This is a genomic window from Parazoarcus sp. PS-13 R2A (assembly GCF_057621855.1).
The window spans coordinates 1-54652 of sequence record NZ_JBYEXN010000026.1 but is presented as its reverse complement, the minus strand read 5'-3'; the positions used below and the strand labels follow the sequence as shown (position 1 = coordinate 54652).

Genomic DNA, 54652 nt, shown 5'->3' with positions numbered 1-54652 from the left:
CGCTGCAGCGCTGCGCTTCTGGCTATCGCGGGCGGAGGATTTCCACCTGCCGCGCGAGGGCGAAATGGTGCTGGTAAAGAATCCGGACGAATACCGCGACATTCTGCGGCAACGCATCGCCTGGTCACCCGCCTTGCCCGCGGTTTGAACTCACCCACCCAATCGGCTAGCATCGACCACACGTCGCTGCACCGCAGCGACTTCCGGACCCACTGAATGCCTGCAACGCCGCCTTCGCGCCACTACCATCCCTTGCCGCAGCCCGGCACGGTTACGCCAGCCCACGCCCTGCAGTGGGTGGCGACCGGCTGGCGCCTGTTCCTGCGCAAGCCCGGCGTATGGATGGTGCAGACACTGATCTTCATTCTCGTCATTGCTGCACTGGGCTTCGTGCCACTCATCGGCTGGGCTGCGGCACCCGTCGCACTTCCGGTGCTGGTGGCCGGACTCGTCGCCGGAGCGGATGCGCTCGCCAGGGGGGAAGCGCTGCGGGTCGACCATCTGTTCGACGGCCTGCGCCTTCACGCAGGCAATCTGCTGCTGGTGGGCGGCTTTCATCTGCTCGGCGCACTCATCGCAGCCCTGATTGCTGCCGCGATCGGCGGGAGCGCAATGTTCACCGGCTCGATGATGGGCGCGTTTGGCGGCATGGGCATGGCCGCGGGCGGCATGATGCTGGGCGTGCTGGTGTTTTCCGTGCTGTGGGGGCTGTTGATGATGGCCTTGTGGTTTGCCCCCGCACTGGTCATGCTGCACGACGTTGCACCACTCGACGCCATGAAGCTCTCCGCCCAGGCCTGCTTCCAGAATCTGCTCACCTTCGTCGTCCTCGCCGTCATGCTGTATATCCTGGGCTGGATCGCCATGTTGCCTGCAGGACTTGGCGTCTTCGTCCTCATCCCGGTGCTGGCCGGAGCACTCCAGGCTGCCTGGCGTGATACCTTCTCGCCCCCGAAGGCGCTGCCACCCGCAGTGCATCTCACAGAATAGAAATCATGCAAGCGAATCAACTTCCCATGCAGCGCGGCTGGGGCTGGCTGCGCGACGGCCTGACGCTCTGGCTTCGCAGTCCTGCCCTGCTGAGCTTTCTCGCATTCGGCTATCTGCTGGTGCTGCTGGTGATCAGCATTTTTCCGCTCATCGGCCAGCCCGCCGCGTCGCTGCTGATGCCGATCCTGTCACTCGGCGTGCTCAACGGTTACCGCGCCGTCGCGGCCGGACACAAGGTCGGCCCGGACGTCCTGTTCTCAGGCTTCAAGAGCAACGTGCAGAGCCTGGTCACCATCGGCGGCATCTATCTCATCGCCAGCGTACTGGTACTCGCGCTGACTGCACTGGCCGATGGCGGCGGCCTGTTCGCCGTGATGACAGGGGGAAACGTGGATGACGCAGCCATCACCGACTCATCCCTGCCTCTCGCCATGCTGCTTGCCGTCGCCCTGTCCACACCGGTGGTCATGGCCTACTGGTTCGCGCCGGTGCTGGCAGGCTGGTGGAACATCACCGCGCCCAAGGCGATGTTCTTCAGCTTCCATGCCTGCCTTCGCAACTGGCGCCCGTTTCTCGCCTATGCCATCGGCCTGATGATCTTCGGCGCCTTCATACCCGGCATCGTGATCGGGGTGATCGGGCTGCTGTCTCCGACGCTCGCGACCATCCTCACCGTGCCCTTGCCGCTGATTCTGATTCCGGTCGTCTTTGCCAGCTTCTTCACCTCGGCGCGCGATGTGTTTGGCCTGCCTGACGAGGTCATCATTGACAAGTAGCAGCGCCCGACCTGGCCCGCTCGGCCTGCTGGGAGGGACTTTCGACCCCATCCATCTGGCCCACCTTCGGCTCGCCGAAGAGGCGTGCGAAGCGCTCGCACTGGACAAGGTCAGACTGATCCCCGCAGGTCAGCCACCGCACCGCGGCGAACCGGGCTCGACACCCGACGACCGCCTGCACATGGCACGCCTTGCGGTGAGCGGAAACCCGCGCCTGGAGGTAGATGATGGCGAGGTCCGTTCGCCTCGAAAGAGCTACACGGTGCTCACCCTGGAACGCTTGCGTGCAGAAGTGGGCCCCGAGCGGCCGCTGGTGCTGATACTTGGCGCCGATGCCTTCCAGGGCCTTCCGACATGGCACCGCTGGACGGAGCTGTTCGAGCTCACCCACATCGCCGTTGCCAACCGTCCGGGCTACGCGCCCCACGGCCGACGCTGGCCGGGCGCCCTGTCACCCGAACTCGACGAGGCCTGCCGGCAGCGCCAGATCACCGACCCCGCGCGCCTGCGCGAGCGCAGTTGCGGTTACGTGATCCCGTTCGACATGACGCCCCTGGCCATTTCTGCTTCACTCATCCGCGACCTGGTCCGTACCGGTACCAGTCCGCGCTATTTGCTGCCCGATTCCGTTCTCGACTATATTGGGCTGCATCACCTTTACGATAATCACGAATGAACACATCCCAGCTGGAAAAGCTCGTCGTTGCCGCGCTCGAAGACATTAAGGCGCAGAACATCGAAGTCATCAATACTGCCAAGCTCACTGCACAGTTCGAACGCATCGTCGTCGCCAGCGGCGAATCCAATCGCCAGACGCGCGCGCTCGCACGCAACGTGCAGAACAAGGTCAAGGAAGCGGGCGGCGAAGTCATCGGCGTCGAGGGCGAGGAAACCGGCGAATGGGTGCTGGTCGATCTGGGCGACGTTGTCGTCCACATCATGCAGCCCGCCATTCGCAGCCACTACAACATCGAAGAACTGTGGGCCACCACGCCCGCTGCAAGACGCAAGGCCGCCGAGGCCGCACGCAGCGGGGAATAAATGAAGTTGCTCGTCGTTGCCGTCGGCCACCGCATGCCCTCTTGGGTGGAGGCCGGTTTCGACGAGTTCGCGCGCCGCATGCCACGCGAACTGCCGCTGCAACTGGTCGAAATCAAGGCAGAACCGCGTACCTCGGGCAAGACGGTCGAGGCCATGATGGCCGCAGAAGCGACACGGCTCGAGGCCGCACTTCCCGCGCGCTGCCGCAGGGTCATCCTCGACGAACGCGGTGCAGACGTCAGCAGCATGGCGCTGGCCCGTCGGCTGGAAGACTGGCAGCGCGAAGGCCAGGACGTGGCGCTGATTGTGGGTGGGCCGGACGGCCTGTCTCCGGCCTTCAAGGCGACCGCAGCCGAATCCGTGCGCCTGTCTAGTCTCACCCTGCCCCACGCGCTGGTGCGCCCCCTTCTGGCTGAAGCCCTTTACCGGGCCTGGAGCATCACCCGGAATCATCCTTACCATCGCGAATGAGCGAACCACCAGGAACCGTCCCATGTCCGCCATCCCGCCCCGCATCTACCTCGCGTCGAAAAGTCCGCGCCGTCGCGAACTGTTGCGACAGATCGGCGTGCACTTCGACGTCATGACCTTTCGCGGTGGCGAGCGCGGCGAGGATGCCGACGTCGACGAGACACCGCTCCCTGACGAAGATGTCGAACGCTACGTCGAACGCCTGGCGCTGACCAAGGCAGAGGCCGGCATGCGTCGGGTGATGTGGCGCAAGATGACGCGACATCCGGTGCTCGCCGCCGACACCACGCTTGAGCTCGACGGCGAGATCATCGGCAAGCCGGAGAGCGCGGAAGACGCCCGCGCCATCCTCCAGCGCCTGTCCGGGCGCACCCACCGCGTGCTCACCGCGATTGCCGTCACCGACGGCGTGCGCACACGCAGCCGCATCTCCAGCAGCGAGGTGAGCTTCCGGGAACTCTCCGAAGCCGACATCCGTCATTACGTGGCGAGCGGAGAGCCCATGGACAAGGCCGGCGCATACGGCATCCAGGGCCGGGCAGCGATGTTCATCCGCGAGATCCACGGCAGCTACTCCGGCATCATGGGGCTGCCGCTGTTCGAAACTGCCGAGTTGCTGGAAGTCTTCGGTTACCCTCTGTAAGCTTTCCCGCTTGCTGTAGCGCCCCCTGTCAGCCGGCCTCTCCCGGCCACAGGCGGGAGCCGGCGTGATCCGATGAGCCATGCGCAATGGCAGACAGCCCGACTGCCATTGCGTATTTCCCATTGGGTTCAATCCATCATGAGCATCGAATTCCTGATCAACTTCACCCCACAGGAGACGCGAGTCGCCATCGTCGAGCAGGGCGTGGTCCAGGAGTTGCACGTCGAGCGTACGGCCAGCCGCGGCATCGTCGGTAACGTCTACCTGGGCAAGGTGGTACGCGTGCTGCCGGGCATGCAGTCCGCCTTCATCGAGATCGGCCTCGAGCGTACCGCCTTCCTCCACGTTGCCGACATCTGGAGCGAGCGCCAGCATGGCGAAGCGGCCAAGCCGATCGAGAAGATCCTGAACGAGGGTCAGAGCCTGCTGGTCCAGGTCCTGAAAGATCCGATCGGCACCAAGGGCGCACGCCTTTCGACTCAGGTGAGCCTGGCCGGGCGCCTGCTCGTGTATCTGCCGCAGGAAAAGCACATCGGCATCTCGCAGCGGATCGAGGACGAATCCGAGCGCGAACAGTTGCGCGAACGCCTGACCCGCCTCGTCCCCGACGACGAGCCCGGCGGTTTCATCGTGCGCACCATGGCGGAATCCGCCAGCGACGAAGAGCTTGCCGCCGACATCGCCTACCTGCGCAAGCTTTGGAGCGAGATCCGCAACACCACCGTCGGCGCCTTCCCGCCGCGGCTGCTGCATGAAGACCTCGGCCTCGGACAGCGGGTGCTGCGCGACCTCGTCAACGAAGAGACCACCCGTATCCGTGTCGACTCGCGGGAGAACTTCCAGAAGCTCACCGCATTTGCTGCAGAGTATTCGCCCAAGGTGCTGCCGCTGCTCGAGCACTACACCGGCGAGCGCCCGCTGTTCGACATCTTCAACGTCGAGGAGGAAATCCAGAAGGCGCTTGCGCGCCGGGTCGACCTCAAGTCGGGCGGCTACCTCATCATCGACCAGACCGAGGCGATGACCACGGTCGACGTGAACACCGGCGGCTTCGTCGGTGCGCGCAACTTCGACGACACCATCTTCAAGACCAACCTTGAAGCCACGCAGACCATTGCGCGCCAGCTCAGGCTGCGCAACCTCGGCGGCATCATCATCATCGACTTCATCGACATGGAGAACGTCGAACACCGCGAGATGGTGCTCGACGAGTTCCGCAAGGCGCTCGCCCGCGACCACACCAAGATGAGCATCAACGGCTTTACCGCGCTCGGTCTGGTCGAGATGACGCGCAAGCGCACCCGCGAGTCACTCGCACACCTGCTGTGCGAGTCCTGCCCGACCTGTGGCGGCCGCGGTGAAGTGAAGACCGCGCGCACGGCCTGCTACGAGATCCTGCGCGAACTGCTGCGCGAGGCACGCCAGTTCAACGCGAAGGAATTCCGCGTCCTTGCCGCACCCAATGTGATCGACCTGTTCCTCGACGAAGAGAGCCAGTCGCTGGCGATGCTGTCCGACTTCATCGGCAAGAAGGTCTCGCTCCACCCCGAGGCGAGCTACACCCAGGAACAATTCGACATCGTGCTGCTGTGAGCCACCCCGCCGAACCCGCACCGGGCGCGTTTCCGAACCGCGCGGTGCTGCTATTTCTTGCCACCCGCCCGGCGTTTCTGTCGGTCACCCTGGTCGCATGCCTGATCGGGCTGGCCTGCGCGCACCGGAGCGGCGCTTCCATCGACTGGACGACCGCAGTCTTCACCCTGCTCTTCGCCCTCGTCGCGCATGCCGGGGTCAATGTCATCAACGATTATCACGATGCAGAGAGCGGAGCAGACGCGGCGAACACCAAGCGGCTGTTTCCCTTCACCGGCGGCAGCCGCTTCATCCAGAACGGCGTGCTGAGCGCGGCCGAGACCGGCCGCTTCGGCTATGCCCTTCTGGCTGCAGTCGTGCCAGCCGGCCTGTGGCTGACCTGGCAAGCCGGCGCGGGGCTGATCGTCATCGGCATCTCGGGGCTCTTCGTCGGCTGGGCCTACTCCGCGCCGCCACTGAAACTGATGAGCAGAGGTCTGGGCGAACTGGCGATCGCGCTGGGCTGGCTCGCGGTGGTGGTGGGCACCGATTACGTGCAGCGCGGCAGCTTCAGCCTGCTGCCGTTTGCAGCGGGCGTGTCCTATGCCCTGCTGGTGGCAAACCTCCTGTTCATCAACCAGTTCCCCGATCACGACGGCGATGCCGCCGCGGGCAAACGTACCCTCGTCGTCCGCCTCGGCCCGCAGGTCGCCAAGTGGGGCTACCTGCTGATCGCAATCTTTTCCTACACCTGGCTGGTGGCAATGGTGACGATTCATGCGCTGCCGCAATACGCGGCTGCCGCCGCGATGACGCTGATCCTCTCATTCACCGCAGCACGCGAGCTCATCGCCGATGCGAGCACGCCCGACGAGCTTGCCGCCCCGATCAAGCGCACCATCCTTGCGACCAACGTGCATGGCCTGCTGCTTGCCGCCACGCTCGCCTTCGCTCAATCCGGAATTTCCGCATGACCGCCTTCGACCCCCGCCCCGTCCGCGCCATCATCTTCGACATGGACGGACTCCTGCTCGACTCCGAGCGCATCGCCTACGCAATCGGCCGTGAAGCAAGCGAGCACCTCGGACTGCCCTGGGATCATGAGGTTGCGATGCGCATGATCGGCATGAATTCGCGCGACGGCTACCGCCTGCTGCAGGACGCCTTTGGCCCGAGCTTCCCGATCGACGCGCACCAGGCCGAGTTTGGCCGCCGTTACGAGCAAGCCATCGTCGACGGCCGCTTCCCGCTCAAGCCGGGCGTTCACGAACTCCTCGACCAGCTCGCGCTGCGCGGACTGCCGGGCGCGGTCGCCACCTCCACCCGGCGCAGCCGCGCACTGCCCAAGCTCGAAGGCGTCGGCATCCTCCACCGGCTGAAGGGCGTGATCGGTGGCGATGAAGTGCGTAACGGCAAACCGGCACCCGACATCTATCTGGCCGCGGCGGCCCTGCTTGAGACGCCGATAGCGCATTGCCTGGTCCTCGAGGACTCGAACACCGGCGTCCGCGGCGGACTGGCTTCAGGCGCCCAGGTGGTGATGGTGCCCGACCTTCTGTCCCCCGCAGAGGATGTACTGGCGCGTGGCATCACGGTGATGAACGACCTCCACGAAGTCGCCCGCAGCCTGGCCGACTGACCCACCCGAAACCCGCCGCAGCCGTTCAACAGACAGGCAGCGGCACCCGGAGCCCTACTGATGATCGGACGCATCACCGGCATGCTGCTGGAAAAGAACCCACCCCAGATTCTGGTTGATGCCAACGGTGTCGGCTATGAAGTCGACGTACCCATGAGCACCTTCTACAACCTGCCGGCGACAGGCGAGCGGGTCAGCCTGCACACCCACCTTGCGGTGCGCGAGGACGGTCACTTCCTGTACGGCTTTGCCACCGACGAAGAGCGCACCGCCTTCCGCCAGCTGCTGAAGATTTCCGGCATTGGCGCACGCATGGCGCTGGCGGTGCTGTCCGGTCTGTCGGTCAGCGATCTCGCCCAGGCGATCGCGCTGCAGGAGGCAGGCCGCCTGGTGAAGATTCCCGGCATCGGCAAGAAGACCGCCGAACGCCTGCTGCTCGAGTTGCGCGACAAGCTCGGCAAGGCCCTGCCCAACGCGGGCGGCATTCGCCTTGCCGCGGGCGTCGACGCCGCACCGGACGCAAAGAGCGATATTCTCAACGCGCTGCTGGCACTGGGCTACAACGAACGCGAGGCCCTTGGCGCCATGAAGGGGCTTGGGGAGGACATCGGCGTGTCGGACGGCATCCGTGCCGCACTCAAGCTGCTGTCGAAGGCATGAGCATTGCCCCGCACAGCCTGTCGCCAAGTCGCTAAACTCTCGCCATGATCGAAACTGACAAGCTGCGCTCGGCCGCACCCGAAAGGCTGATCTCCGCGGAGCCCACCGACCGCAAGGAAGACGCCATCGAGCGTGCCCTGCGCCCCAAGCGACTGGCCGAGTACGTCGGACAGGCGAAGATCCGCGAGCAGCTGGAGATCTTCATCGAAGCTGCGCGCAACCGCAAGGAGGCGCTCGACCACGTCCTGCTGTTCGGCCCGCCGGGTCTGGGCAAGACCACGCTGGCCCATATCGTCGCCGCCGAGATGGGCGTCAATATGCGTCAGACTTCCGGGCCCGTGCTGGAGCGCGCGGGAGACCTCGCCGCCCTGCTCACCAACCTCGAGCCGCACGACGTCCTCTTCATCGATGAGATTCACCGCCTGTCGCCAGTGGTCGAGGAGATCCTCTATCCCGCGCTGGAAGACTTCCAGATCGACATCATGATCGGCGAAGGCCCGGCCGCACGCTCGGTCAAGCTCGACCTGCCGCCGTTCACGCTTGTGGGCGCAACCACCCGCGCGGGCATGCTCACCAACCCCTTGCGCGACCGCTTCGGCATCGTCTCCAGGCTCGAATTCTATACGCCGGACGAACTTGCCTACATCGTCAGTCGCTCCGCACGGCTGCTCAATGTCAGCATCGACGACGCGGGCGCGCTCGAGATCGCCCGGCGCGCGCGCGGCACCCCCCGCATCGCCAACCGCCTCCTGCGCCGGGTGCGCGACTATGCCGAGGTGAAGTCCGGCGGCGACATCACCAGTGCGGTCGCAGACGCGGCACTGGTGATGCTCGACGTCGACGTGCTCGGACTCGATCTGATGGACCGCAAGCTGCTGCTGGCAATGCTGGAAAAGTTCGGCGGCGGCCCGGTCGGCCTCGACAACATCGCCGCGGCGATCGGCGAATCCTCCGACACCATCGAAGACGTCATCGAGCCCTACCTGATCCAGCAGGGCTACCTGCAGCGTACCCCGCGCGGTCGCATGGCAACGCATTCGATCTGGCAGCATTTCGGCCTCAACGCCCCGCGCCTGCCGGGCAGCGACCTGTTCGGACAATAAGCGCCGAAATGGCAGCGGGCCTGCTTGTCATCGTATCCGCGATCGGGATCCTGCTCCTTCTGGCTCGCCCATCACGCAAACCGAAGGACCGCAGGAAACATGCTCGCGGGAACCGTCTGACTGGAAAGGCGGCGAACAGCGCTTCTGCGCATGCGGCGCGGGACACGGACACTACCTGCGGCAGTGATGGCTGCGACGGTGGCGACTGATGCGGACCTTCCAGGTACTGATGCTCACGCTCTGTCTGGTTGGCGGCCTGCACCTGGTGCTGCAGGCACCGGTGTTCTTTCTGCCCGACAGATGGGACCCGGCCTTCGGTCGCCAGTTCGACGCCACCGCCTCGAGAGTGCTCGGCGGCGGTCTGCTGGCGATGGCGGCGATGGCGCTGATCTTCCTGCGCCACCATTTCTACGCCGAGGTGCGACGCCTGCCCGGCGCCACCATGCAAAAGATCTACTTCGGCCTCGTGCTCATGGCACTCGGCCTGATCACGCTGGCTTTCAACCTCGCCGACCTGGCGCCGAACCCCGATCGCGCCCCGTCTGCCAGCATCCAGCGCTGAGCGGAAGTACGCCTTCGCATCCCCGCCCGTGTGGGCAATCAGCCGATCTGAATCGCAAGTCCCTTGAGGTACTCGCCTTCGGGCACCGCCAGGCCAACCGGATGGTCGGGTGCAGCGGCCAGTCGATGCAGGATGCGTGCGTCGACGCCGGCATCACTTGCCGCACTGGCGACGATCTTCTGGAACATCTCCAGCCCGATGCCACCGGAGCAGGAATAGGTCATCAGGATGCCGCCCGGCGCCAGCAGGCGGAAGCCGAACAGGTTGATGTCCTTGTATGCGCGCGAGGCACGTTCGGCGTGAGCCGCGGACGGCGCAAACTTGGGGGGATCGAGGATGATCAGGTCAAAACTGCGCTCTTCGGCACGCAAACCGCGCAGTGCCTCGAACACATCATCCTCGCTCCATTCGGCACGCGCGGCATCGAGCTGCGGGTTGAGCGCCAGATTGCGTGCGGCGGTGGCAAGTGCGGGGCCGGACGAATCGATCGACAGCACGCTGCTCGCCCCACCCGCCAGGGCCTGCAGGGAGAAGCCGCCGGTGTAGCAAAAGCAGTTCAGCACCCGCCGCCCATGGGCAAGATCGCCGGTGAGCTTGCGGTTGTCGCGCTGATCCAGATAAAAGCCGGTCTTGTGGCCACCGACCACATCGACCTCCATCCGCACGCCATTTTCGACGATCTGCAGCCCCTCGGCAGGCAGTTCGCCGAAGGCAATTCCGGCGCGCGGCTCCAGGCCTTCCAGCCTGCGCACGTCGGAATCCGAGCGTTCATAGACGGCGGCGCAGCCCGTCGCCTGCACCAGACCGGCCACGATGGCATCGCGCCATTTGTCGGAGCCGGCACTGGTCAACTGCAGCACAACCACGGAACCGTAGCGATCCGCGATCACGCCCGGCAATCCATCGGATTCGCCGTGGATCAGCCGCTGACCGTCCTGCCCGCGCAACATGGGATGCGTCTCGCGCCGGGCGACGGATTCAGCGACCCTGCGCTTGAAAAAGGCGTGATCGATTGCCGCTTCGGCATCCAGTGACCACACCCGGGCACGGATCTGTGACTCGGGCGACCACGCTGCACGCGCCACCACCTTGCCGTCGGCAGCGACTACATCGACCGTGTCGCCCGGACGGGCGCGGCCTTCGAGATGATCGACAGAGCCGGCGAAAATCCAGGGATGACGGCGAAGGACGGTGCGTTCCCTGCCGGGACGTAGATGAAGGCGAGCCATGGATGATGATCCAGCAAAAGGGCGCCAAGTTTAGCCCTTACCGGCCCCCTTGTGCCACCGCCCGGCCAGCCCCCACCGTCAGTCGCCGAGCAGGCGCCGGGCGCGATCCGCAGTATCGATCAGATCCGGAAGCTCGCGTGAGCTCATCAGATGACCAAAGTGGTGCAAAGCGCCCGAGGACACATAGAGGTGGCCGTTCTTGCGCCGGGATACCCAGCCGAGCTCGACAAGCCGTGCCACCTTGCGGCGAACGGTCTCGCGCGGGAGGCCGGTGGCCGCCGCAATCGAATAGGCATTACAGGGTTTGAGCGTGCACTCCGGCAAGCTGTCACCGTCGACGGCACCCGCACTTGGCGTGCCAATATTGTGCAATGCAATTTCGCCGAGCAGGATGGGCAGCATGATGTCGCGATCGAACTCTTCGAACCAGCGCTTCATGTTCCGGACTTCATGCTTTGCAAGCAGCAGGGCAACATCCCTGAGCATGCGCTGCTTTTTTATTTTCTCTGCGGGCGGAGCTTCGATTCCAGCATCCATGGAAGCCTCATCGGGGGCGAAAGGTTCAGATGTCATAAGCATCCTTGCTTGCGGCTCAGCGCCATGGGCGCACATCGCCGCTTATTATTTATTGTTGATTGATGCACGACAGCATAGCCGATCGCGAATGAGTATCAGCATTTATCGATACCCAAAATGGGGAGCACTACAACCTACTCCTTCGTCCTCCGTGCCCGCGGATGAGCGGCATCATAGATCCTGGCGAGGTGCTGAAAATCAAGGTGTGTATAGACCTGGGTGGTCCGGATGCTGGCGTGGCCGAGCAGTTCCTGAACCGCACGCAGGTCCCCGCTCGACTGCAGTACGTGGCTGGCAAAACTGTGGCGCAGCATGTGCGGATGGACATGCACGCCCAGGCCCACCGTACCGGCTCTCAGGGTGAGCCTGCTGCGAATCGCCCCCGGGCTCATTCGTCCGCCCGTACGGGTCACGAACAGGGTCGGACTGCCTACCGGCACCTGCCCACGCACCTCAAGCCACTGCCTGACCGCCTCGACCGCCTGGCTGCCGACCGGCACGCTGCGCGTCTTGCCGCGCTTGCCGCGCACCGTGACCATGCCGCCCTCAAGATCGCTGGCATCATCGAGCCCAAGCCCGGCGAGTTCGGACAGGCGCAGCCCTGACGAGTAGAACAGCTCGAACATTGCCAGATCGCGAATCTCGAGCAGGCTGTCGGCCGGGGCGTCGAGCAAGGCCTTTGCCTGATCGGGAGACAGCACGCGCGGCAAGGTCGCCGGGGACTTTGGTGCCCGAATACCGTCCACCGGATTGTGTTTCAGCCCATGGTGGCGGATCAGCCACCGATACAGGCCGCGCCAGGCCGACAGGCAGCGCGCAATCGAGCGCCCGCCCAGGCCTTCTGCATGCATGCGCCCCACGAAGCGGCGGATCTCGGCCGCGCTCAGGCCACCGGGGTCGCGCCCCTGTGCAAGGCTGTGCAAACGCAGCAGATCCCGACGGTAGTTCTCCAGCGTCAGCGCGGCGGCACGGCGCTGGGTCGCAAGCCACCCCAGATAGCCTTCGACCCAGACCGGTGCCAGCGCTGCGGCAAGTGGCTCAGGCATGCGTTCAGCCGATCTCCCCGAGCAGCGCGGCGGCGGCAAGCTCACCAATCCGGCCGAGATACAGGGTGCCCATCTCGGGGTAGAAACGCTCGGGCTCTTCACTGCCCAGGGCCAGAAGACCGACCACCTGAGTCTGCCGACGCAGCGGCATGAGAGCGACAGAACGCACATGCGGTGCCGACTCGCCAAACCAGCTCAGCACTTCGATGTTGCTCGGCGCACCGCAATACGGGTGACGGAGGTCGCCCGCAAACAGGCGCACGCCTTCGCCAACGGGCGCAAAGTCCTCGTCGCTGCGAGCCAGCACGCTGTTCCAGATTCGCAGCGCGACATGAGGAATGGCGAAGTCCTGCTGCATGCTGGAAAAAAGTTCGTGGCGGACGCCTTCGTAACCGTGCGCCTCAAGCAGCAACAGGGTCAGCCGATGCACTTTTTCGCTGATCTCGTCGTTCTCCTCGCCAAAGCGAATCAGCTCGGCAAGCTTGACCTCCAGCAGGCGGATCTTGTCGCGCAGGGCGTGAAGCTGCCGTTCCGCAAGCGAGATCGCCTGGCCTTCGTGCTGCGGGTGCGGCACGGTCAGTTCGGTGAACAGTTCGCCATGGTCGGACAGAAAATCAGGGTTGTCGCGCAGATAGCGTGCGACTTCATCGGCATTCATCGGCAATAGCTCCTGTCGGGCATCACGCCCTGTTGCATGTCTCCAGACATCAGACGAGATTCATCTCGCCCTCGAAAACCGTTACTGCCGGGCCAGTCATCAGCACCGGCGTGCCCGGACCTGCCCAGGCAATCTCAAGCTCACCGCCACGGGTTTCCACCCGCACCGGCGAAACAGCCAGTTCGCGCAGTATCGACGCCACCACCGCGGCACATGCCCCGGTGCCGCAGGCCAGGGTTTCCCCGGATCCGCGCTCGAACACGCGCAAGCGGATACGGTGTGCGTCGACCACCTGCACGAAGCCTGCATTCACCCGCGCGGGAAAGCGCGGGTGGTGCTCGATCAGCGGCCCCTGAGTTTCGACCGGGGCCGCATCGACGTTGGCCACGACCTGAACGGCGTGCGGGTTTCCCATCGATACGGCCGTGATCGCAAGCATGTCGCCGCCCACCTCGAGTGGCTGCACGATCGCGTCGGAGTCGGAGACGAAGGGGACCTCGGCAGCAGAGAGGACGGGCACACCCATATCGACCGTGACCAGCCCATCCTCGCGTAAACGCGGCGAAATGATGCCGGAGCGGGTCTCGACGCTGATGTCGGCCTTGTCGGTCAGTTTTTTGTCGTATACGAAGCGCACGAAGCAGCGTGCGCCGTTGCCGCATTGTTCGACTTCGCCGCCGTCGGCATTGAAAATGCGGTAGCGGAAATCGACAGCCGGCCGGCTCGGCGGCTCGACCACCAGGAGCTGGTCGCAACCGACGCCGAAATGGCGATCGGCGATCGCCCGGACGCGCTCGGGAGTGAGTTCAACCGGTTCATGGGTTGCGTCGATCACGACAAAGTCGTTGCCGAGGCCATGCATCTTGGTAAAGCGCAGTTTCATGGGAGTTCTGATCAATGCGGAAAGCGTGCCCGGATTCTCCTCCTGCACCCGGGTATCGTCCAGCACACGTCATCGTGAGAGAATTCGGGACATGACCAATACGCCAGCGCCGCGCCGCTCAGCCCTCCCGATTTCCGCATGGTTGCTCGGCCTGCCCGGCCTTGCCTGTCTGCTTGGCGGCCTGGTGCTGCTGGCGGGAGACTTCAGCGATGTGCATCCGGTGCTTGCCGAAAGCGGCACCGCAATTGCACTCATCGTCTCTGCGATTGCCCTGCTCGGCAGCGCCGCTTTTCCCGTGGTCCTGCGCCATCTCGCGGACGCCGACGCGCCTGCCGCAGATCAGTAGAGCTTGGCCTCGCCCACGGGGCGCGTCTTGAACCGCCTGTGCACCCAGTAGTACTGCTCCGGCATCGTGCGCACGACGGACTCGATCCACTCGTTCATGCGCAGCGTGTCGGCCTCGACATCCGCGCTCGGAAAGTCGGACCATGGCTCACCGATCTCGACGACGTAGCCGGCGCCGCCGGGCAACATCTTCGTGACACAGGGCAGCACCGCTGCACCGGCCACGCGGGCAAGCCGCGGCAGTCCGGTGATGGTAGCCGCCGGCACGCCAAAAAAGGGGACGAAGATCGCATCGCGCCGACCGTAATCCATGTCCGGCAGGTAGTAGAACGGGCGCCCGGCCTTCATCGCCTTCACCGAACTGCGCACGCCGTCCTGCCGCGCGAGCAGCAGCTGATCGCCAAACCGGCTGCGGCCATGATAAAGCCAGCGATCGAGCACCGGATTCTTCTTCTGGCGCGCATAGACACTGACGATATCGAAGTCCATCGTCACCCGCGTCCCGCCCATGTCGAGTCCGACAAAATGGGGGGCAAGCAGGATGACCGGCGTCCCTGCCGCCTGCAGTGCCCGCACACGGTCGCCGCCCTCGATTCTGACGAGGCGCTCGAGCCGCTCGCGGCTGCCCCACCACAACAGGCCGCGCTCGAGCAGGCTGCGCCCCACGGTACGAAAATGACGACGCGCGAGCTGACGCCGCTGCCGCGCATCAAGTTCGGGAAAGCACAGCTTCAGATTGGTATCCACCACATGCCGGCGCGGCAAGGCAAACACATGAAGCAGCAACCCCAGCGCCTCGCCCAGTCGCGCCAGCACCGCAAGCGGCAGCCAGTGCAGCAGCCAGAATACCGCCACGCCGAGACGGCTCATCACGCCTCGGATCCTGCTGCCGCTTCACGCGCTGCACGCGGCTTCTTGTAGCGGTTGTAGCCCCACATGTACTGGCCGGGGCACTTCAGGATGACGCGTTCGATCTCCCGGTTCATGGTTGCCACACGTGCGGGCAGATCCCCTTCGAGTGGCTCGACAGGCGCCGACAGCCTGAACACATAGCCCTCGCCGTGCGGCAAACGCTCGGCCCAGCAATAGATCACATGCACGCCCTTGACCTCTGCCAGGCGCGCCGCCAGCGTCATCGTCCACGCGGGTCGGCCAAAGAAATCCGCCCACGCACCTTCGCCGGCACCCGGCACCTGGTCGGGCAGCATGCCGATCGCTTCGTGACTGCGCAGGGTTTTCACCAGCCGGCGCACCCCCGACAGATCTGCCGGGGCTGTCTTCATCTGACCGCGAACGCGTCCGGCCTGCATCAGGGGCTCAAGCGCCGCATTGCGCGGCGGGCGGTAAAGCACGGTAATTGGCGTCAGTGAGGCGATGTACTGCGCGGTGACTTCGAAACAGCCCAGATGCGGCGTCATGAACACGATGCCCGCACCCTCGCGGTGGGCCGCATCAACGAGCTCCCAGCCTTCCACCCGCTTCACCTTGGCCACCACCTCCTCGGCCGGACGCAGCCACAGCCACGGCAGCTCGAAGGCCTGCCGACCCGCCTCGGCGATGGCGGAATGCAGCACCGCGGGATCGACATCACCGACGGCCTGAGCCAGATGGCGTCGCAGGCGGCGGCGATAGGACGGCGACGCGGCGTAGGCAATCCAGCCCGCCCAACCTCCGATGAGGTGCAGCAGGGACAGCGGGAAGCGCGCAAGCACGCGAAAAAGGAGATTGACAATCACGATAGTTTTCGCGGTTCCGATCCGGTGACAGATTGACCTGAGACAAACACAGTCTATAATTGTGCCTCAGCCGCCGAGTTAACTCGACAACTTGCAGGGCGGCCGTCACCGCAACAATCGCGTGACCCAAAAATTCTGCTAAAGCGTCGGCTGCTCGATGAAATCCCCGGAGCTGGCCGTAACGCCAGGAAACGGGGATTTTTGTTTTTCAGGAGCAGTCATGGCAGCAGAATTCCTCTTCACCTCGGAATCGGTTTCCGAAGGTCATCCCGACAAGGTTGCGGATCAGATCTCGGACGGCGTGCTCGACGCCATCCTCACCGAAGATCCACACGCCCGCGTCGCCTGCGAGACGCTGGTCTCCACCGGCCTGGTCGTCATTTCGGGCGAAATCACCACCAGCGCCCACCCCAATTATCGCGAAATCGCGCAGGATGTGGTGCGTCGCATCGGCTACGACAGCTCCGACATCGGCTTCGACTACAAGTCGTGCGCCATCCTCACCGCCATCAACCGCCAGTCCTCCGACATCGCGCAGGGCGTGAATGAAGGCGAAGGAATCGACCTCGACCAGGGCGCGGGCGACCAGGGCCTGATGTTTGGCTATGCGTGCAACGAAACCGCCAGCCTGATGCCGCTGCCGATCTACTACGCGCACCGCATCATGCAGCGTCAGGCCGAAGTGCGTAAGGATGGCCGCCTGCCGTGGCTGCGCCCCGACGCCAAGAGCCAGCTCACCGTCAAGTATGTCGACGGCAAGCCGGTCGGCATCGACACCGTCGTGGTATCGACCCAGCACAGCCCCGAGGTGTCGCACGCTCAGATTTCCGAGGCCATCATCGAGGAAGTCATCAAGCCGGTGCTGCCCAAGGAGCTGCTGCAGGGCGAAGTGCGCTATCTCATCAACCCGACCGGCCGTTTCGTCATCGGCGGCCCGCACGGCGACTGCGGCCTGACCGGTCGCAAGATCATCGTCGACACCTACGGCGGCGCAGCTCACCACGGCGGCGGTGCGTTTTCGGGCAAGGACCCGTCCAAGGTCGACCGCTCGGCCGCCTATGCAGGTCGTTACGTGGCCAAGAACGTCGTCGCTGCCGGCCTCGCCGACAAGTGCGAAGTTCAGGTCGCCTACGCCATCGGCGTCGCCAAGCCGGTTTCGCTCATGGTCAACACCTTCGGCACCGGCAAGATCAGCGACGCGAAGATCGTTGAACTGATCCGTGCTCACTTCGACCTGCGTCCGAAGGCCATCATCCAGACCCTCGACCTGCTGCGTCCGATCTACGCCAAGACAGCGGCTTATGGTCACTTTGGCCGCGACGAACCCGAGTTCACCTGGGAGCAGACCGACAAGGCTGCCGCGCTGCGCGCCGACGCCGGCCTCTGATGTACCACGGCGCCGGCCGCAGGCTGGTGCCGGCACAGCGGTCGGCACGGGTTCCGCATGATGCGGGAACCGTGCCGACCGGATGTACTCTGAAACAGTTCAACATTCATCAAGCCCTCAATGCTCGAGCAAGCCCTGCTGTTCCTCCTTGGTCTGGTCACCCTCGTCATCGGTGCCGAACTCCTCGTGCGCGGTGCGTCGCGACTGGCGGTCTCCTTTGGCATCTCGCCGCTCGTCGTCGGTCTGACGGTTGTCGCCTTCGGCACCAGTGCGCCGGAGATGGCGGTTTCGGTCGGCTCGGCACTCAACGGCAACCCTGACATCGCCATCGGCAACGTGGTGGGCAGCAACATTGCGAACGTCCTGCTGATCCTCGGCATCGCAGCGGTCATCGCGCCACTGCTGGTGGCTGAGCAGATCATCCGGCAGGAGATTCCGATCATGATCGGCGCCTCGGTGCTGCTGCTGGTCATGGCGCTCGACGGCTCCATCAACCGCATCGAAGCGGCGACGCTGTTCGGTCTGGTAATCGCCTACACGGTGTTTCTGGTGCGGCAGTCGCGCAAGGGGTCGGCAGCGATGAGCGAGGATTTCGCCGACGACATTCCGACCTCACAATTGGACAGCCACTGGACAGTGCAGACTGCGCTGGTGGTCGCCGGCCTTGTCATGCTGGTACTCGGCGCCGGCTGGCTGGTCGACTCTGCGGTCGTCTTTGCACGCGCCTTCGGTGTCAGCGACCTGGTGATCGGCCTCACCGTGGTTGCCGTCGGCACCTCGATGCCCGAGATCGCCACGTCCATCGTCGCTGCACTGCGCGGTCAGCGTGACATCGCGGTCGGCAACGTGGTGGGCAGCAACGTCTTCAACATCTGTGCCGTGCTGGGCGTCACCGGGCTGGTGGCACCCGCAGGGCTTCCGGTTTCCGAGGCTGCCCGTCACTTCGATCTGTGGGTCATGCTCGCCGTAGCCTTTGCCTGCCTGCCGATCCTGATCACCGGGCGGGAAATTGCGCGCTGGGAAGGCATCCTGTTTCTCGGCTATTACGCGGCCTATACCGCATGGCTCATCCTTGCCGCACAGCATCACGCCGGATTGCAGGCCTTTTCGGGCGTCATGCTCGGGTATGTGATGCCGCTGACGGTGATCACACTGGTCGTGAGCATCGTCCGTCACAACGGGGAAGCTGCATCAGATCGGTAGCAGGCATTCCGCAAACTGTGCGGGATCGCTATAATTCGAAGTATTCCGAGGAGCGCTGCAAGGCACTGTCCGCATTCATTGCGACAGCCCCAGGCTCGGAACCCGCCCTCCCCGGGCGGGCGTGTGAAACGGCGCTCACCCTGGTCTTTTCTCTCAAACCCTGCCGGGTTCGGGATGATGGGTGAGCTAAACGCCGTCCTCTTTCCCTCCCGGCCATAGCATGGAGCTTCACATGAACGCTGTGGCTGAATTCAACGATTACGTTATTGCCGACCTGACGCTGGCCGACTGGGGCCGCAAGGAAATCCGTATCGCCGAGACCGAAATGCCCGGTCTGATGGCGATCCGCGACGAATACGCTGCCGCCCAGCCCCTGAAGGGCGCACGCATCACCGGTTCGCTGCACATGACCATCCAGACCGCGGTGCTGATCGAGACCCTGACCGCACTCGGCGCCGAAGTGCGCTGGGCCTCGTGCAACATCTTCTCGACCCAGGACCACGCCGCTGCAGCCATCGCTGCACAGAACATTCCGGTGTTCGCGGTCAAGGGCGAGTCGCTGAGCGATTACTGGGATTACACCCACCGCATCTTCGAATGGGCCGACGGCGGCTACTCGAACATGATCCTCGACGATGGCGGCGATGCCACCCTGCTGCTGCACCTGGGCGCACGTGCCGAGAAGGACATTTCGGTCATCGCCAAGCCGACGTCGGAAGAGGAAACCATCCTCTTCGCATCGATCAAGGCCAAGCTCGCCACCGACCCGACGTGGTACTCCACCCGTCTTGCACAGATCAAGGGCGTCACCGAAGAAACCACCACCGGCGTTCATCGCCTGTATCAGATGCATCAGCGCGGCGAACTCAAGTTCCCGGCGATCAACGTCAATGACTCGGTCACCAAGTCCAAGTTCGACAACCTTTACGGCTGCCGCGAGTCGCTGGTGGATGGCATCAAGCGTGCGACCGACGTGATGATCGCGGGCAAGGTTGCCCTGGTGGCCGGCTACGGTGATGTGGGCAAGGGCTCGGCACAGGCGCTGCGCGCACTGTCGGCTCAGGTGTGGATCACCGAAATCGACCCGATCTGCGCCCTGCAGGCTGCGATGGAAGGCTACCGCGTCGTCACCATGGAGTACGCTGCGGACAAGGCAGATATCTTCGTGACGACCACGGGCAACTTCAACGTCATCACCCATGAGCACATGGCTGCGATGAAGGATCAGGCCATCGTGTGCAACATCGGACACTTCGACAACGAAATCGATGTTGCCTCGCTCGAGCAGTACGAGTGGGAAGAGATCAAGCCCCAGGTCGATCATGTGATCTTCCCCGACGGCAAGCGCATCATCCTGCTCGCCAAGGGTCGCCTGGTGAACCTCGGCTGCGGCACGGGCCACCCGAGCTATGTGATGTCGTCGAGCTTCGCCAACCAGACCATCGCCCAGATCGAACTTTATACTCGCACGGGTGACTACCCTGTCGGCGTGTACACTCTGCCCAAGCATCTGGACGAAAAGGTCGCACGCCTGCAACTGAAGAAACTCAATGCACAGCTCAGCGTGCTGCGCCCCGACCAGGCCGCCTACATTGGCGTACCGGTTGAAGGCCCGTACAAGGCTGATCATTACCGCTACTGATCGCCCCGGCTGCGGACGGGCCACCGCCTCCTCCAGGGCGCGGTGGCCCTTACGAACAATAAGACTTGGAGACACCGAATGAACTCTGTCAGCGTGCGTCAGACTCGCCCGGAAGACATTCCCGCACTGATCGCCCTTCAGTCCGAGGTCTATCCGGACATCCCTGCATGGAGCAAGCGCAAGCTCGCCGAGCAGCTCGACGTCTTTCCGCAGGGCCAGATCGTGGCCGAGACGGAAGATGGCCTGGTCGGATGTGCGAGCTCACTCATCGTGCTGTGGGACGATTGGGCGGAGTCGCACAGCTGGAAGGAGATCACCGGTGCCGGCACGTTCGACAATCACAATCCGGACGGCAAGACGCTTTATGGCGCAGAGGTCTTTGTCGACCCGAGGCTGCAGGGCAAAGGGGTGGGACACCTGCTCTACGAAGGCCGTCGATCGCTGTGCCGGGCCATGAACCTGAAGCGCATCATTGCCTGCGGACGCCTGCCGGGTTACGACCGCTACGCTGACGAAATGAGCGCAGAGTTCTATGCGCAAAAGGTAGTCTGGGGCGATCTGATCGACCCCGTGCTGAGCTTCCAGATCAAGGAAGGCTTCAGCTATTGCGGCGTCATCGAGAACTACATTCCCGAGGATACCGAATCGCGCGGCTATGCCTCGCTGATCGTATGGCTCAACCCGGATTACGATCCGTCAAACCCCACCATCATCCCTGAGGAAATCGCACTATGATCGTTCGAATTGCTGCCGTGCAGTACCTGCTGCGCCCGATCCACGACTGGTCGGGTTTCGAGAATCAGGTGCGTTTCATCATGAAGGCCGCCGGGGACTACAAACCCCAGTTCGTGCTGCTGCCCGAGATCTTCACCACGCAACTGCTGTCCTTCATGGACACCAGCGACGTGCGCGCCGCCGTGCGCAACATGAACGACTACACCAAGCGCTACAAGGACCTGATGCAGGAGCTCGCAGCGCAATGGGACGTGCACCTCATCGGCGGCACCACCCCGCAGGTCAACGAAGAAGGGCGCTTGCTCAACACCGCCTACTATTTCACCCCGAGCGGTGAAATCTACGAGCAGGACAAGATCCACCGCACGCGCTGGGAGCGCGAGAAATGGAACACCGACGCCGGTGACCAGCTGCGCCTGTTCGAGACCCCCTTCGGCAAGATCGCGATCCTGATCTGCTACGACATCGAGTTCCCCGAGCTCGCACGCATGGTGTGCGAAGCCGGCGCCGACATTCTTTTCGTGCCCTCGTGTACCGACGACCGCCAGGGCTTCCTGCGCGTGCGCTATTGCTGCCACGCCCGGGCCATCGAGAACCAGGTGTTTGTCGCCATGACCAGTACCGTGGGCAACCTGCCGGTCGAGGGCCTGGGTCTGCACTACGGTCAGGCCAGCATCATCACGCCGTCGGACTTCGCTTTCGCACGCGACGGCATTGCCGCCGAAGGCACACCGAACATCGAACAGATCGTCGTGGCCGACGTGGACCTCAAGGACCTCGAAAGCGGCCGCACACACGGCACGACCATTCCCCTCTACGACAAGCGCAAGGATGTGTACGAGCACCCGGTCGAAGTGGTGAAGGTTTCCTGAGCGTCCGGGATTGCTCGCTTGAAATCATTTCATCGGCGCACGGCGCGCCCGGCAACCGCGCCTGCCACGACCCATGTGCAGGCACCCGCCGAGCGTGGCGGCCTGATGCGTGCTGACAGTCTGCTGGTGGCTCAAGGGCTCGCGCCCTCCCGGACTGCGGCGCGGGGGCTGATCGAGGCCGGCCGGGTCAGCTGGGAAGGTGGTCCGGTGACGAAATCGGCCCAGACGCTGTCGGGTGAGGTTGTACTGGAAGTCCGGCCGGACGAGAACGACCGCTTCGTCTCGCGCGGCGGGCTCAAGCTTGCAGGCGCGCTGGCAGCCAGCAAGCTGGCCGTCACCGGCCTGACTTGCCTCGACGTGGGGCAATCGACCGGCGGCTTTACTGACTGCCTGCTGCAGGCGGGCGCGAAGCAGGTTGTCGGCGTCGAAGTCGGACACGGCCAGATCCACGCGAAGCTGGCGGCGGACGCGCGCTGCGTCACCCTGGAGGGTATCAATGCGCGTCACCTGCTCGCTGCGGATCTGGGTGCGCACTTCCCTCCGGACGGCTTCGGGCTGATCGTCTGCGATGCCAGCTTCATTTCGCTGACACTGCTGATGCCGGAGTGGCCTGCGCTGCTGGCAACCGGGGGCAGCATCCTGGCGCTGGTCAAGCCACAGTTCGAGGTCGGCCCCAAGGGCTTGTCCAAAGGCGGCATTGTCCGCGATACCAACTTGTATGCCGACGTCGAATCACGACTTCGGGATAGTGCACGCAGTTGCGGTCTGAGCGTAAAGGGCTGGTACGACTCCCCGATTACCGGCACCGACGGCAACCGCGAATTCTTCATCTGGATGCAACATGAACAAAACTGAACTTTCGATCGAATTCTTTCCGCCCCAAACCGAAGAGGGTGCGGAGAAGCTGCGTGCCGTGCGCGCCCGGCTGGCCGAGCTCCAGCCTAGCTTCTTCTCGGTGACCTATGGCGCCGGCGGCTCCACCCGCGAGCGCACTTTCGCCACGGTCAAGGAGATTGCAGCGAGCGGCTCCGAAGCAGCCCCACACCTGTCGTGCATCGGCTCGACCCGCGACAGCATCCGCGCCATTCTGGCGGAGTACGCCGAAGCCGGCATCAAGCGTATCGTCGCCCTGCGTGGCGACCTGCCCTCCGGCGTTGGCGATGCAGGCGAATTTCGCTATGCCAACGAGCTGGTGGCATTCATTCGCTCCGAAACAGGGCAGCGTTTCCGCATCGAGATTGCGGCCTACCCTGAATGGCATCCGCAAGCCCGCAGCCCCAAGGACGACCTGCTCGCCTTCAAGCGCAAGGCCGAAGCCGGTGCCGATTCCGCGATCACGCAGTACTTCTACAACATCGACGCCTATCTGCATTTCGTCGATGCGGTGCGTGGCATGGGCGTCGACATCCCGATCATCCCCGGCATCATGCCCATCGCCAGTTTCTCCAAGCTGGCCCGTTTCTCGGACGCGTGCGGCACCGAGATCCCGCGCTGGATGCGCAAGAAGTTCGAAGCCTTCGGCGACGATTCGGAATCGATTCGTGCCTTCGGCCTCGATGTCGTCACCGCGATGTGCGAAAAACTGATCGCCAGCGGCGCGCCTGGCCTGCATTTCTACAGCATGAACCAGTCAGCCCTCACCACCGAGATCTGCCAGCGCCTCAAGCTCGCCTGAACGCGCCGACCGCCCGAAACGGCTTGCAGTACGCCGTTTCGGGTTCAGCGTCTGGACTGGACCGACGAATCCGAGATTGCCTGCAGTTCGGAAAGCACGCGGACGCTGGCCTGCTCCATGTCCTGAATGCCCGAGAGCGCATCGTCAAGACGCCCGGCACCGCACGATTCGAGCGCCCGCTTGCCGGCGGCGTGCACCAGCGCATGTGGCGCATCAAGATTGCGATAGGCGGGCAGATTGGCGAAACGCTTTCCATCGCCCTCGAAATACCATTTCCCGAGCCGGCAATCGTGGTGACTTGAGAAGTCGGCGGCTGTGCGCCCGGAGTGCCCCGAAACCGCCTGATACACGTCGAGCTTGAAGATCAGATGATCGAGCTTCGCCAGTTCGGCAAAACTGCGCACTGACGCGTCCTGCATGGTGCCCGCGAGCTGGCGGGCGATATCGCTCAATTCGTCCATGCTGCCCTGCGCCCGACGTCCATCCTCGGCCGCACTGGTCGCCTTTTCCGACAGAGAGCCGATCACGCCCCGCACCTGCCCCGTCTCGCCCTGGATGGCGGTCACCAGCCCGGAGATTTCGTTTGTTGCCCCGGCCGTACGTTCGGCCAGCTTGCGCACCTCGTCAGCCACGACCGCAAAACCACGCCCCTGCTCGCCCGCGCGCGCCGCTTCGATCGCCGCGTTCAGCGCGAGCAGATTGGTCTGGTCGGCAATCTCCCGAATCAGTCGGACAATGCCGCCGATCTGGGCTGCACGCTCGGCCAGCTGTGCGACGGAGCCGGCGGTCTCGCCGGTATCGGTCGCAAGTTGCGCCAGGCTTCCCGACACACTGCCGATGGCTGCGACACTTTCGTCCGCCGCAACGGTCGAGCGCGTCGCGGCCTTTTCCTGTGCGCCAAGGCGTTGGGCAAGGTCTCCGAACGTGCCCTGCACCGAAACCAGGGTCTGACCGTAGTTGCGCAACTGGCCGAACAGCGCGTCGAACAGCGCCTCACGGCGTTTTGCTTCGGCACACGCCAGTTCCTGCTCGGCGATCCTGGCCTCAAGCGTGGCAGACCGCTCGCGCTCGAACTCGAGTGCACTTCGTGCGACATCGAGCTCAACCCGCAAGGCTGCAAGCTCGGCACTCTTTCCCAGCCACCCCATGCTGCTCTCCCTTCGTTCAATCATGTGCAAGTCCGACGGACTGTATATCACGTCATATCGACCGCTCGCACCGCTTCTTGAGCGATTCAGCGCTTCGGGGCGCGCGCCATCGTCACCACGCCTGCTATCACCATCGTCATGCCCGCCATCTGCGCCAGCCCGATGCGCTCGCCAAGCAGCAGCCATCCGAAGAACAGGGTAACCACCGGACCAAGGGTGCCGGTCAGCGATACCGGCCCGGCGCCAAGCCGGCGAATCGCCTCGGACACGAGCCAGACCGGCCCGACCGTGCTGAATGCGGCCATCGCCAGCGACAGCCCATAGACCTCCCACGGCTGCGCCAAGGCCTCGATCGGACGCATCAGACCGAACTGCGCCAGACTGAACACGCAGGCAAAGGACGAGGCGTAGGCTGTCACCCGCGCCGAGCCCAGACGCCCGACCACGTGCCCGTTCCCCATGAGGTAGAGCGCATAGCTGACCGCACTGCCAAACACCAGTACGCAGCCCAGCACCACGTCGCCAGCCTCGCCGGCGAGCGTGAGGTCGTGCCCGACCGCCAGCCCGATCCCGAGATAGCACAATGCGAGCGCACCAGCCATGCGCCGGGTGATGGGCTTGCCCAGAAACAGGGCGGAGACCACGAGCACGATGGTGGGATACAGAAACAGGATCAGGCGTTCGAGTGCCGCCGTGATATAGGCGAGCCCGAGGAAATCCAGGTAGCTTGCGAGGTAATAGCCGAAAACGCCCAGGCCGGCCATCCACACCCAGTCGGTGCGCGACAGCGGCGACGCGGCTCTGCGGCTGCCCAGCACCCCCAGCAAGAGGAAGAAAGGCAGCGAAAAGGCCATGCGCAAGGCGAGCAGGGTTTCTGCATCGACCCCGTATCGATAGGCCAGCTTCACCAGGATCGCCTTGAACGAGAAACCGACCGCTCCCGCAACCGCAAACAACAATCCGACGCCGGTCGACGTCTGCCCCATGTCCCGCACTCCCGTTTGGCGAGTCGGGATTAAGCCACCTCAAACACGATCGCACAATGCCGATGCACTGACGCCGGAACGGCGGCGACCGTCCCGCGCACCGGCCGCCGGCCTTTCAGCGCAGGTTCAGCGTTTGCTGCCGAGCAAGGAACCCAGCAGACCGCGCACGATCTGGCGTCCGATGCTGCTGCCGATGGTGCGGGTCACGGTCTTGGCGGCGATCTGCAGCAGCCCGTCGCGCTGACCTCCGCGTGGCCCGGTGGAGCCGAAAAGCATGTCGTTGAGCCCGCCACCCGATCCGCCAGTGCTTGCCTTGGCGGGGGCTTCCGCCTCGCGGGCCGCGGCCTGCGAACGCAGCATTTCGTACGCGGACTGTCGATCCACGGCCTTCTCGTAGTGACCGTAGATGACCGAGCCGGTGATCGCCGCCTTGCGCTCGGCATCGACCATCGGCCCAAGGCGCGAGTCAGGGGCAATGACGAACGCACGCTCGACGATGGTCGGCCGTCCCTTCTCGTCGAGGAAGGAGATCAGCGCCTCGCCAACCCCGAGCTCGGTGATCGCGTCAGCCGCGTTGAACGCCGGGTTCGGACGCATGGTGTCGGCTGCGGTCTTGACCGCCTTCTGGTCGCGCGGGGTGAAGGCACGCAAGGCATGCTGAACCCGGTTGCCGAGCTGCCCGAGCACCGTCTCGGGGACATCGAGCGGGTTCTGGGTCACGAAATACACGCCAACGCCCTTGGAGCGGATCAGGCGCACGACCTGCTCGATCTTCTCGATCAATGCCTTGGGCGCATCGTTGAACAGCAGGTGAGCCTCATCGAAGAAGAACACCATCTTGGGCTTTTCGGGGTCACCGACTTCGGGCAGCTGCTCAAACAGCTCCGACAGCATCCACAGCAGGAAGGTGGAGTACAGCTTGGGCGAGTTGTACAGCCTGTCAGCCGCCAGCACGTTGATCACGCCACGGCCCTCGCCATCGGTCTGCATCAGGTCGTTGATGTCCAGCATCGGCTCGCCGAAGAAGATGTCGCCGCCCTGCTCTTCCAGCCCCAGCAGATTGCGCTGGATCGCACCGATCGACGCCGTGGAGATGTTTCCGTATTCGGTGGTGAAGGTCTTCGCGTTCTCCCCCACGTACTGCACCATCGCGCGCAGATCCTTGAGATCGAGCAAGAGCATGCCGTTGTCGTCGGCGAGCTTGAACACGAGCTGCAGCACCCCCGACTGAGTATCGTTGAGGTTGAGCAGGCGCGACAGCAGCAGCGGCCCCATGTCGGAGATCGTGGCCCGCACCGGATGGCCCTGTTCACCGAACACATCCCAGAACACGGTGGTGTTGGCACGCGGGTTGAACTCGGTAATGCCGAGCGCCGCCAGGCGCTGCATGAGCTTGTCGGAGGCGGTGCCGGCAGCGCCGATGCCGGACAGATCCCCTTTGACGTCGGCCATGAACACCGGTACGCCGACGCTGGAGAATGCCTCGGCCATTTTCTGCAGGGTGACCGTCTTGCCCGTCCCGGTCGCGCCGGTAATCAGCCCATGGCGATTGGCCAGGCGCGGCAGCAGGACGATGTCCTTGTCTTTTGTTCTGGCAATCAGTAGCGGCTCGACCATGTGCCCCTCCGGCAAGTTAGTTCTGAACGGCGAATACGCTCAATCTTAACCCGAGCATCCCGCCCGGGCACCAGCCTGCGGCCGGGGATCTGTATAATGCAGCGACTTTTCAACCGCACACGCTGCTCCAGAGGTTCGTATGGCTGGTCACTCAAAATGGGCCAATATTCAGCACCGCAAGGGTCGTCAGGACGCCAAGCGGGGCAAGGTCTTCTCCAAGCTGATCAAGGAAATCACCGTCGCTGCCCGCATGGGCGGGGGCGATATCGGCTCAAACCCGCGTCTTCGCCTCGCCATCGACAAGGCGAAGGGCGAATCGATGCCCAAGGACAACATCGACAACGCGATCAAGCGCGGCACCGGCCAGCTTGAAGGCGTGACCTACGAGGAAGCGCGCTACGAAGGCTACGGCATCGGCGGCGCAGCGGTCATCGTCGACTGCCTCACCGACAACAAGGTCCGTACCGTTGCCGACGTCCGCCACGCCTTCTCCAAGTACGGTGGCAACATGGGCACCGACGGCTGTGTCGCGTTCCAGTTCACCCATTGTGGGCAGCTGATGTTTGCCCCCGGCACCGACGAGGACGCGCTGATGGAAGCCGCCCTCGAAGCCGGCGCGGAAGACGTGGTCGCCAACGACGATGGCTCCCTCGAAGTGATCACCGGACCGTGGGAATTCACCTCGGTGAAGGAAGCGCTCGAAGCCGCCGGCTTTACCGCCGAATTCGGCGAAGTCACGATGAAGCCGCAGAACGAAACCGAGCTTTCGGGTGACGATGCGGTGCGCATGCAGAAGCTGCTGGATGCGCTCGACGCACTCGACGACGTGCAGGACGTTTACACTTCGGCAGCACTCGACGAGTAAGCCCGGCTACTCGCGGCACTCATGAGGCGGCGCGATGCGTCGCCTTTTTTATTCTGCAGACTCGACCCCGATCATGACCACGCCCACCCTTGCACAACGCGTGATGCCGCTGCTCTTCGTGCTGCTCTGGAGCACTGGCTTCGTTGGCGCCAAGTTCGGTCTGCCCTATGCGGGGCCGCTCACTTTCCTGTCCACGCGCTACGTGCTCGTCATCGTGCTGATGGTCGTGCTGGCGCTGGCGATGCGTGCCCCATGGCCGAAGTCGCCACGCGAAGCCATGCATATCGGCATCACCGGCGTTCTGGTTCAGGCCCTCTACCTGGGTGGCGTATTCGTTGCCATCGATCGTGGACTGCCGGCTGGCGTCACCGCGCTGGTCGTTGGCATGCAGCCCTTGCTCACCGCACTCGGCGCCGGCTTCCTGCTCGGCGAACGCGTCAGCATCCGCCAGTGGGGCGGGCTCGCGCTCGGTTTCTTCGGCGTATCACTGGTCGTCAGCAACAAGATCGCGGTCGACGGCATGGCGCCGGACGAACTCGGCACGATGCTCGCCCCGGCGCTGCTCGCGCTGATCGGCATCACCGTAGGGACCCTGTACCAGAAGCGCTTCTGCCCGCGCTTCGACCTGCGCACCGGCTCCATCGTCCAGTTCGTCCCCACGCTGATCCTCACCGCACTGATTGCCAACCAGACCGAGAGCATGGAGATCACCTGGAGCGGCGAGTTCGTGTTTGCGCTGCTGTGGCTGGTCGTAGTGCTGTCGCTGGGCGCCATCAGCCTGCTCAACCTCCTCATCCGCAGCGGCAGCGCCGTCAACGTTGCCAGCCTGTTCTACCTGACGCCCCCCACCACCGCGCTGATTGCGTGGGCGATGTTCGGCGAAACCCTTAGCGGACTCGCGCTTGCCGGCATGATCGTGGCCGTCGCCGGAGTATGGCTCGCCCGCAAGGCCTGATAGCATTCGGCGGGAATGCATCCACGGAGACCGGCCATGCAACTGTCAACCACCCCCACCCTCGAAGGCCACACCATCCAGCGCTATCTCGGCGTGGTCGCGGGCGAAGCCATCATCGGCGCCAACATCTTCAAGGACCTGTTCGCCTCCATCCGCAACATCGTCGGCGGCCGCGCGGGCGCGTACGAGCGTTCGCTGGCCGATGCGCGTGAAATGGCGATGGAAGAAATGGCAGAACAGGCGGCCAAGCTCGGCGCCAACGCTGTCGTCGGCATCGACATCGACTACGAAGTGCTCGGCCAGGACAACGGCATGCTGATGGTGTGCGTCAGCGGCACTGCGGTGGTGGTTTGAGCCAGCTCAGCCCGGGCGGCACGGCATCACGCACGGTTGCCACCCGAATCCTCGGCCTCGACCCGGGGCTGCGCATCACCGGCTTCGGCGTCATCGACGTCCTCGGCAGCCAGTTGCGCTATGTCGCCAGCGGCTGCATCAAGACCCGTGACGGCGAACTGCCGGGGCGCCTCAAGACGCTGCTCGACGGTGTGCGCGAAGTCATCGCCACCTATGCGCCGGACATGGTCGCGGTGGAAAAGGTGTTCGTAAACGTCAATCCGCAGTCCACCCTGCTTCTCGGGCAGGCCCGCGGTGCGGTGATCTGCGGCGCGGTGTCATGCGATCTGCCGGTGGCGGAATACACCGCACTCCAGGTCAAGCAATCAGTCGTGGGCCACGGCAAGGCCGCGAAGGAGCAGGTTCAGCACATGGTCCAGCGTCTGCTCGCCCTGGACGCATCGCCGAGCCCCGACGCCGCCGACGCCCTCGCCTGCGCCATCTGTCATGCCCACGGCAGCCAGGGCATGGGTGCCATCGCCGGTATCGGCACACGTCGCCGCGGCGGCCGCATACAGGCATCCTGAGCAATTTTTTCGCCGAAAAGCTTGCATATGCAAAGGCTATTGGCTATTATGCGCGCCTCTCGACGGAACAACATCCGGCGACGCCAGTAAAAACGGCAATGGGGGTATAGCTCAGTTGGTAGAGCAGCTGACTCTTAATCAGTAGGTCCTAGGTTCGAATCCTAGTGCCCCCACCAAGGAATTCAAGCACTTAGGCCAATCCGAAAGGATTGGCCTTTTTGCTATAAACGAATCATCGGCTCAACGGGGTTCCTTTTGGGTTCCCACCGTGAGAAATGCCGCCGAACACTCCGCCGCTTTCGTACTCACTCAGTCATCTGGGAACTCACGCACTGTAGCGGTGAGGAAGCTTCGCGTCCTTTGCGTCCGACTCCATGATTGATCTTGGGTGTATCTTTGTATCGAGAACAGCGGCTCATCGTAGGATCTCGGCCACCAGTGTGAAGCGAGCATGCTCAACCGAATAAGACGAGCCAACCGCAAGTCATTATTCCATTAGAATTCAGCACTATGAAATTCATATCCGAATAATGAAAGCGATGCACAAACATAAACCGGCGTCTTTAAGGACGCCGCGGAGCCGGTCTAAAACCCGCGCACCTCAACCTCCGGCAAACACACCGTCGAGATGGACCCAGCTCGCGACGTCCTTCAGGAAACTTCTGTGGAAACACAAAAGACTCTACAACTGGCTCTACGGCGCAGTTATAGGATTTCCTCCTCTGCTGATTTCAAACTACTACCAAGTCGAAGGCATAAGAACTTCCGTTCAGGAGTTTTCAGCCCTCGCCGCCACCGTTCTAGACCAACGCCCCATCGTCTGGCTTCTCCTAACGATGGCATGGAGTCCAATTGCCATCGAGGGAAAGGGCTGGATCTCAAGACGCCTGAGTGAAACGCCCACTGGATGGGATGAGGCTCCTCAAACGTTGCTAACCGTCCTAAACAATGTAGTCGGGCACAAAGAAACACGCTTTCGAGAACATGCGACAAGATTTGGTAGTGACGCCCAACAGGGAAAGCTCATTACCTCCGACGAAGTGTTTCTCAACATTACAAATCCTAGAGCACAGATCCATCGGCTTGGAGGGGCCGTTCATAACCTGTTTTCACTTCTCCTGCGTTCCCCAGAAGAACCCAACCCTCGAGTGAAGGTAAACATCGCACTTGTTACGAGTGCGAGAGTTGAAAAGATTATGTGTCATTTCCCGGCAGATGTACCTGTGATATCAACGCCCGAGGAACTCAGCAATCCGCAATCCGGGATCATGCAGGCCCACAAGACCGGCAGTCTGATCGTCGTGGAAGACACTCAGAAAGCGGCCTGCTCGCATGGTAAGGGGTATGTGGCGACCCACCATCAGTCAACCAGTGCGGAGGCGTCCCTCCTCTGCTACCCAGTAAAAATCAACGGAAGCAGTAGCGGATTCGTCGTTTCTGTGCTTTGGTATAAGAAGCACGGTTTCCAGAAGCGGCTATCGGCTCAGTACGAAAAACTGTTGGAGCCTTTCCGATGCAGGCTCCGCCTTGAGTACTACCTAAGTCATTTGAAAGGGCTCGTGAATGAAAAACATGACGCTACATGAGATTGAGCGAATGGCAATACGCCAACTCCTCTCCGAGCCTGAGCCCAAGGGCGTTGACTCGGCAACCCTTATGGAGATTGCTCGACGGCTTGCAAGTCAGATCGATTCATTCAATCGCGTATTAGGGCTTGAGCGAAGCCCCAGCGCTTCGCCGCTTGCAGCACCACCACCTCGCTTCAAGAAGTAACATACGCTCCAATGGACTGATCACGAGCCATCGTCCCTAGTTTGAACAATGTGCCAATGCATCAGAAAAATGACAAGCAATGTGACGCAAACAATGCGGATGGGATAGCGTGACAAAACCATCAAACTAACGTACACAGACATTCGATGGTGGGCACAACTACAATGAAAACATTAACTTAAAATAGCTATTCATCAGCAGATCCGGTTTTCGAGCCACCGCGGCCCCACCAAGAAATGAATGCATTCCGGCCAATCCGAAAGGGTTGGCCTTTTTGCTGTCCGCGCACTGCTCGCAAGCCGAAAGCGCCCCCAGCTTATTCCGGAACGTGCCCCGCGCACTGCACTCCGACAGATACACGCACCGGCAGACAACCGGAGAGCGAATCGTGAAGCGTGTGCGTGCAGTTTCAGTTCCGTTTTCGGCCGCGACCCAATCAGCCCCTCCGACCGGCGTCAATCGGGCATGTGTCCTTCGATTCGGCACCGCATGATTCACTCGCGCGCAACGTCAGCAGGCTTTTCATGGCAACGTCTCGCCAAAATCGCTGCATAATCGAAACCCTCTGTTCCTGATCGCCGGCAGCGACCGGCGCTCGGCAGCCACCCCGCAAAGGGCCGGAGACTTCGGACTCCATACACACCCGAATCGATCTCAATGCAATCAGTCGCCACCTTCGCTGCACTGCTCGCCGTTGCCGTTTTTCTCGTTCCTTTCTTCAAGCGTGCGGGGCTCGGCACAGTGCTGGGCTACCTCGTCGCGGGGGTGCTGATCGGCCCCTGGGGTGCGAGCGTGGTGCACGACCCCGAGAACCTGCTGCATACCGCAGAGCTCGGCGTCGTGCTGCTGCTGTTCATCATCGGCCTTGAGCTTCAGCCCAGCCGCCTGTGGGCATTGCGCAAGCCGGTGTTCGGGCTCGGCGCGCTGCAGTTCTTCGGTGTGGGCGCGCTGCTCATCGGTGTTGCCAGGCTGCTGGGGCTGAGCTGGTCCGAGTCCGTTCTGGCCGGCCTGGCGCTGGCCCTGTCGTCGACGGCATTCGTGCTGCCGACACTGGCCGAACGCAATGAGCTGCATAGCCGCTACGGCCGCGAAACCTTCGCCATCCTGCTGTTCCAGGATCTGATGGTCATCCCCTTGCTGGCGCTGCTGCCCCTGCTCGGTGCCGACAAGCCGGAAGGCGGCGTGTCGCCCGTCGTGGGACTGGTGGTGCTGGGCATCGTCATCGCCATCGGGCGACCGGTGCTCGACCGCATCTTCCGCCACGTCAGCCGCATCGACAGCCGCGAGATGTTTACCGCCGCGGCGCTCGCCACCGCGCTCGGCCTTGCCCTGCTGATGGAGGCCAGCGGCCTGTCGATGTCGCTCGGCGCCTTCGTCGCCGGCGTGCTGCTGTCCGACTCGGACTTCCGCCACGAACTCGAAGGCTCGATCGCGCCCTTCCAGGGCCTGCTGATGGGTTTCTTCTTCATCGCGGTGGGGATGAGCATCAACCTCGGCATGATCGTGCAGCACCCGATCAACGTCATCGCCTTCACCTTCGGCCTGCTCGCAATCAAGGGCTTCGGCCTGTACGGCCTGCGCAGGATGGTTGGCGGTGCAGCCAAAGTGTCGCGCATGCAAGCCCTGGCGCTCGCGCAGTGCGGCGAGTTCGCCTTCGTGCTGTTCGGGGCCGCGCGGGCAAATTCGCTGCTGCCGGTAGATGTCGTCGAACAGCTGACGCTGTCGGTCGCGCTGTCAATGGCCATCGCCCCGCTGCTGTTCATTATCGGCGACCGCATCAACGCCAGGGAAGCAGCGAACCAGCCGGAACAGCCTGCCGACGACATGCCCGACGAACCCAACCCCGTCGTGATCGCCGGCTTCGGTCGCGTCGGCCAGATCATCGGCCGCATCCTGCGCCTGCGCGGCGTGCCCTTCACCGCCCTGGACAAGGACCGCGACGAAGTCGACGTCGTGCGCCGCTTCGGTGCCCAGGCCTACTACGGAAATGCGGCCCACCTGGAAGTGCTGGACGCCGCCCGCGTCGGCGAAGCCAAGGTATTCGTGCTGGCCATCGACGACATCGAAACCTCGCTGCGCTGCGCCGAACTCGTGCGCAAGCATTTCCCCCACGTGCAGATCGTCGCCCGCGCGCGCGACCGCTTCCATGCCTACCGCCTGATGGACCTCGGCGTCACCCTGCAGATGCGTGAAACCTTCAAGTCCAGCCTCGCCCTGGCCTGCATGACCTTCGAAGCCCTCGGCAAGCCCCCCGAGGTCGCCAGCCAGATCATCGACCTGTTCGCCCGCAACGACCAGGAACTGCTCAAGCGGCAACAGGCGCTGTACCACGACGAGAGCCAGCTGATTCAATCCACCAAGGATGCGCACATGGAACTGGTGGCGCTGCTGGAGCAGGAGCTCGCTGCAGCCGGGCCGCCGGAAGCGGAACCAGAAAGCCCGAAGGCCTGAGCCAGGTCTGCCGCGCGGGCCTGGCTCAGGCCGCCTGCCGGTAGACACGCATCCATTGCAGGATCACGGCGGCACCTTCGGATGCGGCCTGCCATTCGCGCTCGGCACACGAAGCGCCGTTTGCGAGTGCGTCCCCCAGGTCCAGCCAGCCGGCCCAATCCACCTCGGGCATCGCCGCGCGGCCTTCGGCAGGCAATGCCGACGCAGCGTCGGTGATTTCACGCAGACACGCCAGCGTCGCTGCTCGCGTCAGGCGGCTACGGGAAAAATCGTCGGCACTGAGGCCTTCGACCAGGGTCAGGATGTCGGTCGCGGCCTCCTCGACCCGAACAAGCATATCGGTACGTATCTGCGCTGCACTCATGCGTTTCAGCTCCGGAAAATGGCGTTACCGGCGTTCCCCAGCAATTTGGGCGCCAGGCTGCAAGCCCCGTGCACACAGCGCCGCCCTGTCGCAAAGCCGACAAACCAACTGCTCACACGACAGTTTCCACACATCCCCACCCCTGCTGATCAGCGCTGAGCCCAGCGTTCACGCGATCTGCGCGCGCGCGGCCGAACTGGTATCGGATTTGCAAGGTGCGGTGCATGAAGCGCACCGACTCCGCCATCCCGGCTTCCCCCCCGACGCTATCGGACAGCGACGTAGTCCGGCTGTATCACGCCCGCAGCAAACACCGCTTCGAGGCCTACGCAGCCGGACCGGCGATGCTCGACTGGGATGCGCAGCCCGCCCCCTTCCGCCACTATGATGGCGCCCCCACCGTGGCACTGCCATTGCTCGGAGCGCCTGGCGCAAGCGCACCGCTGCGGGCAGTGCAGGACCTGCCCTTTCCCTGTGCAGGTGCCCCGCACTTGCCGCAGAGGCCGGGCCTGGAGAGCATCGGCACGCTCTTGCACCTGTCGCTCGGCATCACCGCATGGAAGGTCATGGGACCGGACCGCTGGGCGGTGCGCGCCAACCCCTCCAGCGGCAACCTGCATCCGGTGGAAGCCTGGCTGATCGCACGGGACATTCCGGGGCTTGCCGACGGGGTGTATCACTACCGGCCCGAAGACCACGTACTGGAGTGCCGTGCGCTGGACAGGACAGCCGGATCGGACACGCCGCGGCTCGGCCTCGCACTCAGCACCGCGATGTGGCGCGAGGCGTGGAAATACGGTGAGCGCGGATTCCGCTACTGCCAGCTCGACGTCGGCCACGCTGCCAGCGCCCTCGCGCACGCTGCGGCACTGCTGGGCTGGTCGCTGGCCGAGCAGCCAGTGCCCACTGCATGCCTCGCGCATCGGCTCGGTCTCGACCGCGATGCAGACTTTCCAGGCAGCCGTCACCCGCAGGTCGAGCGTGAAGAGGCCGAACTCCTGCTCGCCGTCGGACTTGACGGGCACGGACCGGCTTCCGCCACACAAGCCCTGCAGCCGCCGGCGGACGACACGCGATGGTTCGGACGCGCTTCGCTGCTGGACCCGCTGCCACGCTACCGCTGGCCCCTGATCGACGACGTCGCCGCAGCAACCCGGCACCGGGCAGAGGGCACAGCCCCCGCCACTGCGGCGGTTGCGCCCCCCTGGCAGCCCTCGGCGCAGCTGGCCGGCTTCGACAGCAGTGCGGCCCGGACCATGTTGAGCAGGCGCAGCGCGCAGCGTTTCGACGCCTCGCACCGGATGAGCCGGGCAGCCTTTCACAGCGTGCTCCATGTCCTTGGCGACAGCATGCGTCCAAGCAGCCTCTGGCCCCATGCCTCGGGAATGGTGGCCGCGCTGTTCGTGCACCGGGTCGACGCCTGCGCGCCCGGGCTGTACCTGCTGACGGCCGACGGCTGTGATGATGCAGGCGCTTTCGCCACCTCCGGTGAGCACGTGGAAACCATCGGGGACGGCCTGACACTGCGTCTGCATCGCAAGCTTGAGCAGGTCGAGCTCCATCGTCTCGCGCACAGCCTGCACTGTCATCAGGACATCGCGTCCACCGCCTGTCTGGCGCTCGGCCTGATCGCGCCCTTTGACGGCGTCATCGCTGCCAACCCTGCGGCCTACCGCGATCTGTTCCGGCTGGCCGGACAGACGGGACAGGCCCTCTACCTTCTCGCCGAACTCCTCGGACTTCGCGGCACTGGCATCGGATGCTTTTTCGACGATCCGGTCCACGAAGCGCTGGGCCTCTCCGGCAGCAGTCATCAGACCCTGTACCACTTCACCATCGGTCTGCCGATTGACGACGCAAGAATCGAATCCGCCCCGGCCTATCCCGCCGACCGCGCCCTGCATCAGCCCGCCAACCGGACACCAACATGATGAACACCGAAACCCTGACCGCCTCCGAACCAAGCAGCCGCCAGGCCCACCGCATCTCCGCCGCGGATGCGGCCGACATGCTCCTGCGCCACAGGGACGGTGTGCTGCCCGCCCTTGCGGTGTTCGATGTGCGCGACGAAAACAGCTATCGCGTGGCGCATATCGACGCAGCGGTCCGCCTCGCCGAGGCCACTTTTCCGCAGCAGATCCGGGGGCTGAACCGCGCCACGCCGGTTCTGATCTACTGCTATCACGGCAATGCCAGTCGCACCTGGGCGCAATGGTTCGCGGATTTCCGCTTTCCCGAGGTGTATAGCGTGGATGGCGGCTACCCGGCCTTCTCCGACGCACTCGCTACACGCCGCGCCGGCCAGCAAGGCACGCCGGTCGCAGGCATGGACGCCCGCGCCGACCTCCTCGCGTTCCTGCAGACACACGGATTCGACCCTTTCGACCTCAACGCGCCGCGCCAGCACGGCCTGACAGCGCTGATGCGTGCGGCCCTCGCGGGGCATGAGGGCGTGGTCGACGCCCTCCTCGCCTGCGGTGCAGACATCTCCCGCCGCAACATGGACGGCAACAACGCCCTCTGGCTGGCCTGCGTATCGGGTAATGCCGCGATCGTGCGCAGACTCGTGCAGGCAGGCATCGACATCGACAACCGCAACGACATGGGTGCGACCTGCCTGATGTACGCCGCCTCGGCCGGCAAGGCCGAGATGGTCGCACTCCTGCTCGAGTGCGGCGCCGACCCGCAGGTGCTCAATTTCGACGACGCCCGCGCAGTGGACCTCGCCGCCACCCGCAGCTGCCTCCAACTTCTTCGCCACACGATCGGATGACTGCCGCCATGACCAGCTCGATGCCCCCCAAATACCGCGCCCTCTCCCATTTGCTGAACACCCTGGAACACGCGCTCGATGATGGCCTGATCGAACTCGATGAACGCTGGCGCGACAACGAGGAAGCCGTCGGTCTGCTGCTGCCGGGAGACGCAGCGCTTGCAGCCTTCGTGTTCACCTACGGCCAGCCGCCCGGACGCTATGGGGTCGAACTCTCATTCCCCGACGCGGGCAGCCCGCCGCCCGCCGAGCCGCTGGTGCGGGAGGAGCTCAGCCTGGCGCGCCTGCTCGGCGTTCTGCGCACCCATTTCGGGCTGCCGGAAGCCGCCTGAGCAGCCCCAGGCCAGGCGCCAGCAACCCCAGCCAATCTCACTGATCAAGACCAGGAGCACAGCATGGCAAACATCGGCATCTTCTTCGGCACCGACACCGGCCGCACCCGACGCATCGCCAAATCGATCGCGAAGAAACTCGGCGCTGCAGCCGCCGACCCGCTCAACGTCAACAAGGCGACGGCCGACGATTTCCTCGCCTACGACGCCCTGATCATCGGCACCCCGACGCTGGGCGACGGCGAACTGCCCGGCCTCGAGTGCGGCGCCCAGACCGCAAGCTGGGCCGAATTCCTGCCTCAGCTCGACGGTGCCGACATGAGCGGCAAGGTCGTTGCCATCTTTGGACTCGGCGACCAGGAGAAATACGGCAACGAATTCTGCGATGCGATGGCCGATCTCTACGACTGCGTCACCACCTGCGGTGCAAACGTGATCGGCACCTGGCCGGTCGACGGCTACACCTTCAAGAGCTCCCAGGCCGTGATCGACGGCAGTTTTGTCGGTCTCGCACTCGACCAGGACAACCAGCCCACGCTCACCGACGAGCGTGTCGATGCCTGGCTGGCAGGGATCACGCCGGCACTGATGGCTGCCGCTGGCTGACCGCCCCCTGTCCACGCCCGCGCCATGCGCGGGCACCCCGGAACACCCCCATCGTAACGGAGCCCATCATGGCAAAACCCAAGAAACACGTTCTCGTCTGCGTCCAGGGCCGTCCCGCCGGCCACCCCCGCGGATCCTGTCAGCAGAAGGGCTGCAACGAGGTCTATCAGGGCTTCATGGAAGCCTTTCAGGCCCGTAACCTGTGGGCGGACTACGCCGTGACCAATACCGGCTGCATCGGCCCCTGCTCCAATGGCCCGAGCGTGCTGGTGTATCCGGAGGGCGTGATGTACTCGGGCGTCAGTGCGGCCGACGTCGGCAGCATCATCGACGAGCATCTCATCGGCGACAAGCCGGTCGAGCGCCTGCTGGCGCCGGCCAGCGTGTGGTGACCGCCATGAGCGCCGCATTCTGCTCACCCGGCGACGTCGTATTCGCACTCGACGCCATCCACAACGACGGCAGCATTCCCGATATTGACGCCGGCGCGCTGCTCGCTGCGGCCGGAACCCGTGGCGTAGTGGTGAAGACCGGTCATGTCGAGGCCGCCCCTGACATCGACATCATCCTGGTGCGCTTCGAGGGCGAGGACGATGTGCTCGGCCCCCCGGTCGGATGCCTGGTCGAAGAGTTGCGGCTGGAGCCCGTCCTCACCAGCTAGGCTGCGGTCACTGCCTGCTTGCAAGCCATGGAGTGTGACCGTCCCCAGGTCACACTCCATGGATCACCGCAGCGCCTGCGCCGCATCCCCAGCCCGGCCTCCGTCCCGTTCCCTGTCGGGTTTCCGACAATCGGCACGCGCCGGGATGTCGCAATCGGCGCACTTGTCCGGCCCCCGCGCAGCCGGACAGGCCGATTCCCGTATCCGGACGCCTGGCACGCTGCTTGCGCAAGGAGTCCATCGCCCCAGCTCAGGAGGTGTCGGCGCGCGCACGCCGTCCGACTCAGGCCATGAACCATCCGCACAAACCCGAGACCGGTGACTACACGCCGCCGGAGAACCCCTGCCCACGATGTGCGCTGCGCAACAGCCTGCTCGCCGAAGGCCGCTGCGCGCCCGGCGACGCCTGTCTGTTCGTCCACAGCGGACGCCAGATCGACCGCTTCCTGGCGCGCAACCCGGCCTTTGCCGAAGGCTGTCTCAGCGACGATTTCTGGGAGCGCCGCGCAATCGCGGTCCGCTACGCGCCCGCCGAGGCCGCAGGCCGGCTGATCGACGACCCTGACGAAACCGTCCGGCGCGCGGTGGCAGTCCGCGCCGAAGGCGAAGCCCTGCTTCACCTTGCCCGCGACGAGGATCGTGAAGTACGGGTGACCGTTGCCACCCGCCTGCCTCCGTCCGAACTCGGGCGCCTGATGCGCGACCCCGACTATGCCGTGCGCCTGCAGGTGGCTCGTCGTCTGCCGCACGGCAGTCTGCCGCAGATGACCGACGATCCCGATCCTGTCGTGCGCAAGGAGATCGCCCGCCGCCTGCCAGCCTTCGCACTCAGCCGCCTCGCCCGCGACGCCGACCCGGAAGTCCGCGCCCTTGCGGCAGGACGCATGCTGCCGAACGATGCCGCCACCATGCTCGCCGACCCGCACTGGCTGGTGCGCGCCGCGGCCGTTCAGCAGGCGCCGCTCGAGGCGCTGGCTGCCGTCTCCGACGACCCGGAGGAAACCATCCGTCTGCTCGTGGCCGATCGCCTGACCGATGCAGCGAAAACCCCGCAGTCCGCACCCGATCAGTAACACCGCCACACCGCCGATCATTCCAGAGCCCATCAAGGAAGCCACATGAACTACGTCCCGCTCGCGCCCCCGCCCAAGACCAGGCCGGACCTCGCCCTCGACGACACCTTGCGCTACCTGTGCGCCACTCTCACCCCCTTGCCTGGACACGCCCCCTTGCTGGACGCCTTGCGTCACACCGGCGGGCCCGACTTCAGCCTGCGCCTCTCGCGCGGAGGCTGGTTCCGGCCCGGCCGCATCATCGACGCTCAGGGCGACACCGTCGCCGAGGATGCGCTCGCCTGGCTGGAGCAGCACTGGGCAGCGTGCGGCGAGGATGGCGCGGCATTTGCCGACGAGTTCGGCGACAGCGGCTTGCGGCTCACGCTGGATCAGGGGGTGAGCCACTACTTCGTCTGTCCTTGCGGCAGCGAACCCACGGACTATCACCAGCTTGAGCTCGAGGAACTGCAGGAAGTCATCAGCCACGAGGTGGGGCCACGCCACACCCCGGCGGATGCCGTTGAAGCGCTGCTCGATCGCCCCGCAGGAAGCCCGCCACCACAGGTACTGGGCGCGCCGCGCTACCGCTTCCGCCGCCTCACCGATATGCGCGCCTTTGTCACCCGCATCGAGATGCAGACGGGCAAACCGGCTCCGGTATTGCGCTTCCTGCGCGAGTGGTCGGAGAGCAGCTCGGGACGACAAGGGCATTTCAGCGATCACTGGATCCTTGCGCTGTCGGAGCATCTCGACCGCTACCGTCAGACCCGCGCCTCTGCCATTCCGGTTGCCGCACACGCCCCGCAGTGGCCCCATGCCCCAGGTGCGCGCGGCACAGCCCTGGCACAGCAGCTGCACGACTACGACCGCGACGCCGGCTACGGATTTGCATGGTATTTCCACATGGTCAGTGCGCACCGGGTACCGCGCAGCATCACCCGCGAAGTGTTCAATGACCTGCAGGACGACATGGCATACCTGCCCGAGCGCGACGCCAGTCTGATCCACGGCTGGATGCACGACCCATACGCCCTCTGAGCGCACATGCAGGCCGTGCGCTGTCGTGTCACGGCCTGCACATTGTCGGTTTCGCGACAACACGAACAAAGCCTTCTTCCTTTTTCTTTCAGTCACTTGTCAGCAGAATTCAGTGCGGCACGGAGCTTGCAGAAGAAAGCTCATTCATGCACACGGAGCCTGACCGTGAAAGCCGCCGACATTGCCGAACTGCTGAACGAACCTGCCTGCACGCACAACAAGAAGGAGAAATCCGGTTGTTCGCGCCCCACCCCCGGCGCCTCGGCCGGTGGCTGCGCCTTTGACGGCGCGCAGATCGCCTTGCTGCCGATCGCCGACGTGGCCCACGTGGTTCATGGCCCGATCGCCTGCAGCGGCAACTCCTGGGACAACCGCGGCACCGCCTCGTCCGGCCCCACCCTGTACAAGATCGGCATGACAACCGATCTGTCGGAACAGGACGTGATCATGGGTCGCGGCGAGAAGCGCCTGTTCCACGGCATCAAGCAGGCCATCGACACCCATGCCCCCGCGGCCGTCTTCGTCTACAACACCTGCGTGCCGGCACTGATCGGGGACGACATCGAGTCGGTCTGCAAGGCCGCCAGCGAGCGCTGGAACGTGCCTGTGGTGCCGATCGACTGCGCCGGCTTCTACGGCACGAAGAACCTCGGCAACCGGATCGCCGGCGAAGCCATGGTGAAGCACGTGATCGGCACCCGCGAACCGGAACCGGTCGCGGCAGAACGGATTCCACCGGGCATCACCATCCACAGCATCAACCTCATTGGCGAGTACAACATCGCCGGCGAGCTCTGGTACCTGACCCCGCTGTTCGACGAACTCGGCATCCGCATCCTGTGCACCCTGTCGGGCGATGCCCGCTTCCATGAAGTCCAGACAATGCACCGCGCGGAAGTCAGCATGCTGGTCTGCGCCAAGGCCATGATCAACGTCGCACGCAAGATGGAAGAGCGCTACGGCATCCCCTGGTTCGAGGGCAGCTTCTACGGCATCACCGACACCTCGGCCGCGCTGCGCGAGATCGCCCGCCTGATCGGCGACCCCGATCTGGTCCAGCGCACAGAAGCGCTGATCGAACGCGAGGAAAAGCGGGTCCGTGCCGAACTCGACGCCTGGCGCCCGCGCCTCGAAGGCAAGCGCGTCCTGCTCTTCACCGGCGGTGTCAAATCATGGTCGGTGGTGTCGGCGCTGCAGGATCTGGGCATGATCGTCGTCGCCAGCGGCACCAAGAAATCGACCGAGGAGGACAAGGCCCGCATCCTCGAACTGATGGGTGACAACACCATCATGCTCAACACCGAGGGCGCGCGCGATCTGCTCAATGCGGTGTACGAACTGAAGGCCGACATCCTGATTGCCGGCGGACGAAACCTCTACACCGCGCTCAAGGCCCGCCTGCCCTTCCTCGACATCAACCAGGAGCGCGAATTCGGCTACGCCGGCTACGACGGCATGAAAGAGCTGGTGCGCCAGCTCGCGCTCACCCTCGAATCGCCGGTGTGGGCCGCCGTCCGCAAGCCCGCCCCGTGGTCGCAGAAAGCGATGGTGATCGCCGGCCCCGAGATGGGGGACAGCCCGGACGGTGGCGACGAGTCCGACGCGCACGCCCACGACCATGACCACGCCGCGCCCACCGGCGCCGCTGCCTGAGGACGCCCATCATGGCCGAAATCATTCGTCACCCCAAGGCACTCGCGGTCAATCCGCTGAAGTCGTCGGCACCGGCCGGCGCCGCGCTGGCCTTTCTCGGCATCAACCGGTCGATGCCGATCTTTCATGGCTCGCAAGGATGCACGGCCTTCGCCAAGGTCTTCTTCGTGCGCCACTTCCGCGAACCCGTGCCGCTGCAGACCACGGCCATGGACCAGGTCGCCACGGTGATGAACGCCGACGGCAACGTCGTGCAGGCGCTTGCCACGGTATGCGGCAAGAGCAAGCCGGCCCTGGTCGGCCTCGCCACCACCGCGCTGGCAGAAACCCAGGGCACCGACATCCGGCGGCTCGTGCATGAGTTCCGGGCCAAGCACCCCCAGTTCGATCACATCCCGGTCGCAGCAGTGAATACGCCGGACTTCGCAGGCTGTCTCGAGACCGGCTATGCGAGCGCGGTGAAGGGCATCATCGAGGCCACGGTGCCCGACACGGCAGGCAGCGGCCTTGTCGGCAAGCGCAAGAAACAGGTCAACCTGCTGCTCGGCGCCCACCTCACCCCGGGCGACGTCGAAGCGATCAAGGAATGGGTCGAACTCTTCGGCCTGCGCCCGCTGGCGGTGCCCGATCTTGCCGACTCGCTTGACGGTCACCTGATTGCGGAAGACTTTGTCCCGGTCACGCTTGGCGGCACCACCATCTCCGAGCTCGCCACCCTGGGCGAGGCGGTCGCAACGATCGTCGTCGGGCGCTCACTCAAAGGTGCGGCCGACCTGCTGGCGGAGCGCACCGGCGTACCCGACCACCGCTTCGATGGGCTCATCGGGCTGGACGCCTGTGATCGTTTCACCGCCACACTGGCAGAGATCGCCGGCATTGCGGTGCCCGAAAAGCTCGAGCGTCATCGTGCGCAGTTGCAGGACGCAATGGTCGACACCCACTTCATGACCGGTCTGCGCCGGGTCGCGATCGCGGCCGACCCCGACCTCCTGCTGCAGCTTTCCGAGCTCTTTGCCGGCATGGGCAGCGAAATCGTCAGCGCGGTGTCGCCGATCAAGGCCGCAAGCCTCGCCGGCGTGGCCGCCGGGCAGGTGCATGTCGGTGACCTGGAAGACCTCGAAAACCTCGCCCGCAGCGCCCACGCCGAACTGCTGGTGTCCAACTCGCATGCCGCGGCAACTGCTGCGCGGCTCGGCGTACCGCTGCTGCGCGCAGGCATGCCGCAATACGACCTGGTAGGCGGCTTCTGCAAGACCTGGGTGGGCTACCGGGGTACCCGGCAAGTCCTGTTCGATCTGGCCAACCTGGTACTGCAACATCATGACTCCATCACACCTCACCACTCCCGCTACAAGCAGCCCGCCCCCTCCGCGCCGCAGACAGCTGCGGCTGGTGGGCACTGAACAGGCGAGACCGCTCATGAATGGCGTACGCATTGCCTTTGCCAGCACCGACCGCAGCACGGTGAACCAGCACTTCGGCTCCACCGAGGCCTTTGCCATTTTTGAGATCGGTGCAGACACCTGCCAGCTGGTGGAGGTCACTGAATTCATCGATACCTCGCAGGACGGCAACGAAAACAAGCTGCCGGCGAAGATCGCCACGCTTGCGGGCTGCGCTGCGGTGTACTGCCTCGCCGTCGGCGCGTCGGCCGTAAAGCAGTTGCTGGCGGCCGGTGTGCAGCCGATCCGGGTAGAGGAAGGTCGTGCCATCGACAGCCTGGTCGAAGAGCTTCAGGCCGAACTGGCCAGCGGCCCCGCGGGCTGGCTGGCGAAAGCCATCAAGGACAGGCAGCCGGCCGACAGCAGCCGCTTCGACGAGATGGAAGCCGAGGGTTGGCAGGAATGATGCAACGTAACGGCAAGGTCATCAGCATTTCCGACGACGGCGTGACCGTTCGTTTCGAACGCGCTGCAGCCTGCGGAGGCTGTCGCGCGGAGAAAGTCTGCGGCACTTCGAACACGACCGATCTCGTCCTCAGCGCCGCGGGCTGCGCGTCGCGTGCCGGCGACGAGGTCATGGTCGAGATCGATGGCGGCATGGCATTGCGGGCCCTGTTCGTCACCCACTTGCTGCCGGTCCTCGGCCTGCTCGCCGGCATGGGCTTCGCCAGCCTGATCCAGCTCACCGATGCAGGTATCGCCGGCCTCAGTTTCGCCGGCCTCGGCCTCGGGCTCATCGCCTCGCGGCGGGTCGCACGCCACCCTGCACTGCAGCCCGCCCCCCGAATCACCTCCGATCCACTCAACCCAACGCGTGCAAGCCTGCACCAGGAGTCAGACACATGATCAGCATCGACACCAGTACCGCCCCCGCCGCCGTCCTCAGCCCCGAACTCGCCGACACCGACTTCATCAAGGAGATGAACCGCCAGGCGCGCGCACTCGACAGCTACGGCACCTATGACGGCTGGCCGGTCGATCGCGTCCTCGCCCCCTATGTGCTGACCAAGGAACAGCGGCGCCAGATTCCGGTGATCGGCGACCCCGACGACGTCACCATTTCCCGCGTCAAGGCATTCCATAACGCGATCGCGGCCCTGATTGAAAAGGAGTGCGGACTGATGGCCGTGCCGGTGATCAACATCACCCACGAAGGCTTCGGCCGCGGAATGATCACCGTCGGCAAGCTCGTCGTACTCGACCGCACCCTGCGCGACGTGCATCGCTTCGGCTTCGAGTCTTTCTCCAAGATGAAGGACGAGGCCGACAAGCACCTGTCCGTTGCACTGGAGATCATCGGCAAGTACCCGGAAGTCGCCGGACTCTGAGCAACGCCCCCCATCGCCCGCGCCGGCAGCAGGGCGCGGGCATACGCCAAGGAGATCGACATGACCGATGAAGAACTCAAGAACCTCGAGAAGGAAGTCCGCAAACTCAAGCGCAAATCGCAGGAATGGGCCTCGCAGCTGCATGACCTGGTTGAAGACCGTCTCCCGGCCGGCTACGAGGAACTGCCCACGATGTCCCAGTCTGCATACGACGCATGCAAGGCATGGGCTGACGCCAACGCGCGCCTGATGGCCGCAACCGAAACCGCAAGCTGATCACCCGCCGTCAGCCCGCAGCACCAAACACGCTATCAACTGCACAACGAAACAGAGGAACACACCATGGATCCGATCACCGGTCTCACTCGCGGCGGCACTGCCTGGACCCCGGAGTTCGTTCTCGAACTGGACGGCAAGAAGTGCATCGGCTGCGGCCGCTGCTACAAGGTCTGCCCGCGCGACGTTTTCGACCTCGTCGAACGTGACGACGACATGGACGACGATCTCGACGACGACAACATGATGGTGATGACGCTTGCCAATGCGCTCGACTGCATCGGCTGTGGCGCCTGCAGCCGCGTCTGCCCCAAGGACTGTCACACGCACGGCGCATCGCCGGTCATGGCCTAAACCGCCGGGCCGACGTGTCCATGAACGACCTCGCCCTTGTCCTCTATCACAAGCAGTCCACCAGCGCCCGTCTGCGTTTTGCACGCTTCGGCGACTCCATCGTGGCGGCACGCCTCGCCGCGCCCGCAGGCGATGGCGTGCTTCCGCACCCCGGAACCCTGACCGCCAGAGCAACTGACCGGTTGGGCCTCCCGGCCGGCGCCCTGCAGATCGACACCGAGTTCGAAGCCGACATCCTCTCGCCCGATGGCACGCTGACCGTGCGCCTGGCCCATTTCACCGACATCGACCCGCCTTTCGATGCAGTGGCCAGCGCCGACGGACGCTTCGTCAGCATCACCGAGATGAGGGGCATTCCCGACACCGAGCGCGACGTGCTGCGCCTGGTGTACGAACACGTGATCGGCTGAACTGCGCTGCGGCCCCCCTCACCCAGACAGCGGCGCAATGCCGCTGTTTTCCATTGTCGTGCCAGCACTGTAGGAAATGCGACAAAGCCCCCCAGCCGTCCCCTTCGCGACACAACAAGCCTCAAACAGACCGTTAATAATCAGTACTTTACGCATCGCATCCGAGTGGCACGCGGTTTGCGATAGGTCTCCCAGAGCCCTTTCCAACCGGAGACCCGAACATGATCACGCTTACCCCCACCGCACTGAAAGCCGTCAGCCGTTTCATCTCCACCTCCGCCGACCCGGTCGCCGGACTGCGGATCCACGTGCAAGGCGGCGGCTGCTCCGGCCTGCAGTACGGAATGAAGCTTGAAGCCGAAAAGGCCGAGGACGACACCATTGTCGAATTCGACGGTGTCACGCTTTTCGTCGATCCCTACTCCGCCCCCATGCTGGCCGGCGTCACCGTCGATTTCGTCGAGTCGCTGAGCGGCTCCGGCTTCAAGTTTGAAAACCCCAACGCCTCGGCCGGCTGTGCTTGCGGCCAGTCCTTCTCAGCCTGAGCCCGGGAGACCGCCATGTGGGATTACTCCGAAACCGTCAAGGAACACTTCTACAACCCGCGCAATGCCGGCGCCCTGCCTGATGCCAATGCAATTGGCGAAGTCGGCTCGATCTCCTGTGGCGATGCGCTGCGCCTGATGCTGAAGGTGGACCCGAGCAACGAGACCATCACCGATGCCAGCTTCCAGACCTTCGGCTGCGGCTCGGCCATCGCCTCAAGTTCGGCGCTGACCGAGATCATCAAGGGCAAGACGCTCGACCAGGCACTGGAAGTCAGCAACCAGGACATCGCCGACTTCCTCGGCGGCCTGCCCCCGGAAAAGATGCACTGCTCGGTCATGGGCCGTGAAGCCCTGCAGTCGGCCGTCGCCAACTACCGCGGTGAAGTCTGGAGCGACGATCACGAAGAGGGCGCACTGATCTGCAAATGCTTCGCCGTCGATGCGGTGATGATCGAAGACACCATCCGCGCCAACAACCTGTGCAGCGTCGAACAGGTCACCAACTACACCAAGGCCGGTGGCGGCTGTTCGTCGTGCCACGAAGGCATCGAGGAAATCCTTGCCAAGGTGCTGGCCGAGCGCGGCGAATCCTTCACCGCCGCACCGCCGCCGGAGAAAAAGCAGCCGGGCAAGCTCACCACCCTTGAGCGTATCCGCAAGATCGAGCAGGTCATCGAGAAGGCACGCCCGAACCTGCAGCGCGACCACGGCGACATCGAACTCGTCGATGTCGATGGCAAGACCATCTACGTATCAATGAAAGGCGCCTGCTCCGGTTGCCAGATGGAAGCGGTCACGCTTGGCGGCGTGCAGGCCCAGATGATCGAAGCCCTGGGCGAGATCGTGAAGGTCATCCCGGTCAAGGCCACTGCCAAGCTGGCGCCGAACTCGCTGCCCGCCTGACGACACACCCCTCCCCACCCCGGTGGGGAGCATCCATACACGGTAGCCCCGCGGAGAGAACGATGAGCATCCCCAACCTGACCCCGATCTATCTCGACAACAACGCCACCACCCGTTGCGCCCCCGAGGCGGTAACGGCGATGCTGCCCTACTTCACCGAACAGTTCGGCAACCCGTCCTCGATGCACAGCTTCGGCGCCAAGGTCGGCCACGCGGTCAAGGCGGCTCGCACGTCGCTGCAGAAGCTGCTGGGCGCCGAGTTCGACTCCGAGATCATCTACACAGCCGGTGGCACCGAAGCAGACAACACCGCCATCCTGTCGGCCCTCAAGGCCAATCCGGAGCGCAAGGAAATCATCACCACCACGGTCGAGCACCACGCAGTGCTCCATCTGTGCGACCAGCTCGAGAAAGAGGGTTACACCATCCACAAGCTCAAGGTGGACGGCAAGGGCCGGCTCGACCTGAACGAATACGCCAAGCTGCTCAGCGACAAGGTCGCGGTGGTATCCGTGATGTGGGCCAACAACGAAACCGGCACCTTCTTTCCGGTCGTGAAGATGGCTGAGATGGCCAATGCCGCCGGGGTGCTGTTCCACACCGACGCCGTGCAGGCCGTTGGCAAGATCCCGCTCAAGCTCAAGGACACCGCCATCGACATGCTGTCGCTGTCAGGCCACAAGCTGCATGGGCCGAAGGGCATCGGCGCACTTTACCTGCGTCGTGGCGCGCGCTTCCGCCCCCTGCTGCGCGGCGGCGGTCAGGAGCGCGGCCGTCGCGCCGGTACCGAAAACGTACCCGCGATCATCGGCATGGGTGTCGCTGCCCAGCTCGCACTCGAGCACCTCGAGATCGAAAACACCTATGTCCGTGCGCTGCGCGACAAGCTGCAGGCCGGCATTCTGGCCGCCGTGCCGCACGCGTTCGTCACCGGCAACCCGGACGATCGCCTGCCCAACACGCTCAACGTTGCATTCGAGTACGTCGAAGGCGAAGCCATCCTGATGCTGCTCAACAAGCAGGGCATTGCGGCATCGAGCGGCTCGGCCTGCACCTCAGGCTCGCTGGAACCCTCGCACGTGATGCGTGCAATGGGCATTCCCTACACCGCAGCGCACGGCACCATCCGCTTCTCGCTGTCGCACGAGAACACCGAGGCCGAGATGGACCGGGTGATCGCAGCCGTACCGTCGATCATTGCCCAGCTGCGCAAGCTGTCGCCCTACTGGGGCGAGAACGGGCCGGTCACCGACCCTGAAAAGGCCTTTGCACCGACCTACGCCTGAGTTCACACCACTTCCGGACGAGAACGCCATGTCGACCCCGATCATCATCGACGACACCACCCTGCGCGACGGAGAACAGTCCGCCGGGGTGGCATTCACCCGCAGCGAGAAGTGCGGCATCGCCGCCATTCTGGCGTCGATCGGTGTTCCGGAACTGGAGATCGGCATCCCGGCCATGGGCGTCGAGGAGTGCGATGACATCCGCGCAATTGCGCACACCCTGAGCGATACAGCGCACTACACCAGACTGATCGTCTGGGGCCGGCTGACCGGCACGGATATCGATGCCTGCCGCAGTCTTCCGGTGCACATGCTGGAGCTTTCCGTGCCGGTATCCGACCAGCAGATCCGGCACAAGCTCGGCTCCAATCGCGACGAGGTTCTGCAGCGCATCGCACGCTGGGTGCCGGTGGCGCGCGAAGCCGGGTTTGAAGTGGGCCTCGGCGGCGAGGACGCATCGCGCGCCGACCCTGCCTTTCTTGAAGAAGTGCTTGCCGCTGCCGAAGCGGCAGGCGCCCGGCGCTTCCGTTTCGCCGACACCCTTGGCGTACTCGACCCCTTTGCCACCTTCGACGCCATTGCCCGCCTGCGGGCGGCCAGCGCGCTGGAGATCGAGATGCATGCGCATGACGATCTCGGCCTCGCCACCGCGAACACGCTGGCAGCGGTACGGGCGGGTGCCAGCCATGTAAACACCACGGTCAATGGCCTTGGCGAGCGCGCCGGCAATGCTGCACTGGAAGAGGTTGCACTCGGCCTGCGTCAGTTCCACGGCCTGGGTGAGCTGATCGACTTCCGCCGCCTCCTCGACGCATCAACCGCGGTCGCACAGGCCTCGGGCCGGCCAGTGGGATGGAGCAAGAGTGTGGTCGGTGAAGGCGTCTTTACTCACGAGGCGGGCATTCACGTCGATGGCCTGCTGAAGGACCCCGCAAACTACCAGAACATCGACCCGGCATTGCTCGGACGCAGCCACCGACTGCTGCTGGGCAAGCACTCCGGCAGCCGTGGCGTGGCAGCAGCCTATGCAGGCCTCGGCATCATGCCGGATGAAAACCAGTTGCTGTGGTTGCTCGCGCGCGTACGTGAATTTACCGGCCGGACCAAGCGCACGCCCGAACGTGCCGACCTGGTCGCGTTCTGGGATTCGCTGCAGGCCAGCCAGGCAGACTGGTTTCCGCAACCGTTCATGACCGCCCCCGCCATCCCTGCCGGAGCCTGATCACCATGGCCACAGAAAGCGCAACCATGACCGCAGAAAACCTCGTGCCCACCCCAAGCCTGCCCAGTCTTCTGCGGGAGGACATTCGCTGCGTGTTCGGCCGCGACCCTGCTGCCCGCACGACCTGGGAAGTGCTCACCACCTACCCCGGCGTTCACGCCCTGATCACGTATCGCATTGCCCACGCCTTGTGGCTGCGCAACTGGCGCTACCTGGCACGCCTGGCGAGCTTCATCGGCCGGGTCCTGACCAATGTCGATATTCACCCGGGCGCCCGCATCGGCCGCCGTTTCTTCATCGATCACGGCGCGGGCGTCGTCGTCGGCGAGACCGCCGAGATCGGAAATGACGTCACGCTTTACCACGGGGTCACCCTAGGTGGCACCACCTGGAATCCGGGAAAACGTCACCCCACACTCGGCGACCACGTCGTCGTCGGCGCCGGCGCGAAGATTCTTGGTGCCATCACCATCGGCAGCCGGGTCCGGGTCGGCGCCAACTCCGTGGTGGTCAAGAACGTACCTTCGGATCGTACTGTGGTTGGCATTCCTGCAAAGGTCGTGCGCAGGGAAGGTCCGATCCTGAGCCCCACGGACGAACTCAACCTCGATCACCACCTGATGCCCGACCCGGTGGGCCATACGCTCAACTGCCTGCTCGACCGCATCAAGTCACTCGAGTCGCAGATTTCGGGCCTGCAGGCCAACGCCGAAGCGCCTCTACCGAAGAAGCCCCGCACGACAATTCCAGTGGTCGCGGTCAGTAACATCGACTGCGAGGCCAATACGGACCAGGCCTGTCCCGAATGTGCCTGCCAGCCTGAGAACGAACTCACGTCGGAGACACGTTGATGGACCTGCTGCACTTTGACCCCGAACCCCTGTACTTCGAAGATCCGCTCCCGGACGGTGTGCTCGAACTGATCGAACGCGCCGGCGAACACTACGGCGCGCCCGAAGCCGAACAGGCGCTTGCCGAAGCGGGCCTCAAGGCGCCGGATCACCTGCTGGTCCTCGTCGCCCGTTACCGCTATCACTTCTACCGTCACCAGATGGCGGACGCACAGCGGGTCGTGTGGCATGCGATCGACGTCAGTGGCGCACGGGTTGGACTGCCCGCGGACGGCAGCGGTATCGACGCTGACAAGGTCGCCACCGCAGCACACCGGTCAATGACGCTGACCCGCTTCTATCTCTCTGCGCTGAAGGCCGCAGCCTACATCCGGCTGCGCGAGGGCGACATCGGTGGTGCCATCCAGATCCTTCAGCCTCTGGTGCAGATCGACGATGCCGACCGCCTCGGCAGCAAGGTTCTGCTTGACGTTGCACGCGCAGCAGAAGAAGCCTCCCAATCCCCATCTGAATACGGAGCCTGATCATGGACGAACTCACTCTTGACGAAGCAATGGAAGAACTGTCCGCTGCGGAGGACTTTCTGGAGTACTTCGGCGTCAGTTACGAGCCTCAGGTCGTGCACGTGAACCGTCTGCACATCCTGCAGCGCTTCCACGACTACCTCTCCAACAATCCGGTCGAAGGCGACGATCAGGTTCGCTACACCCACCATCGCAACTTTCTCGAGATGGCTTACCGCGACTTCACGGTTTCCGACGCGGTCACCGAAAAGGTGTTCTCGGTATTCAAGAAGGCCAGTGGCACGGCCTTTGTTCCCCTCGGCGCCGTCCAGCGCTGACCCATCAGAACCAGCGAGGCCAAACTCATGCGCCCTGAATTCGATTATGGCGATGCCGTTCGCGTCACCCGAAACGTGCGTGACGATGGCACCTATCCGGGCATGGCCGTGGGTGATCTGCTGGTACGACGGGGTTCCACCGGCACCGTCATAGGCGTGGGCACCTTCCTTCAGGACCAGATCATCTACACCGTGCACTTTCTCGAGATTGACCGCATCGTCGGTTGCCGTGCCGAGGAGGTCATCGCAGCCGATGCGCCATGGGCGCCAAGCCGCTTCGAGTCGCGGGACAAGGTGCTCGCGGGAAAAGCCTTCTCCGTTCGTGGAGAGGTCGTCGTGGAAAAAGGCGCGATCGGCGAGATCATCCGTGTCGTGCGTGACATGCCGGAAGGCGTTCATTACCACATCAACTTCCCCGGCTACATGCTGTGCATTCCCGAGAGCTCAGTCGAGCCCCTTCCCCAGCCCGTATCACGACGTCGCATGCACGCCGATACAGCAGAAGAGGAGCCCGCACCGTGACGCCCGACGCCTACTATGAGCTCAAGGCCGCGCTCGCCCTGTTCGGACGGGACTGCAGTGCGCTGACCGACGACGAGCGCGTTCGCGCGAAGAACGTTGCGCGCCAGTACGCTTCAATCGAGACGGTCGTGCTATCGAGCGACGAGGCCAGCGGCGTCTGCCTCTCGCCAGGCGCGGTAAAGAAAGCGCTCGGCGAACTCCGGGATCGTCATCAGGATGCGGACAGCTTTGCGGACACCCTCGCGCACGCAGGCCTGACTGAAAGTCTGCTCGCCGACGCATTGCGCCGTGATCTTCTGGTGGACGCAGTCATGGCAAAAGTTGGAGCCGCCGCCGGACAGGTTGGTGCAACCGAAGCCGAGATCTTCTACTACACCCACCTCGATCGCTTCCATACCCCGGAGCGCAGAACGGCCCGTCACATCCTGATCACCGTAAACGAGAACTTCCCGGAAAACACGAGCGAACGCGCAGCACAGCGCCTGAGCGAGATCGCAGGTCGCCTGAAAGCCAAACCCGGCCGCTTCGAGGAGCAGGCCATCAAGCACTCGGAATGCCCAACGGCACTCAACGGCGGCCAGCTTGGAGAGATCCGCCGCGGGCAGCTCTATCCCGAACTCGATGAAGCCCTGTTCCGTCTTGCCGCAGGCCAACTCTCCGACGTTCTTCGCTCCGAGATGGGATTTCACATCGTGCGCTGCGACGCAATCCATCCCGAAGGCACTGTTCCCTACGCTGAGGTCGCCGAAACGCTACGTCAGCGTCTGACCGACGAGCGCGCCAGCAAGGATGCCAAACGCTGGCTGGCGGGCCTGCTCAAGAAGACCAGGACACCAGCCGCCGGTTAGCTGCAATACGACGCAGCGTGGCAGGAAGACGCCGACCTCACCCGCCTCAGGCCGCCGTACAAACAAGGTTTACTCAACTGAAAAAGAGCACGACATGCTTCTGAAAACTTACGAAGAGAAAGGCCTGCTGTTCAACAGCAATTTCACCGAACCGGCAGGCCCGGCAGACACGTTTGCCTACCGTGGAGACCTCATGCTGGTCGAGGGCGACGTTGCGGACGCATCGGGCCGCCGCAAACCACCAACGGCAACCATCAGACAATCCGTCCTGCTCGCACAAGGTGACAAGCTGCTCCTCGCAGCCGGTCTCTTCGACGACATTGCACGCCTTCCTGTGTTCGTCAAACGCTATGGCGCTGACTTCTCACCGGAAACGCACGCAGTCTTCTTCGTGTCGAATATCGCCAAGCCGATGAAGCTCAAACTGGAAGGGATTGAATTCGCCCTGATCCCGCTTGAAGACGGCATGGTGTGGAACGAACTGCTCGATGAACTCGGCATTGAAAAGAGCGAACTGAAGGGACAGTCAGCCGGTGAAAAGGTCGCAACGGTCCACGCAGCATTCAAGTCCCACGCATTGAAAGGCGCCGAACTCACGCTTGAAGCCGCGCTGGAAAATACCATCGAAGTGAAGCGTGGAGGGCGCGGCCCCGTCTGACGCAGGCGCCTCTGATCACACCTACGCCAATTCGGGGCACCCGTAATGGTGCCCCGTTTTCCATGCCACGCATTCAGGATCAGCAAAGCCCGGAGCAGGTCACCGGCAAGCGAAGCGCATGGACACGAGCTCATGTTCTTGAATCCCCGAACCCAGCTGACTCGCACCGAAGCTGCTGGCCAGAGGAATGCTAGCATCCAGAGCCGCAGTGTCTCGACTGACCACGGGCAGAGCTTGCGTGGCGCTTCCGGTCAAAACGACACCTTTGACGCCTCACCTCAGCCAATGCACCCGAATGCTGCGCAAACATCGCGACTGGCACAGCCCGGCTGGCTAAAGCGCCTGCGTATGTAACGTACGGAGGGTGCTGGCAACGCAGGCAGAAGTTCACTCAATCCAAGGGACTCGTTTCTCGCGTTGCAGCGCTGGGTGCCGTAGACAGCAGAAACCCCGCTGAGGGTTGCCTCAGCGGGGTTAAGCGTAGGGTTAGTCTGACGATGACCTACTTTCACGAGAACGAAT

General features: G+C 64.0%; 64 protein-coding genes, 1 tRNA gene, 1 pseudogene and 1 riboswitch (1 of these 67 cut by a window edge). Of the genes and pseudogenes, 54 read left to right on the top strand and 12 right to left on the bottom strand.

Going from position 1 to position 54652, the window contains the following annotated elements; all coding sequences use genetic code 11:
* From AC22G6_RS19305 to AC22G6_RS19245, 13 genes are all read left to right on the top strand, one after another.
* Positions 1-148, top strand: the final stretch of a protein-coding gene (locus AC22G6_RS19305) for a homoserine kinase (protein WP_487368119.1). 797 nt of this gene lie to the left of the window's left edge; the window shows 148 of its 945 coding nt (coding positions 798-945); the start codon falls outside the window, past its left edge; its stop codon occupies positions 146-148.
* Between the two features lie 68 nt (positions 149-216).
* Positions 217-990, top strand: coding sequence for a BPSS1780 family membrane protein (locus AC22G6_RS19300; RefSeq protein WP_487368118.1), 774 nt, complete (start codon positions 217-219; stop codon positions 988-990).
* Positions 991-995: 5 nt separating this feature from the next.
* The gene (locus AC22G6_RS19295) at positions 996-1766 is read left to right on the top strand and encodes a BPSS1780 family membrane protein (protein WP_487368117.1); all 771 of its coding nucleotides are present in this window, start codon (positions 996-998) and stop codon (positions 1764-1766) included.
* Positions 1756-2442 (top strand): nicotinate-nucleotide adenylyltransferase, encoded by a 687-nt coding sequence (nadD, locus tag AC22G6_RS19290; RefSeq protein WP_487368116.1) that lies wholly within the window; start codon positions 1756-1758, stop codon positions 2440-2442. Before AC22G6_RS19295 ends, nadD begins: the two co-directional genes overlap by 11 nt.
* Positions 2439-2807: a ribosome silencing factor gene (gene rsfS / locus AC22G6_RS19285; RefSeq protein ID WP_108950896.1), complete on the top strand. Its 369-nt coding sequence runs from the start codon at positions 2439-2441 to the stop codon at positions 2805-2807. Before nadD ends, rsfS begins: the two co-directional genes overlap by 4 nt.
* On the top strand, positions 2808-3278 hold the full coding sequence (gene rlmH / locus AC22G6_RS19280; RefSeq protein WP_487368115.1) for a 23S rRNA (pseudouridine(1915)-N(3))-methyltransferase RlmH: 471 nt from the start codon (positions 2808-2810) through the stop codon (positions 3276-3278). It begins immediately after the preceding gene.
* Between the two features lie 22 nt (positions 3279-3300).
* Entirely contained in the window at positions 3301-3921 is a 621-nt protein-coding gene (locus AC22G6_RS19275; RefSeq protein WP_487368114.1) for a Maf family protein, read from the top strand.
* A gap of 138 nt (positions 3922-4059) precedes the next feature.
* A complete protein-coding gene (gene rng / locus AC22G6_RS19270) occupies positions 4060-5514 on the top strand; it encodes a ribonuclease G (protein WP_108950893.1) in 1455 nt (484 codons plus the stop codon).
* Positions 5511-6467, top strand: a complete 957-nt coding sequence (locus AC22G6_RS19265; protein ID WP_487368113.1) for a UbiA family prenyltransferase — start codon at positions 5511-5513, stop codon at positions 6465-6467. Before rng ends, AC22G6_RS19265 begins: the two co-directional genes overlap by 4 nt.
* Entirely contained in the window at positions 6464-7132 is a 669-nt protein-coding gene (locus tag AC22G6_RS19260) for an HAD family hydrolase (RefSeq protein ID WP_487368112.1), read from the top strand. Before AC22G6_RS19265 ends, AC22G6_RS19260 begins: the two co-directional genes overlap by 4 nt.
* Before the next feature lie 60 nt (positions 7133-7192).
* On the top strand, positions 7193-7792 hold the full coding sequence (gene ruvA / locus AC22G6_RS19255) for a Holliday junction branch migration protein RuvA (protein ID WP_487368111.1): 600 nt from the start codon (positions 7193-7195) through the stop codon (positions 7790-7792).
* Positions 7793-7836: 44 nt separating this feature from the next.
* On the top strand, positions 7837-8895 hold the full coding sequence (ruvB, locus tag AC22G6_RS19250) for a Holliday junction branch migration DNA helicase RuvB (protein WP_108973154.1): 1059 nt from the start codon (positions 7837-7839) through the stop codon (positions 8893-8895).
* Positions 8896-9103: 208 nt separating this feature from the next.
* On the top strand, positions 9104-9457 hold the full coding sequence (locus AC22G6_RS19245; RefSeq protein ID WP_487368110.1) for a hypothetical protein: 354 nt from the start codon (positions 9104-9106) through the stop codon (positions 9455-9457).
* 38 nt (positions 9458-9495) lie between these two features.
* Here the strand turns inward: AC22G6_RS19245 and AC22G6_RS19240 are convergent, their stop codons facing one another.
* The 5 genes from AC22G6_RS19240 to dapF form a co-directional block, all read right to left on the bottom strand.
* Complete coding sequence (locus tag AC22G6_RS19240; protein ID WP_487368109.1) at positions 9496-10686, bottom strand: class I SAM-dependent rRNA methyltransferase; 1191 nt, start codon at positions 10684-10686, stop codon at positions 9496-9498.
* Between the two features lie 78 nt (positions 10687-10764).
* The gene (locus AC22G6_RS19235) at positions 10765-11223 is read right to left on the bottom strand and encodes a helix-turn-helix domain-containing protein (protein ID WP_487368108.1); all 459 of its coding nucleotides are present in this window, start codon (positions 11221-11223) and stop codon (positions 10765-10767) included.
* Positions 11224-11396: 173 nt separating this feature from the next.
* Entirely contained in the window at positions 11397-12308 is a 912-nt protein-coding gene (locus tag AC22G6_RS19230) for a tyrosine recombinase XerC (RefSeq protein ID WP_487368107.1), read from the bottom strand.
* A gap of 4 nt (positions 12309-12312) precedes the next feature.
* Positions 12313-12966, bottom strand: coding sequence for a DUF484 family protein (locus AC22G6_RS19225; protein ID WP_108950884.1), 654 nt, complete (start codon positions 12964-12966; stop codon positions 12313-12315).
* Positions 12967-13015: 49 nt separating this feature from the next.
* Positions 13016-13849: a diaminopimelate epimerase gene (gene dapF / locus AC22G6_RS19220; protein WP_487368106.1), complete on the bottom strand. Its 834-nt coding sequence runs from the start codon at positions 13847-13849 to the stop codon at positions 13016-13018.
* Positions 13850-13940: 91 nt separating this feature from the next.
* On the opposite strand from dapF, the gene AC22G6_RS19215 reads away from it, so the two are divergent.
* Positions 13941-14195, top strand: a complete 255-nt coding sequence (locus AC22G6_RS19215) for a hypothetical protein (RefSeq protein WP_159098152.1) — start codon at positions 13941-13943, stop codon at positions 14193-14195.
* Here AC22G6_RS19215 and AC22G6_RS19210 read toward each other — a convergent pair.
* Positions 14189-15064, bottom strand: coding sequence for a lysophospholipid acyltransferase family protein (locus tag AC22G6_RS19210; protein WP_487368124.1), 876 nt, complete (start codon positions 15062-15064; stop codon positions 14189-14191). The two genes, AC22G6_RS19215 and AC22G6_RS19210, sit on opposite strands and share 7 nt — an antisense overlap.
* Entirely contained in the window at positions 15064-15930 is an 867-nt protein-coding gene (locus AC22G6_RS19205) for a lysophospholipid acyltransferase family protein (protein ID WP_108950880.1), read from the bottom strand. Before AC22G6_RS19205 ends, AC22G6_RS19210 begins: the two co-directional genes overlap by 1 nt.
* A gap of 220 nt (positions 15931-16150) precedes the next feature.
* Here AC22G6_RS19205 and metK point away from each other — a divergent pair, with 220 nt between their 5' ends.
* From metK to metF, 7 genes are all read left to right on the top strand, one after another.
* Positions 16151-17317 carry a methionine adenosyltransferase gene (metK, locus tag AC22G6_RS19200; RefSeq protein WP_487368105.1) on the top strand — a complete coding sequence of 389 codons (1167 nt, stop codon included), beginning with the start codon at positions 16151-16153 and terminating at the stop codon, positions 17315-17317.
* Positions 17318-17437: 120 nt separating this feature from the next.
* Complete coding sequence (locus AC22G6_RS19195; RefSeq protein WP_487368104.1) at positions 17438-18520, top strand: calcium/sodium antiporter; 1083 nt, start codon at positions 17438-17440, stop codon at positions 18518-18520.
* A gap of 41 nt (positions 18521-18561) precedes the next feature.
* Positions 18562-18664: riboswitch (S-adenosyl-L-homocysteine riboswitch) on the top strand.
* Positions 18665-18752: 88 nt separating this feature from the next.
* Positions 18753-20162: an adenosylhomocysteinase gene (gene ahcY / locus AC22G6_RS19190; protein ID WP_108973132.1), complete on the top strand. Its 1410-nt coding sequence runs from the start codon at positions 18753-18755 to the stop codon at positions 20160-20162.
* A 78-nt stretch (positions 20163-20240) separates the two neighbouring features.
* Positions 20241-20897, top strand: coding sequence for a GNAT family N-acetyltransferase (locus AC22G6_RS19185; RefSeq protein ID WP_108973131.1), 657 nt, complete (start codon positions 20241-20243; stop codon positions 20895-20897).
* Complete coding sequence (locus AC22G6_RS19180) at positions 20894-21769, top strand: carbon-nitrogen hydrolase family protein (RefSeq protein WP_108973129.1); 876 nt, start codon at positions 20894-20896, stop codon at positions 21767-21769. The genes AC22G6_RS19185 and AC22G6_RS19180 overlap by 4 nt, the downstream gene beginning before the upstream one ends.
* Before the next feature lie 18 nt (positions 21770-21787).
* Positions 21788-22624 (top strand): TlyA family RNA methyltransferase, encoded by an 837-nt coding sequence (locus tag AC22G6_RS19175; RefSeq protein WP_487368103.1) that lies wholly within the window; start codon positions 21788-21790, stop codon positions 22622-22624.
* Complete coding sequence (metF, locus tag AC22G6_RS19170; RefSeq protein WP_487368102.1) at positions 22611-23444, top strand: methylenetetrahydrofolate reductase [NAD(P)H]; 834 nt, start codon at positions 22611-22613, stop codon at positions 23442-23444. The genes AC22G6_RS19175 and metF overlap by 14 nt, the downstream gene beginning before the upstream one ends.
* Positions 23445-23488: 44 nt before the next feature.
* Here metF and AC22G6_RS19165 read toward each other — a convergent pair whose 3' ends face one another.
* From AC22G6_RS19165 to AC22G6_RS19150, 4 genes and pseudogenes are all read right to left on the bottom strand, one after another.
* Entirely contained in the window at positions 23489-23863 is a 375-nt protein-coding gene (locus AC22G6_RS19165; protein WP_487368123.1) for a CZB domain-containing protein, read from the bottom strand.
* Positions 23864-23902: 39 nt separating this feature from the next.
* A pseudogene (locus tag AC22G6_RS19160) lies at positions 23903-24178 on the bottom strand (methyl-accepting chemotaxis protein); the annotation flags it as partial.
* A 500-nt stretch (positions 24179-24678) separates the two neighbouring features.
* Positions 24679-25578, bottom strand: coding sequence for a DMT family transporter (locus AC22G6_RS19155; protein WP_487368101.1), 900 nt, complete (start codon positions 25576-25578; stop codon positions 24679-24681).
* Positions 25579-25704: 126 nt separating this feature from the next.
* Positions 25705-27195, bottom strand: a complete 1491-nt coding sequence (locus AC22G6_RS19150; protein WP_108950873.1) for a helicase HerA-like C-terminal domain-containing protein — start codon at positions 27193-27195, stop codon at positions 25705-25707.
* 139 nt (positions 27196-27334) lie between these two features.
* Between AC22G6_RS19150 and AC22G6_RS19145 the strand changes: the two genes are divergently transcribed.
* From AC22G6_RS19145 to AC22G6_RS19115, 7 genes are all read left to right on the top strand, one after another.
* Complete coding sequence (locus AC22G6_RS19145; RefSeq protein ID WP_108950872.1) at positions 27335-28060, top strand: YebC/PmpR family DNA-binding transcriptional regulator; 726 nt, start codon at positions 27335-27337, stop codon at positions 28058-28060.
* A gap of 73 nt (positions 28061-28133) precedes the next feature.
* Complete coding sequence (locus AC22G6_RS19140; protein WP_108950871.1) at positions 28134-29015, top strand: DMT family transporter; 882 nt, start codon at positions 28134-28136, stop codon at positions 29013-29015.
* Between the two features lie 36 nt (positions 29016-29051).
* Positions 29052-29369, top strand: coding sequence for a heavy metal-binding domain-containing protein (locus tag AC22G6_RS19135; RefSeq protein ID WP_108950870.1), 318 nt, complete (start codon positions 29052-29054; stop codon positions 29367-29369).
* Positions 29366-29935 carry a crossover junction endodeoxyribonuclease RuvC gene (ruvC, locus tag AC22G6_RS19130; RefSeq protein ID WP_108973120.1) on the top strand — a complete coding sequence of 190 codons (570 nt, stop codon included), beginning with the start codon at positions 29366-29368 and terminating at the stop codon, positions 29933-29935. The genes AC22G6_RS19135 and ruvC overlap by 4 nt, the downstream gene beginning before the upstream one ends.
* Before the next feature lie 100 nt (positions 29936-30035).
* Positions 30036-30111: transfer RNA gene (locus AC22G6_RS19125), tRNA-Lys, on the top strand.
* A 354-nt stretch (positions 30112-30465) separates the two neighbouring features.
* Positions 30466-31521 (top strand): hypothetical protein, encoded by a 1056-nt coding sequence (locus tag AC22G6_RS19120; protein WP_487368100.1) that lies wholly within the window; start codon positions 30466-30468, stop codon positions 31519-31521.
* An 844-nt stretch (positions 31522-32365) separates the two neighbouring features.
* The gene (locus AC22G6_RS19115) at positions 32366-34159 is read left to right on the top strand and encodes a monovalent cation:proton antiporter-2 (CPA2) family protein (protein ID WP_108950868.1); all 1794 of its coding nucleotides are present in this window, start codon (positions 32366-32368) and stop codon (positions 34157-34159) included.
* A gap of 25 nt (positions 34160-34184) precedes the next feature.
* On the opposite strand, the gene AC22G6_RS19110 is transcribed toward AC22G6_RS19115, so the two are convergent.
* Positions 34185-34523, bottom strand: a complete 339-nt coding sequence (locus AC22G6_RS19110; protein ID WP_487368099.1) for a HepT-like ribonuclease domain-containing protein — start codon at positions 34521-34523, stop codon at positions 34185-34187.
* Between the two features lie 224 nt (positions 34524-34747).
* Here AC22G6_RS19110 and AC22G6_RS19105 point away from each other — a divergent pair, with 224 nt between their 5' ends.
* From AC22G6_RS19105 to AC22G6_RS18980, 26 genes are all read left to right on the top strand, one after another.
* Positions 34748-36454, top strand: a complete 1707-nt coding sequence (locus AC22G6_RS19105) for a SagB/ThcOx family dehydrogenase (protein ID WP_487368098.1) — start codon at positions 34748-34750, stop codon at positions 36452-36454.
* Positions 36451-37296 carry an ankyrin repeat domain-containing protein gene (locus tag AC22G6_RS19100; protein ID WP_487368097.1) on the top strand — a complete coding sequence of 282 codons (846 nt, stop codon included), beginning with the start codon at positions 36451-36453 and terminating at the stop codon, positions 37294-37296. The genes AC22G6_RS19105 and AC22G6_RS19100 overlap by 4 nt, the downstream gene beginning before the upstream one ends.
* 8 nt (positions 37297-37304) lie before the next feature.
* Entirely contained in the window at positions 37305-37628 is a 324-nt protein-coding gene (locus AC22G6_RS19095) for a hypothetical protein (protein WP_487368096.1), read from the top strand.
* 63 nt (positions 37629-37691) lie between these two features.
* Positions 37692-38234: a flavodoxin gene (locus AC22G6_RS19090; RefSeq protein ID WP_108950865.1), complete on the top strand. Its 543-nt coding sequence runs from the start codon at positions 37692-37694 to the stop codon at positions 38232-38234.
* Between the two features lie 68 nt (positions 38235-38302).
* Positions 38303-38626, top strand: coding sequence for a (2Fe-2S) ferredoxin domain-containing protein (locus AC22G6_RS19085; protein ID WP_487368095.1), 324 nt, complete (start codon positions 38303-38305; stop codon positions 38624-38626).
* Positions 38627-38631: 5 nt separating this feature from the next.
* Positions 38632-38895: a nitrogen fixation protein NifZ gene (locus tag AC22G6_RS19080; protein ID WP_108977141.1), complete on the top strand. Its 264-nt coding sequence runs from the start codon at positions 38632-38634 to the stop codon at positions 38893-38895.
* A gap of 290 nt (positions 38896-39185) precedes the next feature.
* Positions 39186-39968: a 4Fe4S-binding leucine-rich repeat protein gene (locus AC22G6_RS19075; RefSeq protein WP_108951539.1), complete on the top strand. Its 783-nt coding sequence runs from the start codon at positions 39186-39188 to the stop codon at positions 39966-39968.
* Positions 39969-40013: 45 nt separating this feature from the next.
* Positions 40014-40988 carry a hypothetical protein gene (locus AC22G6_RS19070; RefSeq protein WP_487368094.1) on the top strand — a complete coding sequence of 325 codons (975 nt, stop codon included), beginning with the start codon at positions 40014-40016 and terminating at the stop codon, positions 40986-40988.
* Positions 40989-41153: 165 nt separating this feature from the next.
* Complete coding sequence (gene nifE, locus AC22G6_RS19065; RefSeq protein WP_108951538.1) at positions 41154-42641, top strand: nitrogenase iron-molybdenum cofactor biosynthesis protein NifE; 1488 nt, start codon at positions 41154-41156, stop codon at positions 42639-42641.
* Between the two features lie 11 nt (positions 42642-42652).
* Positions 42653-44044 (top strand): nitrogenase iron-molybdenum cofactor biosynthesis protein NifN, encoded by a 1392-nt coding sequence (gene nifN, locus AC22G6_RS19060; RefSeq protein ID WP_108950862.1) that lies wholly within the window; start codon positions 42653-42655, stop codon positions 44042-44044.
* Between the two features lie 16 nt (positions 44045-44060).
* Positions 44061-44489, top strand: coding sequence for a NifB/NifX family molybdenum-iron cluster-binding protein (locus tag AC22G6_RS19055; RefSeq protein WP_234418917.1), 429 nt, complete (start codon positions 44061-44063; stop codon positions 44487-44489).
* Positions 44486-44929 carry a SoxR reducing system RseC family protein gene (locus tag AC22G6_RS19050; RefSeq protein WP_108950860.1) on the top strand — a complete coding sequence of 148 codons (444 nt, stop codon included), beginning with the start codon at positions 44486-44488 and terminating at the stop codon, positions 44927-44929. Before AC22G6_RS19055 ends, AC22G6_RS19050 begins: the two co-directional genes overlap by 4 nt.
* The gene (locus AC22G6_RS19045; RefSeq protein WP_108950859.1) at positions 44926-45411 is read left to right on the top strand and encodes a NifX-associated nitrogen fixation protein; all 486 of its coding nucleotides are present in this window, start codon (positions 44926-44928) and stop codon (positions 45409-45411) included. Before AC22G6_RS19050 ends, AC22G6_RS19045 begins: the two co-directional genes overlap by 4 nt.
* A 60-nt stretch (positions 45412-45471) precedes the next feature.
* Complete coding sequence (locus AC22G6_RS19040) at positions 45472-45687, top strand: CCE_0567 family metalloprotein (RefSeq protein ID WP_108950858.1); 216 nt, start codon at positions 45472-45474, stop codon at positions 45685-45687.
* 66 nt (positions 45688-45753) lie between these two features.
* Positions 45754-46041, top strand: a complete 288-nt coding sequence (gene fdxB, locus AC22G6_RS19035; protein WP_108950857.1) for a ferredoxin III, nif-specific — start codon at positions 45754-45756, stop codon at positions 46039-46041.
* A gap of 20 nt (positions 46042-46061) precedes the next feature.
* On the top strand, positions 46062-46451 hold the full coding sequence (locus AC22G6_RS19030; protein ID WP_108950856.1) for a hypothetical protein: 390 nt from the start codon (positions 46062-46064) through the stop codon (positions 46449-46451).
* A gap of 221 nt (positions 46452-46672) precedes the next feature.
* Positions 46673-46996, top strand: coding sequence for a HesB/IscA family protein (locus AC22G6_RS19025; protein WP_108950855.1), 324 nt, complete (start codon positions 46673-46675; stop codon positions 46994-46996).
* Between the two features lie 15 nt (positions 46997-47011).
* Positions 47012-47902 (top strand): Fe-S cluster assembly protein NifU, encoded by an 891-nt coding sequence (nifU, locus tag AC22G6_RS19020; protein WP_108950854.1) that lies wholly within the window; start codon positions 47012-47014, stop codon positions 47900-47902.
* A gap of 62 nt (positions 47903-47964) precedes the next feature.
* Positions 47965-49188, top strand: coding sequence for a cysteine desulfurase NifS (nifS, locus tag AC22G6_RS19015; protein ID WP_108950853.1), 1224 nt, complete (start codon positions 47965-47967; stop codon positions 49186-49188).
* A gap of 28 nt (positions 49189-49216) precedes the next feature.
* Positions 49217-50410, top strand: coding sequence for a homocitrate synthase (gene nifV / locus AC22G6_RS19010; protein ID WP_487368093.1), 1194 nt, complete (start codon positions 49217-49219; stop codon positions 50408-50410).
* Positions 50411-50415: 5 nt separating this feature from the next.
* Positions 50416-51261, top strand: a complete 846-nt coding sequence (gene cysE / locus AC22G6_RS19005; protein ID WP_487368092.1) for a serine O-acetyltransferase — start codon at positions 50416-50418, stop codon at positions 51259-51261.
* Positions 51261-51785, top strand: a complete 525-nt coding sequence (locus tag AC22G6_RS19000; protein WP_487368091.1) for a hypothetical protein — start codon at positions 51261-51263, stop codon at positions 51783-51785. Before cysE ends, AC22G6_RS19000 begins: the two co-directional genes overlap by 1 nt.
* 2 nt (positions 51786-51787) lie before the next feature.
* The gene (gene nifW, locus AC22G6_RS18995; RefSeq protein WP_108973084.1) at positions 51788-52102 is read left to right on the top strand and encodes a nitrogenase-stabilizing/protective protein NifW; all 315 of its coding nucleotides are present in this window, start codon (positions 51788-51790) and stop codon (positions 52100-52102) included.
* Between the two features lie 27 nt (positions 52103-52129).
* Positions 52130-52624 (top strand): nitrogen fixation protein NifZ, encoded by a 495-nt coding sequence (locus AC22G6_RS18990; protein ID WP_108950848.1) that lies wholly within the window; start codon positions 52130-52132, stop codon positions 52622-52624.
* Positions 52621-53472 carry a nitrogen fixation protein NifM gene (nifM, locus tag AC22G6_RS18985; protein WP_487368090.1) on the top strand — a complete coding sequence of 284 codons (852 nt, stop codon included), beginning with the start codon at positions 52621-52623 and terminating at the stop codon, positions 53470-53472. Before AC22G6_RS18990 ends, nifM begins: the two co-directional genes overlap by 4 nt.
* 94 nt (positions 53473-53566) lie before the next feature.
* The gene (locus AC22G6_RS18980) at positions 53567-54130 is read left to right on the top strand and encodes a hypothetical protein (RefSeq protein WP_487368089.1); all 564 of its coding nucleotides are present in this window, start codon (positions 53567-53569) and stop codon (positions 54128-54130) included.
* Positions 54131-54652 lie beyond the last annotated feature (522 nt).

Bases quoted from the DNA above. Each gene is read 5' to 3' on its own strand.
- AC22G6_RS19300 (WP_487368118.1), top strand. From the start codon at position 217: ATGCCTGCAACGCCGCCTTCGCGCCACTACCATCCCTTGCCGCAGCCC.
- AC22G6_RS19295 (WP_487368117.1), top strand. From the start codon at position 996: ATGCAAGCGAATCAACTTCCCATGCAGCGCGGCTGGGGCTGGCTGCGC.
- rsfS (WP_108950896.1), top strand. From the start codon at position 2,439: ATGAACACATCCCAGCTGGAAAAGCTCGTCGTTGCCGCGCTCGAAGAC.
- rlmH (WP_487368115.1), top strand. From the start codon at position 2,808: ATGAAGTTGCTCGTCGTTGCCGTCGGCCACCGCATGCCCTCTTGGGTG.
- AC22G6_RS19275 (WP_487368114.1), top strand. From the start codon at position 3,301: ATGTCCGCCATCCCGCCCCGCATCTACCTCGCGTCGAAAAGTCCGCGC.
- rng (WP_108950893.1), top strand. From the start codon at position 4,060: ATGAGCATCGAATTCCTGATCAACTTCACCCCACAGGAGACGCGAGTC.
- AC22G6_RS19260 (WP_487368112.1), top strand. From the start codon at position 6,464: ATGACCGCCTTCGACCCCCGCCCCGTCCGCGCCATCATCTTCGACATG.
- ruvA (WP_487368111.1), top strand. From the start codon at position 7,193: ATGATCGGACGCATCACCGGCATGCTGCTGGAAAAGAACCCACCCCAG.
- ruvB (WP_108973154.1), top strand. From the start codon at position 7,837: ATGATCGAAACTGACAAGCTGCGCTCGGCCGCACCCGAAAGGCTGATC.
- AC22G6_RS19245 (WP_487368110.1), top strand. From the start codon at position 9,104: ATGCGGACCTTCCAGGTACTGATGCTCACGCTCTGTCTGGTTGGCGGC.
- AC22G6_RS19240 (WP_487368109.1), bottom strand. From the start codon at position 10,686: ATGGCTCGCCTTCATCTACGTCCCGGCAGGGAACGCACCGTCCTTCGC.
- AC22G6_RS19235 (WP_487368108.1), bottom strand. From the start codon at position 11,223: ATGGATGCTGGAATCGAAGCTCCGCCCGCAGAGAAAATAAAAAAGCAG.
- AC22G6_RS19230 (WP_487368107.1), bottom strand. From the start codon at position 12,308: ATGCCTGAGCCACTTGCCGCAGCGCTGGCACCGGTCTGGGTCGAAGGC.
- AC22G6_RS19225 (WP_108950884.1), bottom strand. From the start codon at position 12,966: ATGAATGCCGATGAAGTCGCACGCTATCTGCGCGACAACCCTGATTTT.
- dapF (WP_487368106.1), bottom strand. From the start codon at position 13,849: ATGAAACTGCGCTTTACCAAGATGCATGGCCTCGGCAACGACTTTGTC.
- AC22G6_RS19215 (WP_159098152.1), top strand. From the start codon at position 13,941: ATGACCAATACGCCAGCGCCGCGCCGCTCAGCCCTCCCGATTTCCGCA.
- AC22G6_RS19210 (WP_487368124.1), bottom strand. From the start codon at position 15,064: ATGAGCCGTCTCGGCGTGGCGGTATTCTGGCTGCTGCACTGGCTGCCG.
- metK (WP_487368105.1), top strand. From the start codon at position 16,151: ATGGCAGCAGAATTCCTCTTCACCTCGGAATCGGTTTCCGAAGGTCAT.
- AC22G6_RS19195 (WP_487368104.1), top strand. From the start codon at position 17,438: ATGCTCGAGCAAGCCCTGCTGTTCCTCCTTGGTCTGGTCACCCTCGTC.
- ahcY (WP_108973132.1), top strand. From the start codon at position 18,753: ATGAACGCTGTGGCTGAATTCAACGATTACGTTATTGCCGACCTGACG.
- AC22G6_RS19185 (WP_108973131.1), top strand. From the start codon at position 20,241: ATGAACTCTGTCAGCGTGCGTCAGACTCGCCCGGAAGACATTCCCGCA.
- AC22G6_RS19180 (WP_108973129.1), top strand. From the start codon at position 20,894: ATGATCGTTCGAATTGCTGCCGTGCAGTACCTGCTGCGCCCGATCCAC.
- metF (WP_487368102.1), top strand. From the start codon at position 22,611: ATGAACAAAACTGAACTTTCGATCGAATTCTTTCCGCCCCAAACCGAA.
- AC22G6_RS19165 (WP_487368123.1), bottom strand. From the start codon at position 23,863: ATGCAGGACGCGTCAGTGCGCAGTTTTGCCGAACTGGCGAAGCTCGAT.
- AC22G6_RS19155 (WP_487368101.1), bottom strand. From the start codon at position 25,578: ATGGGGCAGACGTCGACCGGCGTCGGATTGTTGTTTGCGGTTGCGGGA.
- AC22G6_RS19150 (WP_108950873.1), bottom strand. From the start codon at position 27,195: ATGGTCGAGCCGCTACTGATTGCCAGAACAAAAGACAAGGACATCGTC.
- AC22G6_RS19145 (WP_108950872.1), top strand. From the start codon at position 27,335: ATGGCTGGTCACTCAAAATGGGCCAATATTCAGCACCGCAAGGGTCGT.
- AC22G6_RS19140 (WP_108950871.1), top strand. From the start codon at position 28,134: ATGACCACGCCCACCCTTGCACAACGCGTGATGCCGCTGCTCTTCGTG.
- AC22G6_RS19135 (WP_108950870.1), top strand. From the start codon at position 29,052: ATGCAACTGTCAACCACCCCCACCCTCGAAGGCCACACCATCCAGCGC.
- AC22G6_RS19120 (WP_487368100.1), top strand. From the start codon at position 30,466: ATGAAAGCGATGCACAAACATAAACCGGCGTCTTTAAGGACGCCGCGG.
- AC22G6_RS19115 (WP_108950868.1), top strand. From the start codon at position 32,366: ATGCAATCAGTCGCCACCTTCGCTGCACTGCTCGCCGTTGCCGTTTTT.
- AC22G6_RS19110 (WP_487368099.1), bottom strand. From the start codon at position 34,523: ATGAGTGCAGCGCAGATACGTACCGATATGCTTGTTCGGGTCGAGGAG.
- AC22G6_RS19105 (WP_487368098.1), top strand. From the start codon at position 34,748: ATGAAGCGCACCGACTCCGCCATCCCGGCTTCCCCCCCGACGCTATCG.
- AC22G6_RS19100 (WP_487368097.1), top strand. From the start codon at position 36,451: ATGATGAACACCGAAACCCTGACCGCCTCCGAACCAAGCAGCCGCCAG.
- AC22G6_RS19095 (WP_487368096.1), top strand. From the start codon at position 37,305: ATGACCAGCTCGATGCCCCCCAAATACCGCGCCCTCTCCCATTTGCTG.
- AC22G6_RS19090 (WP_108950865.1), top strand. From the start codon at position 37,692: ATGGCAAACATCGGCATCTTCTTCGGCACCGACACCGGCCGCACCCGA.
- AC22G6_RS19085 (WP_487368095.1), top strand. From the start codon at position 38,303: ATGGCAAAACCCAAGAAACACGTTCTCGTCTGCGTCCAGGGCCGTCCC.
- AC22G6_RS19080 (WP_108977141.1), top strand. From the start codon at position 38,632: ATGAGCGCCGCATTCTGCTCACCCGGCGACGTCGTATTCGCACTCGAC.
- AC22G6_RS19075 (WP_108951539.1), top strand. From the start codon at position 39,186: ATGAACCATCCGCACAAACCCGAGACCGGTGACTACACGCCGCCGGAG.
- AC22G6_RS19070 (WP_487368094.1), top strand. From the start codon at position 40,014: ATGAACTACGTCCCGCTCGCGCCCCCGCCCAAGACCAGGCCGGACCTC.
- nifN (WP_108950862.1), top strand. From the start codon at position 42,653: ATGGCCGAAATCATTCGTCACCCCAAGGCACTCGCGGTCAATCCGCTG.
- AC22G6_RS19055 (WP_234418917.1), top strand. From the start codon at position 44,061: ATGAATGGCGTACGCATTGCCTTTGCCAGCACCGACCGCAGCACGGTG.
- AC22G6_RS19050 (WP_108950860.1), top strand. From the start codon at position 44,486: ATGATGCAACGTAACGGCAAGGTCATCAGCATTTCCGACGACGGCGTG.
- AC22G6_RS19045 (WP_108950859.1), top strand. From the start codon at position 44,926: ATGATCAGCATCGACACCAGTACCGCCCCCGCCGCCGTCCTCAGCCCC.
- AC22G6_RS19040 (WP_108950858.1), top strand. From the start codon at position 45,472: ATGACCGATGAAGAACTCAAGAACCTCGAGAAGGAAGTCCGCAAACTC.
- fdxB (WP_108950857.1), top strand. From the start codon at position 45,754: ATGGATCCGATCACCGGTCTCACTCGCGGCGGCACTGCCTGGACCCCG.
- AC22G6_RS19030 (WP_108950856.1), top strand. From the start codon at position 46,062: ATGAACGACCTCGCCCTTGTCCTCTATCACAAGCAGTCCACCAGCGCC.
- AC22G6_RS19025 (WP_108950855.1), top strand. From the start codon at position 46,673: ATGATCACGCTTACCCCCACCGCACTGAAAGCCGTCAGCCGTTTCATC.
- nifU (WP_108950854.1), top strand. From the start codon at position 47,012: ATGTGGGATTACTCCGAAACCGTCAAGGAACACTTCTACAACCCGCGC.
- nifS (WP_108950853.1), top strand. From the start codon at position 47,965: ATGAGCATCCCCAACCTGACCCCGATCTATCTCGACAACAACGCCACC.
- nifV (WP_487368093.1), top strand. From the start codon at position 49,217: ATGTCGACCCCGATCATCATCGACGACACCACCCTGCGCGACGGAGAA.
- cysE (WP_487368092.1), top strand. From the start codon at position 50,416: ATGGCCACAGAAAGCGCAACCATGACCGCAGAAAACCTCGTGCCCACC.
- AC22G6_RS19000 (WP_487368091.1), top strand. From the start codon at position 51,261: ATGGACCTGCTGCACTTTGACCCCGAACCCCTGTACTTCGAAGATCCG.
- nifW (WP_108973084.1), top strand. From the start codon at position 51,788: ATGGACGAACTCACTCTTGACGAAGCAATGGAAGAACTGTCCGCTGCG.
- AC22G6_RS18990 (WP_108950848.1), top strand. From the start codon at position 52,130: ATGCGCCCTGAATTCGATTATGGCGATGCCGTTCGCGTCACCCGAAAC.
- AC22G6_RS18980 (WP_487368089.1), top strand. From the start codon at position 53,567: ATGCTTCTGAAAACTTACGAAGAGAAAGGCCTGCTGTTCAACAGCAAT.